General features: G+C 37.7%; 39 protein-coding genes and 6 pseudogenes. 33 read left to right on the top strand and 12 right to left on the bottom strand.

Annotated features, from left to right (window positions below; all coding sequences use genetic code 11):
* Positions 1 to 201: 201 nt before the first annotated feature.
* The gene (locus tag QD47_RS21795; protein ID WP_044648100.1) at positions 202 to 654 is read right to left on the bottom strand and encodes an AbrB/MazE/SpoVT family DNA-binding domain-containing protein; all 453 of its coding nucleotides are present in this window, start codon (positions 652 to 654) and stop codon (positions 202 to 204) included.
* Between the two features lie 243 nt (positions 655 to 897).
* Between QD47_RS21795 and QD47_RS21790 the strand changes: the two genes are divergently transcribed.
* The gene (locus QD47_RS21790) at positions 898 to 2,286 is read left to right on the top strand and encodes a helix-turn-helix domain-containing protein (protein WP_235332331.1); all 1,389 of its coding nucleotides are present in this window, start codon (positions 898 to 900) and stop codon (positions 2,284 to 2,286) included.
* Positions 2,287 to 2,430: 144 nt separating this feature from the next.
* Here QD47_RS21790 and QD47_RS21785 read toward each other — a convergent pair whose 3' ends face one another.
* Positions 2,431 to 2,706 carry an AbrB/MazE/SpoVT family DNA-binding domain-containing protein gene (locus tag QD47_RS21785; RefSeq protein WP_044648099.1) on the bottom strand — a complete coding sequence of 92 codons (276 nt, stop codon included), beginning with the start codon at positions 2,704 to 2,706 and terminating at the stop codon, positions 2,431 to 2,433.
* Positions 2,707 to 3,112: 406 nt separating this feature from the next.
* On the opposite strand from QD47_RS21785, the gene QD47_RS21780 reads away from it, so the two are divergent.
* The 3 genes from QD47_RS21780 to QD47_RS21770 all read left to right on the top strand — a co-directional run bounded on the left by QD47_RS21780 (position 3,113) and on the right by QD47_RS21770 (position 5,451).
* Complete coding sequence (locus QD47_RS21780; RefSeq protein WP_044648098.1) at positions 3,113 to 3,997, top strand: hypothetical protein; 885 nt, start codon at positions 3,113 to 3,115, stop codon at positions 3,995 to 3,997.
* 280 nt (positions 3,998 to 4,277) lie between these two features.
* On the top strand, positions 4,278 to 5,126 hold the full coding sequence (locus QD47_RS21775) for a DNA adenine methylase (protein WP_052646867.1): 849 nt from the start codon (positions 4,278 to 4,280) through the stop codon (positions 5,124 to 5,126).
* 61 nt (positions 5,127 to 5,187) lie between these two features.
* Positions 5,188 to 5,451 (top strand): hypothetical protein, encoded by a 264-nt coding sequence (locus tag QD47_RS21770; protein WP_044648097.1) that lies wholly within the window; start codon positions 5,188 to 5,190, stop codon positions 5,449 to 5,451.
* A 907-nt stretch (positions 5,452 to 6,358) separates the two neighbouring features.
* On the opposite strand, the pseudogene QD47_RS21760 reads toward QD47_RS21770, so the two are convergent.
* Positions 6,359 to 7,545: pseudogene (locus tag QD47_RS21760) on the bottom strand (IS256 family transposase).
* A gap of 1,250 nt (positions 7,546 to 8,795) precedes the next feature.
* Between QD47_RS21760 and QD47_RS21755 the strand changes: the two are divergent.
* Positions 8,796 to 9,068 carry a hypothetical protein gene (locus tag QD47_RS21755; RefSeq protein WP_200893491.1) on the top strand — a complete coding sequence of 91 codons (273 nt, stop codon included), beginning with the start codon at positions 8,796 to 8,798 and terminating at the stop codon, positions 9,066 to 9,068.
* A 110-nt stretch (positions 9,069 to 9,178) separates the two neighbouring features.
* Here the strand turns inward: QD47_RS21755 and QD47_RS21750 are convergent, their stop codons facing one another.
* Together QD47_RS21750 and QD47_RS33950 are read right to left on the bottom strand one after the other, a co-directional pair.
* On the bottom strand, positions 9,179 to 10,213 hold the full coding sequence (locus QD47_RS21750) for an IS630 family transposase (protein WP_044648095.1): 1,035 nt from the start codon (positions 10,211 to 10,213) through the stop codon (positions 9,179 to 9,181).
* Between the two features lie 164 nt (positions 10,214 to 10,377).
* Positions 10,378 to 10,467 carry a hypothetical protein gene (locus QD47_RS33950; RefSeq protein WP_327204682.1) on the bottom strand — a complete coding sequence of 30 codons (90 nt, stop codon included), beginning with the start codon at positions 10,465 to 10,467 and terminating at the stop codon, positions 10,378 to 10,380.
* 295 nt (positions 10,468 to 10,762) lie between these two features.
* Here QD47_RS33950 and QD47_RS34250 point away from each other — a divergent pair, with 295 nt between their 5' ends.
* The 5 genes from QD47_RS34250 (at position 10,763) to QD47_RS21735 (ending at position 13,901) form a co-directional block, all read left to right on the top strand.
* Positions 10,763 to 10,930 carry a helix-turn-helix domain-containing protein gene (locus QD47_RS34250; protein WP_152643848.1) on the top strand — a complete coding sequence of 56 codons (168 nt, stop codon included), beginning with the start codon at positions 10,763 to 10,765 and terminating at the stop codon, positions 10,928 to 10,930.
* A 233-nt stretch (positions 10,931 to 11,163) separates the two neighbouring features.
* On the top strand, positions 11,164 to 11,559 hold the full coding sequence (locus tag QD47_RS21745; protein WP_044648094.1) for a GNAT family N-acetyltransferase: 396 nt from the start codon (positions 11,164 to 11,166) through the stop codon (positions 11,557 to 11,559).
* A gap of 319 nt (positions 11,560 to 11,878) precedes the next feature.
* A complete protein-coding gene (locus tag QD47_RS21740) occupies positions 11,879 to 13,027 on the top strand; it encodes a hypothetical protein (RefSeq protein WP_044648093.1) in 1,149 nt (382 codons plus the stop codon).
* 176 nt (positions 13,028 to 13,203) lie between these two features.
* On the top strand, positions 13,204 to 13,518 hold the full coding sequence (locus QD47_RS34245; protein WP_412177991.1) for a DUF6262 family protein: 315 nt from the start codon (positions 13,204 to 13,206) through the stop codon (positions 13,516 to 13,518).
* A 35-nt stretch (positions 13,519 to 13,553) separates the two neighbouring features.
* Positions 13,554 to 13,901 carry a YolD-like family protein gene (locus tag QD47_RS21735; protein ID WP_044648092.1) on the top strand — a complete coding sequence of 116 codons (348 nt, stop codon included), beginning with the start codon at positions 13,554 to 13,556 and terminating at the stop codon, positions 13,899 to 13,901.
* A gap of 58 nt (positions 13,902 to 13,959) precedes the next feature.
* On the opposite strand, the gene QD47_RS21730 is transcribed toward QD47_RS21735, so the two are convergent.
* Positions 13,960 to 16,254 carry an AAA family ATPase gene (locus tag QD47_RS21730; protein WP_044648091.1) on the bottom strand — a complete coding sequence of 765 codons (2,295 nt, stop codon included), beginning with the start codon at positions 16,252 to 16,254 and terminating at the stop codon, positions 13,960 to 13,962.
* A gap of 311 nt (positions 16,255 to 16,565) precedes the next feature.
* A complete protein-coding gene (locus QD47_RS21725; protein ID WP_044648090.1) occupies positions 16,566 to 16,823 on the bottom strand; it encodes a hypothetical protein in 258 nt (85 codons plus the stop codon).
* Between the two features lie 113 nt (positions 16,824 to 16,936).
* On the opposite strand from QD47_RS21725, the gene QD47_RS31790 reads away from it, so the two are divergent.
* The 3 genes and pseudogenes from QD47_RS31790 to QD47_RS21715 all read left to right on the top strand — a co-directional run bounded on the left by QD47_RS31790 (position 16,937) and on the right by QD47_RS21715 (position 18,880).
* On the top strand, positions 16,937 to 17,149 hold the full coding sequence (locus QD47_RS31790; RefSeq protein ID WP_134911809.1) for a hypothetical protein: 213 nt from the start codon (positions 16,937 to 16,939) through the stop codon (positions 17,147 to 17,149).
* An 18-nt stretch (positions 17,150 to 17,167) separates the two neighbouring features.
* Positions 17,168 to 17,875 (top strand): annotated as a pseudogene (locus QD47_RS32205) (IS4 family transposase); the annotation flags it as partial.
* Positions 17,876 to 18,265: 390 nt separating this feature from the next.
* Entirely contained in the window at positions 18,266 to 18,880 is a 615-nt protein-coding gene (locus QD47_RS21715) for a restriction endonuclease (RefSeq protein WP_235332330.1), read from the top strand.
* Positions 18,881 to 19,104: 224 nt separating this feature from the next.
* Here the strand turns inward: QD47_RS21715 and QD47_RS31780 are convergent, their stop codons facing one another.
* Both QD47_RS31780 and QD47_RS21710 read right to left on the bottom strand, forming a co-directional pair.
* Positions 19,105 to 19,314 carry a cysteine protease StiP domain-containing protein gene (locus QD47_RS31780; RefSeq protein ID WP_152643849.1) on the bottom strand — a complete coding sequence of 70 codons (210 nt, stop codon included), beginning with the start codon at positions 19,312 to 19,314 and terminating at the stop codon, positions 19,105 to 19,107.
* Positions 19,315 to 19,425: 111 nt separating this feature from the next.
* Entirely contained in the window at positions 19,426 to 19,929 is a 504-nt protein-coding gene (locus tag QD47_RS21710; RefSeq protein WP_152643847.1) for an alpha/beta hydrolase, read from the bottom strand.
* Between the two features lie 108 nt (positions 19,930 to 20,037).
* On the opposite strand from QD47_RS21710, the gene QD47_RS21705 reads away from it, so the two are divergent.
* The 10 genes and pseudogenes from QD47_RS21705 (at position 20,038) to QD47_RS21665 (ending at position 31,187) form a co-directional block, all read left to right on the top strand.
* A complete protein-coding gene (locus QD47_RS21705; RefSeq protein WP_044648088.1) occupies positions 20,038 to 20,415 on the top strand; it encodes a hypothetical protein in 378 nt (125 codons plus the stop codon).
* Positions 20,416 to 20,610: 195 nt separating this feature from the next.
* Positions 20,611 to 21,315, top strand: a complete 705-nt coding sequence (locus QD47_RS21700; protein WP_082067269.1) for a GNAT family N-acetyltransferase — start codon at positions 20,611 to 20,613, stop codon at positions 21,313 to 21,315.
* Between the two features lie 22 nt (positions 21,316 to 21,337).
* A complete protein-coding gene (locus QD47_RS21695; protein WP_052646863.1) occupies positions 21,338 to 21,586 on the top strand; it encodes a phosphopantetheine-binding protein in 249 nt (82 codons plus the stop codon).
* Between the two features lie 351 nt (positions 21,587 to 21,937).
* Positions 21,938 to 22,072 carry a hypothetical protein gene (locus QD47_RS33775; protein WP_268794266.1) on the top strand — a complete coding sequence of 45 codons (135 nt, stop codon included), beginning with the start codon at positions 21,938 to 21,940 and terminating at the stop codon, positions 22,070 to 22,072.
* 1,009 nt (positions 22,073 to 23,081) lie between these two features.
* Complete coding sequence (locus tag QD47_RS21690) at positions 23,082 to 24,914, top strand: ankyrin repeat domain-containing protein (RefSeq protein WP_044648086.1); 1,833 nt, start codon at positions 23,082 to 23,084, stop codon at positions 24,912 to 24,914.
* A 693-nt stretch (positions 24,915 to 25,607) separates the two neighbouring features.
* The gene (locus tag QD47_RS21685) at positions 25,608 to 26,672 is read left to right on the top strand and encodes a DUF2325 domain-containing protein (RefSeq protein ID WP_044648085.1); all 1,065 of its coding nucleotides are present in this window, start codon (positions 25,608 to 25,610) and stop codon (positions 26,670 to 26,672) included.
* A 643-nt stretch (positions 26,673 to 27,315) separates the two neighbouring features.
* The gene (locus QD47_RS30170) at positions 27,316 to 27,768 is read left to right on the top strand and encodes a matrixin family metalloprotease (protein ID WP_052646861.1); all 453 of its coding nucleotides are present in this window, start codon (positions 27,316 to 27,318) and stop codon (positions 27,766 to 27,768) included.
* Positions 27,769 to 27,988: 220 nt separating this feature from the next.
* Positions 27,989 to 28,429, top strand: a complete 441-nt coding sequence (locus QD47_RS30165; RefSeq protein WP_052646859.1) for a hypothetical protein — start codon at positions 27,989 to 27,991, stop codon at positions 28,427 to 28,429.
* Positions 28,430 to 28,540: 111 nt separating this feature from the next.
* Positions 28,541 to 29,684 (top strand): annotated as a pseudogene (locus QD47_RS21670) (IS3 family transposase).
* A 73-nt stretch (positions 29,685 to 29,757) separates the two neighbouring features.
* A pseudogene (locus QD47_RS21665) lies at positions 29,758 to 31,187 on the top strand (IS4 family transposase).
* A 338-nt stretch (positions 31,188 to 31,525) separates the two neighbouring features.
* Here QD47_RS21665 and QD47_RS21660 read toward each other — a convergent pair.
* Positions 31,526 to 32,029 (bottom strand): annotated as a pseudogene (locus tag QD47_RS21660) (Tn3 family transposase); the annotation flags it as partial.
* A gap of 772 nt (positions 32,030 to 32,801) precedes the next feature.
* Between QD47_RS21660 and QD47_RS21650 the strand changes: the two are divergent.
* The 5 genes from QD47_RS21650 (at position 32,802) to QD47_RS31775 (ending at position 40,525) form a co-directional block, all read left to right on the top strand.
* Positions 32,802 to 34,142, top strand: coding sequence for a hypothetical protein (locus QD47_RS21650; RefSeq protein ID WP_044648081.1), 1,341 nt, complete (start codon positions 32,802 to 32,804; stop codon positions 34,140 to 34,142).
* Between the two features lie 756 nt (positions 34,143 to 34,898).
* Positions 34,899 to 36,428, top strand: a complete 1,530-nt coding sequence (locus QD47_RS21645) for a hypothetical protein (protein WP_044648080.1) — start codon at positions 34,899 to 34,901, stop codon at positions 36,426 to 36,428.
* A gap of 628 nt (positions 36,429 to 37,056) precedes the next feature.
* Entirely contained in the window at positions 37,057 to 39,129 is a 2,073-nt protein-coding gene (locus tag QD47_RS21640; protein WP_152643846.1) for a hypothetical protein, read from the top strand.
* 339 nt (positions 39,130 to 39,468) lie between these two features.
* On the top strand, positions 39,469 to 40,272 hold the full coding sequence (locus tag QD47_RS21635) for a PIN domain-containing protein (RefSeq protein WP_044648078.1): 804 nt from the start codon (positions 39,469 to 39,471) through the stop codon (positions 40,270 to 40,272).
* A 64-nt stretch (positions 40,273 to 40,336) separates the two neighbouring features.
* The gene (locus QD47_RS31775) at positions 40,337 to 40,525 is read left to right on the top strand and encodes a hypothetical protein (protein ID WP_152643845.1); all 189 of its coding nucleotides are present in this window, start codon (positions 40,337 to 40,339) and stop codon (positions 40,523 to 40,525) included.
* Positions 40,526 to 40,817: 292 nt separating this feature from the next.
* Here the strand turns inward: QD47_RS31775 and xerS are convergent, their stop codons facing one another.
* Entirely contained in the window at positions 40,818 to 41,891 is a 1,074-nt protein-coding gene (xerS, locus tag QD47_RS21630; protein ID WP_044648077.1) for a tyrosine recombinase XerS, read from the bottom strand.
* A 914-nt stretch (positions 41,892 to 42,805) separates the two neighbouring features.
* Between xerS and QD47_RS21625 the strand changes: the two genes are divergently transcribed.
* Genes QD47_RS21625 through QD47_RS21615 form a run of 3 tightly spaced genes read left to right on the top strand, consistent with a single transcriptional unit; the run spans position 42,806 to position 43,788 of the window.
* Positions 42,806 to 43,063 carry a helix-turn-helix domain-containing protein gene (locus QD47_RS21625; protein WP_044648076.1) on the top strand — a complete coding sequence of 86 codons (258 nt, stop codon included), beginning with the start codon at positions 42,806 to 42,808 and terminating at the stop codon, positions 43,061 to 43,063.
* Between the two features lie 8 nt (positions 43,064 to 43,071).
* On the top strand, positions 43,072 to 43,455 hold the full coding sequence (locus QD47_RS21620; RefSeq protein WP_044648075.1) for a hypothetical protein: 384 nt from the start codon (positions 43,072 to 43,074) through the stop codon (positions 43,453 to 43,455).
* A gap of 42 nt (positions 43,456 to 43,497) precedes the next feature.
* Positions 43,498 to 43,788 carry a hypothetical protein gene (locus QD47_RS21615; protein WP_044648074.1) on the top strand — a complete coding sequence of 97 codons (291 nt, stop codon included), beginning with the start codon at positions 43,498 to 43,500 and terminating at the stop codon, positions 43,786 to 43,788.
* 1,401 nt (positions 43,789 to 45,189) lie between these two features.
* Here QD47_RS21615 and QD47_RS21605 read toward each other — a convergent pair.
* Positions 45,190 to 45,648, bottom strand: coding sequence for an AbrB/MazE/SpoVT family DNA-binding domain-containing protein (locus tag QD47_RS21605; protein ID WP_044648072.1), 459 nt, complete (start codon positions 45,646 to 45,648; stop codon positions 45,190 to 45,192).
* An 888-nt stretch (positions 45,649 to 46,536) separates the two neighbouring features.
* On the opposite strand from QD47_RS21605, the gene QD47_RS21600 reads away from it, so the two are divergent.
* Complete coding sequence (locus tag QD47_RS21600; protein ID WP_152643844.1) at positions 46,537 to 47,499, top strand: toprim domain-containing protein; 963 nt, start codon at positions 46,537 to 46,539, stop codon at positions 47,497 to 47,499.
* 1,103 nt (positions 47,500 to 48,602) lie between these two features.
* Positions 48,603 to 48,903 (top strand): annotated as a pseudogene (locus QD47_RS33390) (hypothetical protein); the annotation flags it as partial.

Below are 48,903 nucleotides of genomic sequence, written 5' to 3'. Positions count from 1 at the left end.
CAAAAAAAGATTATGGCCCAATTTTTTAGAACTAAAGCTACCACTTTAAAAGAGAATAAGTATTGCTGTAGCAGAGCTAAATGATGACAAACAGTTGTAGGAGCTGACTTATGACATTCAGGTTACAGCTGTTGTTCTCTGCGATGAAGTAACCTGTGGGCAAGGCTCTTGCTCTAAAGGATTAGATGTGCGAAGTTGAGTTTATAGCATTTTTTTGAGTTGAGAAATTCGAGATTGAGAGGTGCCAAGTATTTTTGCATATTCCATTTGTGATAATTCCGGAAGTTCCAACATTAAATCTTTTAGTTTGCTAATCATTAATTGATTCGATTTGTAAGTACGATTTCGCTTTTCTGGAGCTATTATATTAGACGAGTCCTTTTTAGGGGTAGAGTTTGTTTTTGTTTCACTCTTCATCTCCCGTATGCAAGCAAGACATAGAAAACTCCCACTATAATACGTTAATTGCTCTAATGAACCACACATCTTACAAGACATACCGGTGTACTTCCGGAAAGCCAAAGTACCTGTTTCTTGATCCATAAATATTTCGACAGGGTCACCTACATTGAAATCCATTGAAGTTCTCATTTCTTTAGGTATTACAATTCGACCAAGCGTATCTATGGGACGTGTCATTCCTGTACTTTTCACATCACTCACCCTTTACAAATGTATAATAGTAATTATACATGAAAAAAATCCATACATAAATATTTGAATCGAAATGAATGGTTTAAATTACAGTAAATGTTTAAATTATTTATATTAGTTCCAAAAGATGGTATACTTAAGTCAAGATGAATGTTACTAGATTACCTGCCATCGAAACTCTAGTTCACTTTGTTGGTACCAACGCGGTGAGATATCGATGCTATTGTTAAAGGAGTGGTTATTTTGGAGAGTTCAATCACCACGATTATAACAGCTATGGAAAACTACATGAAAAAAAATCAACTAAGTATGTCTAAATTCGGAAATTTGGCGGGTCTAAATCAGGGGACTGTAAGCACAATTTTCAGTGGTAAACAACCAATCTCTATACACCAGTTAGACGCAATTACCGATGTATTAGACTATCCTGAAGGTTATCTCTATGAACAGTATATCGAAGACCATTTGCTTGGAAACCAGCTGAATTGGCGTAGAATTCACCCTTTGTTATGCAGATCCATAGAATTAGATAAGTTAAACTGTGTAGAACAGATAATACTATTACTGATGGATCATTTAGTATATAGCCCTTTACTATTTCAAATAGCTGAAGAATCTTTCCACACTAGAAAATATGCGGCGGCCGCTATGCTTTACGAATGTGTTGCTGACAGTGAAAAATATCAACACTCTGAACGGCTGGCAATGTGCCAATATCGTTTGTTTATAATAGGTCAAGGGGATGACCAACTACGAAAGTATCAAATCGCTAGTCGGTTTGAAACCTACGTGGATCGACTTAACATAATGGATCAGCTGGATGCTCTGAAAGATCTAGCAAATACATATCGTTCATTAGGACGATGGGATAAAGTGGAGGAGTTCAGTCAAAAGTTGGAGCATAAAGCCCAATCTCAATATTTCAGAGATAACCAGGACAAGAAACAAAATAGTCCTGAGCGTCCCTTATTTTTCTACCTTGCATATTCAAAGTTACTTCGTGCAAGCATTTTTGAAGCGAAAGGAGATTACGAACAGGCACTACAATATACTTATGCATACGCAGATTTAAGCTGGGTAAAGGAAACAGATGAACAGACTGTATATTGGATGGGACTTTTTCAAGAATGGGCTCGGGCCAATGTTTTGGGTAACAAACTGTTGTCTGGAGATATTGGCATCCTTCCTGAATATCTCGTCTATATTGAATCTAACAAAGATGAATTGCTTCCTATACTAGTAAACATCATGCAAGCCGCAAACCGTTTTGATATCAATGTAGATCACATACTTCAACAGTTTAAGTCTGAAATTAATTCTTATACACAACAGCAATTCTCCGTAGGGACATGCACAGTAAATCTTATATTGGAGTATGTAATTTATCTTTTATACGAATTAACAGAATACTTTTTAAATCAAAATAAATTTTCAAGGGGTTATGATTTTTTGATATCTTGCTTGGAAAAATCTGCCTCAATAAATAATAAATCATATATAATTAAGTGTGTAGGGTTGTTTGAAAGTTTTAGAGATATGGCTACTTCAGAAACATCTGCAAACTACCAAAAAATTATAAAAGGGGTACACGCAAATGAAAAGAAAAATCGCATTATTATGCTTGGCGACTAGTTTGTTATTGGTGCTTATAGTGCCAGTTCTTGCACATGAACCTATTTTTAAACCTTTGATTCAAAATGGTAATGGTTAAAAAAGCCCACTGATACCAAAACCGACCCAGCACTACGCTGGTCGGTTCTGTTCACCATATTAGCTTCATCTCATGGGAGCTGAAGCTTCTTCATTAGGAAGCGGTGTTCTCTTAATTTGCTTTGCACAATGAATACAGATAACCTTCCTCTTAAATGCTATTAGGTGGTTTAAACTACAACAAAACACACATGAATTCCCGGTAATTCGAGTTAGAGAAATTCCATTCTCAATTTCCAGAAGCTCTAAATCTGTCTCCGTATCAATATCTAATAGTTTTCTAATCTCTATCGGTATGGTTATTCTCCCGTATTTATTTACCTTTCTTGCTATACCACTCAATGAAAATCCTCCTCATTTGTTTCATATAAATAGTATAAACAAGAAAGAAAGTTATGCTAAATAAGGAATAAAAAAAGAAGTGCATGGTTCTAATTGGTAACCATTAGTTTCCTAATTGGAGTTGTTGTTTCAAGATAAGTGCTATTTAACATCAGGGATTGCCTTTACATAAAACTTATATCTACCTTATACTAAGGATATAGCAAATCATTATTTTGAGCAGTGTCATGCGACTTATCTGCTATTATGTTCTAAAACATACACTTTTCCTAAGTGCAAATCTGTATTTTACAGAATTCTTTTGCATTTAGGGAAAGTGTTTTTTGTTTTTTAATCAATCGATGACATAACGCGCTGTTCTTTAATGATTTGTTTAACTAATAAAGATAAAGAAAGGAAAATGTTGATGATTAGACATCGTATAGCTTTTATTACTGAATCAAAAACACGTCAAGAAATCCCTCTGCCGGCCTACAAATTTTATCAAAGTCCTAAAAGTCGATGGGTAAATGAAATTATCCACTACATGGAAATTCGTGATTTCCCTACAGAGGATATATTTTTTTTGAGTCACTTTGAGCAAAGAATTATCCCCTACGAACAGACTATTGATGATTACCCTCAAATTTTAACTACACGGTCTGTCGCAAAACAGTTTGCTAAGAACATAGTAGAGTTCGTAAAAACTTATGATCCAATACCATTCGTTGAATTGCATATGAGCCGGATCATGTCAGATCCATTACGAGAGCTATTTGAGAGAAACAATATCAGTTTCAAAATATATGGAGAGAGTATCTCTTTATCTAGTAAACCTAGATATTATCAAACTCTTATAGAAGAGGAGGGTAATCGAAGACGACTAAAAGACATTCAGCGAGAAAAGCATATGATTATCTCCGAAGTAGAATGGCTCACCCCCGTAATGGCCAAAGAAATTTTGAAGAAATATGACCACAAAGCACAACTTTACGGGGTTGAAACCATTTTTGAAGAAATCAAAGACTTGCTAAAGAGCTATGGCAATCGAAAAAAAGATAGCGATACAGCTGAATTCGAATTCAAATCGATGCTTAAACATCAAGATAATGGTGAGGTTGAAGAATTTCTAATGGGAAAAAACTCACTACCGTCGTTATTTAAAGAACGTGAGAGATATGAAAAAATTAAAGGTCGCAACGGGAAGCTGGTCGCGAAGTATACAAAATATTTAATTAAAAGAGATTACGTTTTTCAAATGGAAAATAAAATCTCGGCAGTACTTAATAAGTTACGAATAGCATTGCTATAATAAGGAGAAATCTATGAATAAATTGTTAGATGAGGAGTCGATACAAAGAGTGATCCTCTAATTTTTGGTGCGAAGGAGGATCGGGTACTTGCTTTTGGGGACCTAGCATGATTAAACACCCGTTTAGACAGTCCATTGTGGCCACCTCTGGCTCATCTCCCAATTGTGGAAAAGTAGCACTCATATGACCCCCTGTAATAGCCATATGTGAGGAAAACGAAGATTCCTGCCATTTTCCGAATCTAGCTTTACTAAGATTACGGAAAAGGGGATCACTTTTATGCAATCCTTCTCAACAAACAGCCCGTTTAACACAGACAAACCAAAGAGTACTTTGCGGTACATTGGAGGCAAATGTTTACTATCTAAACATATAATACCATATATACCTGAACATTACACATATTGCGAAGTTTTTGGTGGTGGAGGACACGTTCTGACTCAAAAAGCACCCAGTAAAGTTGAAATATATAATGACATAGATTATGACCTCGTTAATTTCTTAATGATGCTTAGATCCCGTCGAGACGATTTAATCGAAGCGTTAGTAAGTATACCGACTTCACGTCATCTCTATGAAACTTGGGCAAAGGAATCCTTACCTGAAGATAACTTCCAAAGAGCTGTAATTTGGTATTACTTGCTTCGCCAAATGATTATCCCTTCCAACAATATTCCTTCCGGCTGGAGATCATCCAAAATAAAATCTACAGCTACTGACTATCAAAACTCAATTCGTCGACTTAATGATTTTGAAAAAAGACTTCGAACAGTAATGATAGAAAGATTGGACTTTAGAGAATGTATTTTGAGATACGATAGTCCAGAAACATTCTTTTTTGTTGATAGCCCGTATTATGGAAAGTCTCATTATTATAAAGGTAATTTTAGCGAAAAAGACTTTCGTGATTTAGCTGACATGTTACACAACATTAAGGGTAAGTGTTTGGTTACGTACTATGGCCACCCATTTATTCTTGAATTATATAAAGGATGGCGCTTTACAACACTAGAAACAAAAGTAGTATCCACGATAACCAAAGCTTCTAAAGGTGAGAAAAAGAGAAAAGAAACTGAATATCTCTTTATGAACTTTGAAGAAGAACATGTGCCTCTAACATTATTTTAGAAGTAAATAATTGAGAATAATAAAACCAAACTTTTTATTAGTGATAAAGGAGTAATATAAAATGGTTCGAACTATTATATATAACGAGAGAAATTACTTTAATGAATTAATGAAAAAAGAGAATAAATCTGTAGAATCCCTAGAAGCTATAGGGATGTGTTTTGATAATAGAGACTTAATTATCACATTCGAAAAATCGGAACTAACAGGTAATTATACTCGACATATAACAGATTTGGATAATAATGAAATATCGTTTAATTCGCTAAGTGTTACTTCAAAAAATGAGATCATTAAGGAGTGGAATGAACTCCAATTTGCATAGATATTTTTAAAAAAAGTCGAATGACCAGCCTAGTGGCTGGTTTTTTTTTCATTCGAGGAAGAGCCAGAGCACACCCAGTTCCGTTCCTCTGAAAATCACTAGCACCGTTATGATATAATACTAGTATATTTATACAGATGAAGGGAGCGGTTCAATGTTTATATCCCCCACAGCTATAATAACACTTGCGGTAATTATTTTAATAATAATTTTCAGTTTTACATCGTACAGTAAATCTCAACAGGAACCTTTTATAGTGTACTTCACGCAGAAACTAATAATAGTTAGCGCTTCTTTACTGATTTTAACTTTTATTTGGTTCGCATTGTTTTCTGTTTTTGCAGAGGTTAGTCTATATGCTGTTCTTTTTGGTGGAGCACTATTAACACTAGTTTTACTGTACTTTCTGATTTGCAATTGGAAACGATTTGAAGAATCAATTTCAAAATTTGTCAAGTATGTATACCATCGGAATGAGAGAAAAATCTGATTTTCAAAAAGATGGACAGAGAATGGGGTAATCATGAACTATGAAACTTTTTTACGCATATCATCAACAGTATCCAGAAAACTATGGAATTTATGTAGTTGAGAATGCTGACGAACTAATGAAGCTTTTTTTCTAAAGAGGAAGAAAAATCAGTGGAATTCATTAGAGATAACTATATCTATGGAGAAGTAACTCAAATACGCAATGAAAAAACAGGTAAGATATTCAAGGTATCCCTTTAAGAAATTAATTGATGAAATACTATTTCATAAGGAGAATGATAACATGAAAAAAATTGAATATCTAATATTTACTAGAGAAAGATTTGATCGTGCGAATATTTGATTTTGCTTTAGGGGTCTGTCAATAATTTTGTGTAAACTCATTTGGAATACGTTACCAGTGGGGGGATACCCCTTATCGTAAGTGCTGACCTACGCGGTCTGGAAAGAAAATAGACAATTGAAGCAGCATTTGTCCCCAGTTTTGAACCCGACCTGTCCATTTGCGAACGACATCCATGGTAGCCAGGTAAAGCATCTTGAGCAGAGCTTCATCGCTCGGAAAAATACTCTTGCCCTTCGTGACTTTTCGAAGCTGGCGATGGTAACTCTCGATGATGTTCGTGGTATAAATGAGCTTGCGAAGCTCCGGTGGATACTTGAAAAAGGTCGCCAGCTCATCCCAATTCTTGCGCCACGATTGAACAATGAGTGGATATTTCGTGCCCCAGGCTTCTTCAAACCGATCCAATTCAGCCAGAGCGGCTTCTTCGGTTGTGGCTTTGTAGATGGGTTTAAGATCTGCGGTGACCTTTTTCAGATCTTTGTACAAGACATAACGGGTCGAATTGCGGATTTGATGAATGATGCACTTCTGAATTTCCGTCTGGGGATAACAAGCCGTAATCGCTTGAGAGAAGCCCGTTAGATTAACCACACACGTGATGAGAATATCTTGAACGCCCCGGTTTTTCAGCTCATTCAGAACGCTAAGCCAGAACTTGGCGGACTCATGCTCACCGATCCACATGCCGAGTACATCCTTGTCCCATCCAGATCGATACCGATGACCATGTACGCCGCTTTGTTCACAATGGCTCCATCTGGCTTGACTTTGAAGTGAATCGCGTCCAGAAAGACGACCGCATATACGCCTTGCAGCGGTCGATTTTGCCACTCTTTAATGAGCGTAGGCGAAACCTCAATCCCGTAGAGCCGCTATAAATGATCTTGAATCTCCCGTGTGCTGATTCCTTTGGCATAGAGCGCAACGATCTGGTCTTCGATGCCGGTGACATTCGATTGATGTTTCTTCACGACCAGCGGCTCCAATTCACCCAACCGGTCCCGAGGGACGCTGATCTCCTGTTCGCCGTATTCACTCACCACCGTTTTCTTGCTTTTTCCGTTACGGCTGTTGCGTGTAGTTTTGGCTTGGACTTCATGTTTCTCATAGCCCAGATGGGTATCCAGCTCGGCCTCCAACATCTCTTGCAAAGTTTCAGCAAATAACTCTTTTAAAGCCTTCTGTGCATCTTGAGCCGTCACCAGCTTATTCTCTTTGATGAACGCTCTCAGTTGCTGTTTCGTCCAAAGTCCCATGTGCGCTCCCCAACCTTTCTTTGATTACCATTTTAATGGTTTTGGGAGTTTTCACAATCTATTTTACAGACTCTGCTTTAGCCGGGGAGTGTCAAGAGAGAGGGCCTGAAAATTTCGGTGATTGTTTTACATACTATTTCGATAATCGCTGGAAAATTAAAAGGTAGTTAGCAAATCTTTGATGACATTTTATTTTCTTTTTAATTCCTTGTGTTTCAATTAGTAAGTGAGACAGTTTATTATTCATCTTCTATCTTAAGTAATCTTCTTCGTCATCTATAACCAGCCCACACCTTGTAGTCCTAGGTTGCTTGGGCTTTTTACTGTTTTAAAATTTTCTAATCCTGTTATTCTCTTCTTGCTTGTTTCCATTAAACACATGTGGTATATCTGGATTTCTGAATGGTGTTTCTGTAATCAATCAAAAGTGTAGTAAGATAGTCGTAGTCAATTCAACATGCCGTACTTTTATAATCGGGTAAAGTGAATTGTCCTATTTCTGATTAAAATAATTCCACTTTGTGACATACAACTCAGTATAGATTTAAAAAATCTCTAGCCGGAAGAAGCGTTTTATACACTGTTACTGTGGAAGTTTCCTGAGATCGGGAATATAATTACGTTTCAATAAAGACTTTCGAAAATAAGGGGTCATAAAGTACTGAAGAGGAGGGGGCTTATGAAAAAATTATTTATTAATAATGAAGAATATTTGGTCTTATTGAAATAGTTGGATTCCTCGGAGTGTCTATAGCAAATGTAACTTTAAATTCCTTCCCTTTTGTAATTGTAATTTTAGAAGATTTTTTTGTTATTATTTCTTTTATTTTAATCCCAGAGATAGTCTGGAAGAAAGGTGTTGATTTTTATCGTTTCTTTTCTCAACAAAATTGATAACGTATTTTAACAAGAGGAATTGAAATGATTGTAAAAACTTAATATTTATAAATTGAAAACCGTTAAATGTATAATTATTTTAATACTCAAAATTTTCGTCCTTTTGTCGATAATAATATAGAATCGAAAACTTTAAAATGACAGTTACATTAACAATATAGAAATCAATACACCATATGAAAATGCAGTTTTTATAGCTAATAATGAGAGATTGATAATTTTGGCTGAAATATTGATCATGTCTGTTGAGAAATTCCATCTTCCAATGGAATTTCGATGCATGAACCCACAGTTATAAAAGCTTCTTAAACTTATACTTTTTATAAGAGCTGACAACGAGGAGACTAACAACAATGAATGAACAAGCACCTAAGATACGACTGGTTACGAACAACACATACGGCGAGTTTAATTTTTATACTACCCGAGAAAATTTACAAGAGTATTTAGATGAAACTCTAAAAATAACTGTGGATCAATTTTTAGAGGGAAATAGTTTGGAAGGGAACAGACATTACTTTAATTGGATAAAAGCAAGATCTAACAAAAAGACTGATGGTAATCTATCAGGGGGTCTGACGGGAGCAGCACTGCCAGTGGAGATTCAAGTGTCGACTGAAAAATAGGGTTAGATTAGTATGATATGTAAGGTCTACGTCGAAATATAAGCTTACCATTAAAATTTTAATGGTAAGCTTGGACTGTCAACACTAAACTATATAAACCGCAATTAAGATTATAACCTGACGAGCAGACGATCTATCGTTTTCATGGGGTGCTTATTGATTCGCTTCATAAATTGGCTGACATGAAGCTTAATCTTATAGAATTTTTCAAAAAAGACGTTGTTCACCACATCGGCTTTGAGCCACAGCCATAGTCCTTCAACCGGATTAAGATTGGGACTGTACGGTGGCAGAAAAACCAGATGCAGTCGTGGATGCGCCTCCAAAAAAGGCTGCAGCTTGAGGGCATGATGAATCCGGCTATTGTCTAAAATCATGGCAATCTTTCCATGGGGGTAGGCGCCAAGAATATCCTGTAGAAAGCGAATAAAGGCTGCTGTATCGGCTTTTTCTTCTTCGCGGTGATGCACTTGTCCGGTTTCATAATTTATCGCTCCAAACAACTTAGCGCCCTCATGTTTGCCATGCGTTGGCACTTTGCGTTGTCTGCCGCGTGGAAACCAATTGTATTGCAGGGCTTGGTAGGAACGAATCATCGATTCGTCTTCAAAAAGCAGATGATCGTTCTCTTCCGTTTCTACCTGCTTCTTAAGCTCAGCGAAGATGTGCTTGCGAAAAAAGGCTTGGGCGTCTTCATCGGCTTTGGCTAACGAATAGGTCGCTTTAGTAAAGCTGAAATTCATCCGCTTCAGCATCGCGCTGATCCCGCGCACGCTCATCGTGATGTCAAACTCTCGCTGGATCCACTCCGCCACCAGCGGAAGAGTCCAGGTGTACCGGGCTTCAAAACCAACATCGACGGGTTGCTGCTGTTCCAGCATCTGGGCTAACTGGCTACGCTGCTCCTCTGTGAGTTTGGCCGGTTTTCCGGGAGAATGGTCCATGTTCAGGCCAAGTAGTACTTGGGTTTGGTACGTTTGCCAATAGATGCTGATGGTTTGACGCGCACGGTTTAGGAGTTCACCGATCTCTTCAAACGTAAGTCCTTCCAGACGTAGACGGATCACCAGAACTCTTTCATAAAGCCGTTTATCTGATGTTTGTTTCATCGCTTTATTCAAACGTTCGATTTCTATACTCTTCATCTTTATCGCCGCCTTGGGTGGAGTCGTTAGTATTCATTACCCCATTTGGCGATTGCAGTGATATTGTTAGTTTCTTAATTGCGTTCTATATAGATGTTAATTTTTATTAATAAACGATCTAATATCATCGGTTGATTCTGTCATGTTTTTAAATGGAAGCATTCTCAGTATATTTTCTCTGTAATGTTTATTTTGTGTGGCAGACAGGCGGGGTCTAAAATGCTTAATACTCCCAAGTCGGTTTCATTTCTAATCAGTCTACCTATGCCTTGTCTTAATTAACATCTCCGGTAAGGTGATTTCTTCAAAAGGATATTTCGTTAGTGATCTCTTATAATCGTTCACCGGGTCTGTTGGGACAGGGAAAGGAAGACGGACTATAATGACTTGAATTACGAGCGTCAATTTAACCTTCGCATAAATCCCACGAATTCCCGTTTGTTCTTAAGGTAGCATTGCTAGTTTGATATTGGAAGGATTAAATTTATGTTAAATACTATTGGTTTCAGATGCCGCAAACTTAGAGAAGGCAGAGGACTTACTGTTTAAATGTTAGTTAGAGATCTTAAGATATGTGTTTACGATAAGTCCACTAATCGGTTTTTTTATAAAAATGTTACAAAAGGGTCGATTGGGAATCTTGAAAATAACCGTAATAAACCAAATCTTGATTTAGTTCTTGCTCTCTCTGAATATTATGATGTGAGTACAGATTAGATATTAACAGGTCGAGAATATGAAGGTGTGAAATTAGGATGTGAAGATGCAGTAGAAGAAACAAAATCAAATATTAAACAAGAAGTTATCATACAGCTTGAAAAATTATAAATGGTTTGAAATCGACGACTGACTGAAGCCAATCTTAAAAGAAATTGGGAATATGCATAAATGAACATTTGGGATTACTTACACGGTCACGTAAAGTGTAGATTTCTCTAGGGGGTTAAGAATTGGTTTTCGAAGAGTGTACATTTAGAGAATTAGAGAGCTTAATTAATAAGTATAATTTGGATTCTTTGTGGAGCATGATATTAATTAGTGAAATGCCTGGAAAATATCTAATTGATGGTGTTTATAAAATTGTTCTCTCTGGGCAAATTATCGGACTGTTAGACTACCAGCATTCTGATATGTATGATGGTATTGAAATCAGTCTCTTTGAAGTATTAAAAAAAAGAAATGGACATGGGAAGAAGATTATTGAATACTTCCTAAAGTTTGTAGTTCTAGGCAAGCCGGTCTACTTGATACCGCAAAATGAAGGAAGTAAGATTTTTTGGGAGAAGCTAGGATTTATCTCTTCTGGAGAAGAGATGGTTTTACATTACGTGCCTTCGTTAAAATGAAATAAGTATGGAGAAAAAGTTAGGAACAAGGAACATATTTATTTATTGATAATGTAATGGCCATTCAATGTTTCTAGGTTTTGCCCCATTTGAGTATTTACAATCGATTCACGAGTTTGGAGGGGTTCAGTCGTGTATACGGCTCGCCAAGATTTCGGATGATACTTGTCGGTCACAAATTATTAAAGCTTGCTGGTTTTTATATCCAAATCTAATATGCCTGAAAAATTCGAAATAATATGATCATATTATTTATTTGTTTTCCTAATCGAATGATCTTATAATGGAGAAAAATACCTTTCGATAAGAGGTGCTTAATTTGATTAAGGATCAAAATACATTCAAGTTATTTTTGAAAAATAATCTACTCTATGCATCAGAAGTGACAAAAATTCTTGAGATTTCCAGATCTACTTTGTCGTTGCTGAAAAAAAACGGTGAACTCCCAGCCGTAATTGAATCAGCATCTGGAGATCTATTCTTAAAACAGGATGTACGAGCATATCTTGACCGTAAAAACAAGCTTACGTCTACTAATCTTCCTACTCCAAAATTTCATGACTCCAAAACCGAACTATACCGGGATGAATTACAGCAAAATTTGGCCAAGATGGGACGTATTGAAACAATTCATGCTTATTTTGATCAGTATGATGCCATCATTGACGGATTTTACTTTATAGATGATGATAAACAGCTGGGTGCCCTCAAGTGGCTGCAGGCTCCCCGCTTGATTCTTATTGATGAATATGGAGAGCAGTACTGGCTCCATTGTGGAACCGCTGGCTATATTGGAGGAGGAAGTCGAAGAACAGAAGAAATTCTTCAAAGTCTCCCCTCCGAAGGACCTGCTGCAGTTCCCGAAATCCCTGGTGAGCTGATTGAACTCATATTTAAACATCATATCGTTAAATTTGTTTTAGATGGCTTTGAGTGGCGCTGCTACCCTAAGCAAAGCATGTTTTTAACCAGGAATTTAAAAGAAAAAGTTCCTGCTTCTCTTTATTGGTACAATGACCATCTTGTGTTACTTCAAATGACAACGCCTTATGGAGAAGATAATGAAGACACTATGCAAATGCTGAAACACTATTCCGAATTCGTTCCGAATCCAGTAAGTTTCATCTTTTATCCAAATGTTGAAGAAGCCATGAAAGTAGATCGATTTAACCCCACGGATTCACAAATTTTTAACTCTCCAGAAGTGTATCAACTAATTATAAAAGACATTTCAGGAAGAGAGCTTTGGCTAGCATTAGATATATATTCACAAAGTCCATTTCATAAGCCGCAATCCTTGAAAGCACTTTTAGAATATTGCGGTTTTAACGTAAATGAGCAGGGGATCTCCGGGCGGTTTATCGAGTGGCTGAAAGTTAGGATCTCAAACAATACTGAACCCATTCAAGGAACAAGAGACCCAGTTGCATTCACACATAAGGCAATACGATACGGAATTAAATATTAGGAGAAAAGTAATTATTCATTTTAAAAAAGATGCGAAAGTTGCCGAAATATTATGGCAGCGGCAGGTTATGGTATTCGATTTTACCGTTATCCAGATTATGGACTTTGACTTTCCATAAGCCGTCGCCCGCACGGTTATATCCTTCTAAGTTTTCGAGAAAATCAGAATAACAGCGCATCTCCAAAATTATTTTTTTTTACTTCGCCGAGTGCAAGTTTGTCCCTAAATCAGTTTCAAATCGCTCAGGTGTTTCTAAGTCATTCCTTTATGGACATTCTGAGCTACGCACAGAAATTGGGCGTTTACGAGGCCTAGCACCCGCTGATAGCCGCAAAGGCGGGCGTTCTGACGAATCTAAGGATGTCATTATTCAAGCTCTAGAAAATAAAATAGAGGAACTGAGGAGACAGAATCAGCGTCTAACGGAAGAAAATGATCTTCTAAAAATACAACTTATGAACAATTTAAGTGACAGCTATGAAAAATTGTGATCATTTTATAAATCAACGAAGATAGGATGTGCAGAATGGAAAATTATCCGGGCTTGAGAAATGATGGACGAAAAAAATGGAACAGTGCTTTCATACTACCGGAGCATCGTAAACGTATTGCCGAGTTTTATTTATCCCAAAACGACATTCCTCAACCTTATTTAAGTTCTGATGAATTAGAGGAATTGAATTATGCAGTCCATCAATATTTGGAAGAACGTTGTATGATAGAATTAGCCTATTATCGACAGAAGGCAGTACACCGCATTAAGGGCACTTTAATAGAGTGCGATTTAATCAAAAGAATTTTGACTCTAATGGATCTTAATGAGGGTATGAATTACTTCCCTATGAGAGATATTTTATCAATAGAAAAACACTAAAAGATGAGCCCCAGAAAGTAGCTGTGCCTGATTTCTGGGGCTGAGGGTGTCTTGATAATTAACGAGCAGTATTTTTTAAAGATTCATAGTGAATTTCATCCTTCTCTAAGAATTCAAATAGTTCGCTCACAGCCGTCGGTAAGTTCATCAAAAGTTCATCATGTTTTGTTATCTTATCCAAAGAAGTAAAATGAGAAAAATGATGTAAGCTTTTTAGTTGAGTTGTTTCTCTGAACAAGCGTTTTAATCTATAATCAACTTCTTCAGTAGAACCGGGTAATTTAATCAAAGTATAAATTTCTAAGAATCTTCTTATAGCATTAGGCAAAAGTAGTATATTGTCACTTTGTTCTGAACACCCTCCTTGATAATACTTGAATAGTAGATTAAATAGATAAACGTATTCAGATTTATGTTTTTGCAGATGTATCGGTAGGTTTTGTATCGTCGATGAATCTTTCTCAGTTCGTTTGATTAAATAAAACTTGCAAGTTTTCGATTTGTTGATTCTTTTTGAATCCTTGAGAAAGGAAAAAAATTCAAAATTATGTGTTGATATAAACAATTGCTTGAAGCAGTTAACATGCATATCTGGTGTTTCTGTTATTAAGTTCTGTCTAAAAAAGAATGCATTAATTAATGCATAAATTTGTGATATGTGGTTTGAATCCAAACTTGATATTGGATCATCAATAAATATAATTGTATCTCTTAACTTATCTAGTCCCATACTTTCTAATGCAACAAGAAAATATGAAAATGAGATTGCTGTTTTCTCTCCTTCACTAAAGTTTTCTGCAATCTCTGCACCACGTTTCAAAATGAATTTGTCATTTTCAGTAACGTCTATAGAGATATCATCTCGGTTCAAGAATACACTTACAAAATTATTAATCTTGTCTTTCCCAGCTAAAATACTTTTTAGCTGAGACTCAAGTTCCGAGTTTTCCCTTTTTATTTTTGTGACAAAGTTTTTATACTTCCTTATCCGTCGTTCACATTTATTTTTTAAATTTTCTTTGTTTAAATAGTCTCTATTTTTCAAGAACATAGCAACATAATGATTTTTGAGCTGTTCCCTGGAATCCGATTGACTTTTTACAAAATTATCAATAATTTTATTATGAGCATTTATTATACATTGTGTATCTTCAATCCATTTATGAAACTCCGTAATGATTGAGCGGTCGATCTCAACAATTTCTACAGAGTTAAAGAGGCTATCCTTTAATTTAAGTTCAAGATTAATCGTTAGTCCGTTTAAGTATTCTAAGTACCGTTTTCTAACTTCCTCCAATTCATTTAATTGTGATTCATATTCATCTTGGCACTTTTCAGTGAAATCATGTTTACTTTTGGGAAGTAATAAATTATCAATAAGGGCAATCTCATTTGAAATATTTTTTTTGCATTTCTCGATTCTATTACGCAATTTAGCAGCCGCATTGGAATAATATTCATTTAGTTTTAGTATTCTATCTTCTCCAATAGGATTATCACAAAATGAACAACGTCTATCTTTTGAACTATCCATATGAAGAGATATTCCCTGTTGTACCCAATGATACAACTTTTCATTTTCTTCCAAAACAGTAATTACATCATTATTTACTGGCTGTTCTAGCAGCACTGATTTTACTTCTCCGTAAATTTCTTCCAATGATAATTCAATCGTAAAGTCTTCAAGCCTAGTCTTATCATTACTTGAGATAGAGCCCTTCTTTAATTTATTCAATTCATTGGCTTCAAATATTATATAATCGTTGTAATTATTGATTATCTTCCCTTTTATCTTTGTGAAGTGTGTCTTTGTAAACTCTATAACACTATTGAATACATCATTTTTTATTCTTCTAGCTTCATCAGATATTTCTTTCTCTATATTCAAAAATTCATCAATAGGAGGTCGAAACTTGTCTATGATTCCCTTTTTTTCATTGGAACCGACTATTCTTAGAATCCGTTCATTGTTGTGATTTATTTGATTTCTTAATTGAACATTCTCTCCAACATCAAATGAAATTCCATTTAATTCTTTACTGGTTTCCCACTTCAAATTATCTTTTATAAAATCAGAATTAAATACCCTTACATCGAAAGGGAATTCTTCAATATTGGAATCTGTTATCTCTCTCTCTTCTGAAGCTAGAGAATATGATAAGTTGAAACTACCTTTACTATAGCTGCTATGTATTTGTTTATCTCGAATAGAAGAGAATAGCCTTGATAAAGTAGTCTTCCCTGAATAGTTCCAACCATAAATGATATTTTTTTCTGCAAACTGGTCTAGCTTCCCCCACGAAAAATTTTTGTATATACCGAAATTTTTTATTTTTGATATTTTATTTATCATAAATAAATTACCTCCCAAGTTAGTACTTAATTGTATTCTGTATTTACTTTGAAAATCCTTTTCTTTAATTTCTGATCCGCATTTTTTGTCTAATGATGAATAGGCATGGTTGTAAGGAGTAACTAATCAATAAATACATGTATTCAATGATTAATCTAATAAGCAATAGAGGATTCTTAAAAATAAGTCTTGATAAAGAGCCACAATCCGGAGTATACAATCACAGTCACGGATATAGTCTTAGAAAATGCAAGACTGGACGGTCAAAAATATAAACTCTCACTTGATAAACTTTCGGCCAAGGTACTAGATTATTTAAACCGATGCCATTCACGTCGCCCTTCGGACACAAGTGATTCTATGAGATCTATTGAAGGTAAAACCGAATGGATATAATTTTTCCATTTCGCAAAGTTTACATCTGGACGATCATCATAATGGTTCGGTGGAATCTCAACATTCTTTTCAATGATGTCATAGATTTCTTGGATGTGATAATCTCTCGGGGGAAAGAGGTCTGTATCATTTAAAGCATCTTTATAAATTTTTGTTTTCGGTACAACTGCCATTAAATCACTCCTATTATATTTATAGAAATATAATAACTAAGTCAGGACTGTTGATTAACTAAAAATAGGATAAAAAGAGCCGCCTTGAGCAGTGGAAAGGCTATTGCTCCGGCGTGGATCAAGCGTCGTTAAGTGGTTTGCCGACGGTTCATTACTCTACCTTCTCCGGGAAAGCCGCCGAGGTTCCTTTTGCTGTGTTCAAAACATGGTTTCACCAACTTCTTCAAAGCCGAGGACGAGCCGAACGGCGAACTTTACAGATTCCTCAGGAACTGCTGCTCATCGACTCGACCACCGTAACGGTAGGAAAGACTCGTCTGCCCTAGGCTCCTTATCATGGCGAACGAGCCGGCGTAAAGCTTCATGTCGCTTGGGATGCGACCTCTTTACAGCCTCGGCGCGTCGAAGAAACCACTGTCGTATGTCATGACGGCCCCCTGGGTGAAGTCCTCGCCGATCCGTCCTACACGCTGGTTCAAGATCGAGCCTATGGTAAAATCGAGCGTTTCGATCGATACCTGGAGCAAAAGCAAGGGTTTGTGATTCGCTTAAAAGAGAATGTGCACCTCGTTACTCCTCGGTCGTTACGACAGTGGAATCCAGAAAACGCTCCCGTGAAACGGGATATCACTTGTCGGTTAGACACGCCTGCGAACCGTTCTCAAAAACGGCATCATGTGGTGGTTTTTGAGGATGGGCACGGTCATGACATCCGCGTGGTGATGAATCTCATGCACATCACAGCTGAAGAAATAGCCTTGATGTATAAAACTCGTTGGCAGATTGAACTGTTTTTTCGCTGGATCAAGCAACATTTGAATATTCCAACACGGTTTGGAACCACCGAAAATGCGGTGTATGGACAGTTGTTCTCAGCGCTTATCGTATACGTACTGTTAAAAACGATGTATGATCGCTTAAGCCTTCGTGTTCCCAAGCATGAAGCACTGGAGTTTGTTCGTTTTGCGCGCCTGCTCTTGCTAAATAAGCTTGCTGCTCATTGGAGATACCTTCTATATACCTTGAATATGAAGGATATCTTTCATCCTTAAATTCACAATAATTGGTTAATCAACAGGCCTGTAACTAAGTATAAGTTCGCCTGTGGAAAATTATAACACAAGCTATACAAGTAATAAAATGATACTGAATTCTAGTTATCAACTATTATGCAATCAAGAGTAGTACTAATGTCACAGGAAAGCCTTTTAATACATAGTACGACTAAATGGGTAATAAGCATCTGGGAATCGAAAATGATGATTTCAACCCTAAAATCCGAATACCTAAAAATAATAAGCCCGATTCTCCAGGGAAAAGTGTTATTAATGCTTTATAAAGTTCCTTTTCACCTTTTTTACATTTTTACATCTTGTATGAAATAAGTCCCAAGTGTAAAATTTTCTTATAGTTCATTATACTTATTTAGTAGGAGGAAAATCATGGCTAGAAAGAAAAGTAAGTCGAAACAGGAAGAAGAATTGTTCCAAGGGCTGGCCGGTATGGTCATGCTGGGAGGTATCGCAGGTACATATTCGTTAACTAAATCCTGGAGTGCTTCATTGGTGGTTGGAGTGCTCGGAGTGGTTGGTGTTGTTTTGTTGATGATCAGTATTCAGCGTAAGCGAACTGAGCGCCTAAAGAGATCCGGGATTGCACAGATTGATAAAATGGATGGATTCCAGTTTGAACATTATCTTGGGCATCTGTTCCGATCCCAGGGATACAAAGCTGAGGTTACACGAGCATCTGGTGACTTCGGGGCGGATTTGATTCTTTCAAAGGGGGAGAGACGAATTGTGGTACAAGCAAAGCGCTACAGCAAGAATGTCGGCTTAAAAGCTGTTCAGGAAGTGCAGAGCGCACGTGCACACTATAAAGCAAATGGTGCATGGGTTGTCACCAATAGCAACTTTACATCCCAGGCCTATGAGTTGGCTAAGTCGAATAGTGTCAGGCTAATCAGCCGGGATGAATTGGTAGAGATGCTGCTACAAATGAAAGAAAGAATGTTGACCTCCAAGAAGACAAATGCTAACGCAAAGACAAGTGCTTAATTTGCGGTGCCTCACCGAAGCGCATTGGGGTAAAGAAGAATCCGCGGCCGGATGGACCCGTTGCGAATACTCCGCTGGTTTCCAGAGGACGAGGAACGAGTGATTTTCCTTTATGAAAGAGGAGCGAGCGGTCATAAATCCCCAGTTGCTGGTATCATACGGATCACAGTCGGGCAAAGTTTGCTTGCGAAGACAGAGTGAACATCATCCACACCAACTACGTGTTAAGCACGGGTAGAACTTCCATCCGATGTTGTTTCAGCACGAAGCGCCTCCTTGCCATAATGCACCCTATCTTGAAGCCCTTCGAGCATAATGGCGCGGAGTGCTTGGCGAAACCGCAGATTGATCATCTGTTCTTGATCAATGATGTACGCAAGGGCGTTTTCATCAATAATTTTCGCGCGAATGATCGAAATGCTGTAATGCGGAATGTTTAATACGGTACTTTAGATCTCCTTACCTTGGACAGATATCGGCTAAGTCCTGTTTTGAAAAATTATTAAATCCGAGCTATTTGCGATTGTTTCGAAATCCTATATTGATTATCCTGGATCACCAGTCATTCGTTTTTGGTAGATAGCTCCGATTCCCAGTTTAGTAAAATATCCATCACTGATTGTGTGTGTCAGTCCTACTTTAGATGTGACATCAAAGTCTTCAATATTACTATTCATAACAAGCGCACCTGTTTGTCCGATTGCTAAAGTGCCGCTTGCAAGGACATGCGACGTTGATAATATGCTGTCTAACCTTGAATACCAGACAGTGACGCCTTTATCATTTCGCCAGCTGTAAGAGTCTTCATACCCCATGACTACTTTGCTTGCATCACTAAATTGTCCACCGGGAGCTAATGATCCCATTGGTATGGCCGCGGCCATACAGTACCACTCCGAGATAATTTTAGTCATTTCTGCCCCTTCTGTTATAAACGATTGTGCGGAATGGGCAAATACATGACAACCTAAGGAATGGGTAAATATTTTGGGTTCATGGAAAAAATAATCATTATGAACAGTTTTTGTTAAGCCTTTAAAAAATGGCATTAAAGCCTCGGCTGCTTCTTGAGCACGAATGGTTAATTCTTGCCAAAAGACTCACACGCTCCCAGACACCAGATCGTAGTGTCTCACCAGCCTATGATGGATCTTCGTATGCTGCTGGAGGGGCTGTATATCCCTAAGTGGAGTGAGATTCCGCTTGAGCATATACAACGTGCAATTTATGAGCGCACCTTCATTTTTAACGGTGATTCAGACGAAGCTTACCTAAATCAAATACCAGGAGAAAATCTCATGATTCGCAATATGAGTAGCACGTTAAGCCATCATGTGCCCTTCAGGGGGTATGCTGTAAAAGGGAACACGCTGCTTATGTCTATAAAATATGACCAACAGAGCTTTCCTACTAGACAAGTGGAGCATTGGCTGGAAAGCTACAGATGGCTTTTTAATTATGTAATGAAAAATTTAGAATCCACTGTTCAACTGGATAATATAATTCATGAGCTGACTGTAAACATATCAAACTAAATCCGATTATATTATGATATATGGATTTTGTTGGTAATGAAAATTCGGATTGCTATAGTCGAAGTTAACTTAAGTTATTATATGAACAGAAAAGCGAATGGCAAGAGGAACAAAATAAAAGCTTAATTATTGGAGGAGTATAAATTGAACGCTGAACTATACAAGAATAGTATTCGTGAAAATGGTTGCTATTGTATGAGAAGTATGCAAAAAGCTCCAGGTTACAAGCAAAAGCTTGACTGGACTGAGGAGGGATACAATTCGGGGCTTGTCTATGTACAACTCAAAATAGATAAAAAGCCGGTAGGTTTTATAGAATACGCCCCAGGAGAAGCGGCTTGGAGAGTCGTGCATGCTGATGGATATATGGTAATACACTGTCTATGGGTGGGAGTAACGGGTATGGGTTATGGTACGCAGCTCATTCAACAATGCATTCAGGATGCGAAACAATTGGGTAAAAAGGGGGTAGTTGTACTAAGCAACGCTGACACTTCTTGGGCCCCCGAAAGCAGCATTTTCAAAAAAAATGGGTTTGAGTATGTTGGAAAAGCTCCGTATTCTTTTGAACTATATGTTTATAAATTTAGAGATGATCCCAACCCATATTTTCCGGATAATTGGAACGAACGTTTGGAACGCTTCAATCAAGGACTGACAATTTTAAGAACGGATCAGTGCCCCTATCTTGAGGTAGCAACCCAAAATATTATCCAAGCTGCAAAATCAGTTAATATTGAGCCCGAAATTATCCATATCCGCGATCGTTCTGAAATGATGGAGTTGTCCCCGACACCTTATGGAGTCTTTAACGTGATTTTTCAAGGACAATTAATATCTTTTCATCGATTGACCCCACATTCTTTTGCAAAGAAATTAATAGCTATCATAAAAGATTAATTTGATATGGATGGTGTAGAAGATGGATGAAATTGAACAAAAAGTTAAAGGGATTGTTCTGAAGAATGCAAATTTAGACATCACTATTACGGAGTTAGATAGTAGGGAAGAACTTATTAATCTGGGGATAAACTCAATTACAGGACTTCGAATTTTTGTGGCATTAGAAAATGAGTTTAACTTCGAATTCGATGACGAAAGTTTAAATCCGGATACATTTAAAAACATTGAACAGTTATGCTGCTATGTCAGAAAGAAAATTATTGTATAGGTTAATTTGCAAATACTACAGAGTGACTACGTAGGGAAATGGTGCTTATCATCACTGTTGCGCCTGAATTGTATCCATCTAAATTGTAGGAGTTTCAGATTTATACTTTTAGAGTAACTCTCTTTAGTACCATAAAGAAACATTTGCCGGATTATTATCTACTTGTATCAAATGGGAATTTAACAAGCGATTTTACCGACTGGTTTATAAGTGATCTATTGTAGGAGACAAATTAATTTATTCCATATGGCGGAATGCTCAGCTACAGTCCTGCGAGGCAGAGCGCTCCCAACATGCTTATGAGCAGCGCCACAAAGTTTCATACCAAAAGGCTAATGGAGGGTGGACCAAGTGGGGCAGCTGGAAGAAAAGTTGCATACCACTTGGGTCCCTGAGCAGGTTGCGGAGCGCTTTAGAACAGAATATCAGCCCAAAACCATCTATATCGCTGGATCTATGCCGGTTGCATTGCACAAGCAGACCTGAAGGTGCTACAGCACAAAGTTAAAATATATTTTTGAAATACTTGGTAGAGGAATATTTGTTTGATTTAAAGTCTATAATAATATTAAACCGTCTGTATAAAAACTGTTTAGCAAATAGGCCCCCTGTCTCCGGGTGGTCTATTTGTGTAATTTCAATACTGTTGGCTGATAAAATCTCTTCTACTTTACTCAAAATAAAGTGTATTTGCTCTGAAGTAATTTACTTTGATAAAATGAGTGCATACAGAGTGAGTTTAATCAGTGACTACCAGCAGAGTTATTGATTTTTCAATCACCATGACGGTGGAAAAACGCTTTTACTTGTGGCTCCTAAGAGCAGGCAAGGCAAGAAACTGCATGTGACTTTACGAGCCGAACATTCCAAGGGGTTCAAGGGATGACGACCCTGTAACTGAATCGTTGGCTCTCCTGGACTACAGAAAAATGTTGAGGCCCTAGAGGTTGGGAAACCAAATGTCAACGGGATACGGCGCAGGTTAGCTCGGTCTATTTGACAAACGGTATTGGAGCACGTCATTATTCATTAATAGTAGCCTCCTTATTACATTCATTCTTAAAAGTCTTTCTCGGTTTTTGACAATAAGACAAGTGAAGCGAGAGTAAGCAAGTGCATCTGGAAAAGCAGCTAGGCCAGCTTAAGGTTGAAGTCAATTGGCTCAGAAAAACTGTCTTCAAGTGAACCACGAAGGACGTTACAGCGTATAGCTCAAATAAGATTGTGATCTTAGGAGGACAATTATGTGCTTCATAAGCTGGATTGATCCACCTTGTAATCTTATTTCCACCAATGAACTGATGACGATTTTCAACGAATACCCACGTCAGGAAGAACCGGACATACGTTAAATATCATTTTGTAACCTTCTATCATGTAGCTCATACAAACTAATAGTTTTGATCAAAGGGCATGAACTTGGCATGTCAGTATAATTTCGATTTTCCATAAAACAACAAGAGAAATACATTTCAGGGAGGGAGAGAATCAGGATATGAGATGGGTGCAAATCGATCGTGATTATTTCGCTTCAAACGAAGAAAATGTCATTCGATTACAACGACAGCTGGAAAGTATAAAATCTGGATATGAGTGGGAACCAAAAACAGAGCGGGTTTATTATTCATTGCAAATAAGAAAGATCAAGAATACGGATTTCAGGGAATTGGGATATTTTTTTTATATTGGTGATCAGGAAGAAAGAAACAAAAAAAGTGTCGATGAGGTCTATTGGGAAGATGCTATTGAGGTGCTATCCCGATGTGAACAAATACTTTATGCTCTCAAATACATAAGCACAAGTGACCTAATCGTTTCAGTTAAAAATGATGAGGAAGAGACGGTGGAGATACCGGATGAAATACCGAGTGCAGCCGCAAGATCAGTTTTAAGAGCACTCCGAGAGAAAGGGCTTATTCTATATTTGAACGAGGAACAAGAATATGAGATTGAGGAAATATTTTCCACTGCACTTGCTTATTACCGCGGAGACGATCTTCATGAGCTTTTGGATGAACATGATGAAGTTGATCCGATCCGCCTTAAAGAAATGGAGCTCAGATTAGAGAAAATAATTCTTGAACCGGAAGAGTTTGAACAATGGGCCAATAACTTTTTACTAAACGGAGATATGCATGATTACAAATGGTTAGAAAATGTAGTGGTAGATGAAGTTATAAAAGCAATGGAATATCGGTCAAAACAGGAAGCACAGCAAGGGAACTATTACTACAAAAGACCAGTTGAAGATTGGCAAGTCTTGGGTTCCATACTACAAGAACACAAAATTTCTTGGCACGCGAAGGGCATTTACTCAGCGCTTCTCAATTCCGGCGGATTTCTTGAGTTAAGTGATTTGGAACATCTAGGGGATTCCTCAATCGAATTACTAAACCTCTACTTAGAGGAATTGGAAAGAGTAGAACTTATTGATTATGATCGCACATTTGAATGCGTCGACTCTGGGTTTGACGAAATCGAAAAGGATTATACTGGCTGGGAAGGTTTAGAGCCTATCCTTAATGACATCAGAATTTCTTGGGGAGCCAAGGGGCTCTATCTATACTTAAAAGCTTTCCCTCACTATTATGAAACGTGGGTTAAATCCGTTTCAAAAGAAGGGGTCCGGAAAGTGCGGGACTTATTAAAGGAGCTCCAGCATTATAATTTTATTCATCAAGAATTGGACAAAACACCCAAAATCGATGAAGAATACATCATTCAATCATCTTCCAGAAATGAGCAACGTGAACAGGCGTGGTACTATTCCAGCCTACGACCAACTTTGCTTGCTGTATATCATGAAGGACGTTTGGACACTGTTTTCGTCAATGCGGTATATGGTGAAGATAAGAAAACAGCGCTCTCTTACGCCGCTTCATATGGTGATTATGAAATGGCAAGGATTCTCTTGGATGTCCCTAAAATTGACATCAACCACCAAGATAGTGATGATCGAACCGCACTGCATAACGCGCTGTATGCAAATGACATTGAGATGGTCGAAATATTGCTACTGAACAACCCAAATATTAATGTACTAGCATTTGGAGGGCACCGTCCAATTATCATAGCCATTCTAAATGACAACCTGGAGATGCTTGATCTCTTGATCAAAAGTAATGTGAATGTAAATGCATGGTGTATGACGGGACCACCACTTTCCTTAGCCGTTCAACTAGAAAAAGAAGAGGTAGTTGAAAGACTCTTGCTGGCCAACGCTGATCCTCATGCTTTAAGCAGAGAAGACATGACCCCTCTTGAAATCGCGGAAGACAAAAAAAACGAAAAAATTGTACACTTAATCAGCAGTTTCCTTAAGAAGTAAACCCAGCTGAAAACAAGATGTCGGAAACCAAATTAAAGACGCCTAGCTGATTACTGGGCAACATAAATATGGGTTATTAAGCTATCTTGATACTGGAGTCTAAGATGTTAAGGATTTAATGCATATATGACATGGGATCTTAGAAAAAGTCTGGATTTTCCCTAAATACTGACCATGACGCAACCAAAAATGTATATCAATATTATAAATAAAATTTGGACCGAAAAGCCATGACAATATGGAGATGCGCTTGCAGCTCTTTTTTTGTTGGTTATCCTGATGGATAGACCATTTACAACCCATGGGAGAAGCGCGTGGAGATTATTTGTTACACGGGTTTTAGGTCAAACCTAGAGAGAAACCTGATCAAAAACAAGACAAGGCGAAACTGGGAGATGTATTTGGGCGACCGCCAACATTTTAACCAAAATATACGCTAAGGATGTTCAGGGGTATGAAAAGCGGATTTTTCTTACTCTAAGCGAAATGTCCACTAAACATCATTAGCGGTCATCTACCAGCACGAAAACGGCTTGTTATGTCCGCTATTGCTAAACGTATTAAACCGTCAAAATGTTGGCTCTACCCCTATCCCCAAAATCAAACTTTTAATCCTATTTTATGCGCTGACAAAGAGGAAGTTTCATGATAGAGCAGAATATATATGCTAAAAAAATGTAAAGAGGTGGTTAGATGGATGCAAGGCAAATGTTTAAAGAAACGAAAAAGACGTTAACCGAGCTTATAGAACAAGCAACCTTGGTCGATTTCGACAAGTGCGAGGAAGGATATGTAAAAACATTGAGCCTTTGGAAAGCGTTAAGAGATTATGAAAAGTGGGCAGAATCCCTATTTTTGAAAGCACCTGATCCGGGGAGTGAGCTTGCCCACATGGACACAGAAAATAAAGAGGTTCCAGAGCAAGCGCCAGCCAAGGAGATTCGTCCATCTTATGTTTTTGAGCGTAAACTCAAAGGGGGATGCCTTCCTAAATTAAACCATGCACTTTTGACAGAAGAACTGGTCCGAAACCTAGACTTGAAAAATGGGGATCTGTTGTATGCAGAACCGAAAGAAGGGACCTATGGATCGCAACCGATTTATTGGTACGAGGTAGCGGAGCGCCGTGAAAGGAAAATGCCCTTTCAAAGAGTGGGACTAGGCTTCTGTCCGGTTGAAGCGGTTGGTAATTTTTTAGTTGTTTGTAAAAGTTACGAAACGGGTGAGCTGATTCGGTTTAATGAGGTTTCCATGGAATTAATGCTCCAAGATAATGATATAAGGGATTATTCGCTACGCGAAGGAGATCTGGTTGATATTGCTTATTGGGAGAATGCACCAGAGAGACCGCGGGTGGTGTATAAGCATCCCGTGCCGAAAGAAGCGGATATGGTTAAAACAGTTTCAAGAAAGCATAAGGATCGTATAGAAGAGGAAACGCGGGTTGCAGAGCCGGACTTAACCTTGGAAGGAAAGGTGATCTTGGTAGTGGGGAATGATGCGGAGCCGGAAAAATGTCGGGAGTATTTCACCAGGCAGGGAGCCGAGATGCTTTGGGCGGATTCAAAATTTTCTGGCAATCGTCTGTCTGGACTTATCCGCAAGGCGGACGCGGTGGTTTATCTTCTCCGCATCACCGGTCATGGGGGTATGACATTAACTAAACGATTGTGTAAAGAATATGAGGTGCCGTTTGTTCCTACGTGGTCTTTGGGAGCTTCATCTTTACTGGCCGTAGCAGAAGAAGCGGTGTGCTAATAGGAAAAGTAGTATTCATCAAAGGATCGAGAAAATGGTTCGTGTACCTCATTTCAAAAATACTATTTCTACTAGGGTAGAAATACGGCGATGCATTACAAGCCGATACGCACATGTAGTTTCAGGATCGCATTCACAGCTGATCGAGACGGCCACCGGAGCTTGCATAAAGTGGACGAGCAGCTGAATTATCGGCCATTTTTTAAAAAATGAGGCGATTTATTACGATCCACTGAAACAACAAGAAGTTGAATGACCGTGGTCCGGGTTATACCGCCCCGACTATTGGACTTAGAGTAAGAAAAAACGCTAAGCCTGTCATGTCCGAAGGCTTAGCGTATATTTTCGTTAAAATGTTGGCGGGACCCTATCGCCATCAAGCTAAGAAAAGCAAATACCCCAAAACGAGAAAATTGACATCTCCAGGTGAAAATGTACAAATTTTTTATTTTGGGAGCGTTATAAAATTCTTAAGTTGATTGATGTGGCGGTACCCCCAATTTTTCGGTTGTTAGTTAAAACCGTAATCCGTATACATTTTTTAGGCGTACCCATAAAATACAAAAATCAAGTATATTATGATAAAAAAACGAAAACAATTAAATGAAAACAACAATTGATACTTATACGTGGAGGTTATTAAATGGGCGAAGTAAAAAATGATAAAAACTATTGTTCATTGCCGATAGTTCCTGAAAGAGAATTTAAAGCAGATGTTAATCCCAATCGAAGAGAGGTTATAAGGGAAATTGACAGAAAATGGGTGAATGGTACTGTGTTACATTATTATTTCTTTGACAAAGAAACGGATGGTGAATATGTAGTCCTAAATAATGGGCAGAGAGAATGGAAAACATGGACTACAAATGAAGATGAAAAGGACGTTGTCAGAAATGCTTTTAAGCAATGGAAAGATCTAGGCATAGGTGTAAAATTTAAAGAAGTAGCAACAAGAGAGGAGGCCGAAATAAGAATAGGTTTTATGAGAGGTAATGGTGCTTGGTCATATATCGGAAGAGATATTATTGATCTGGATATAGGCAAAGATGAAAGAACAATGAATTTTGGTTGGGATTTAACCCCCCCCCCTTTTTGATATAGATTTAGATACAGCCATTCATGAAATCGGACATACTTTAGGGTTTCATCATGAACATCAGAACCCCAAAGCAGGTATAGAATGGGATGAAGAAGCTGTATATGGTGAATTAGCTAAACCTCCTAATAATTGGGATAGAGGAAAAACTTATAATAATATAATTAGAAAAATAGATCCAGATACCGTACAAGGCTCTGATTGGGATCCAAATTCTATTATGCACTATTCGTTTAAGGCTGGATTAATTATAAAACCAGAGCAGTATCGGGATGGGGTAACTCCAGCTGGTGGTTTTTCAGAGAGAGACAAGTTGTGGGTCAGAACGTTTTATCCACCAATGGATAATGCAGACTTAGAGGAACTTCCATTATTAGTAAGTAACAAACTTATATTAAATCATGGAGAACAGAAGGATTTCATCATTAAGCCAAACGATACAAGAAAATATAATATAGCTACTTTTGGTACATCCGATTCTGTCATCGTTTTATTTGAAGAAGGTGTTGATGAAGTGTTGTATGTTGCAGGTGATGATGATAGTGGTGAAGATCATAATGCAAATATAAATGTCGAATTATATAAGGGGAAATCTTATATATTACGTGTTCGTGTTTATTACAGTGAAAGGCAAGGCGAAATATCGGTTATGTACTGGTAGCATCGTAAATAGTTTAGGGACTGACCCCTTAACGTGAGACAAATCAAAACACCTTCAAGAGAATGCAACCATGTCGTAAGATATGGAGACAACCTTGGAGGTGTTTTTTCGTTGGCAACAAGAGTCAGTTATCCATTAGAAGTTAAAATGAAGGCGATTGAAATGAGAATGGCTGGTATACCGGTCAAAGAAATCATGGAGCAATTAAACATACGAAACAAGACACAAGTGGAAACTTGGATGAGATGGTACCGTAATGGCGAGCAGAACCGTTTAGAGCAGCCTGTAGGTAAACAATACAGCTACGGAAAAGGACCCGAATACACTTCGGAATTAGAGAAGGTCCAGGCTGAGAACAGGTTTTTGAGACAACAACTAGAGTTGCTAAAAAAGTACAGGGTACTGGAGATGAGGTATCGTCAAAGATCGTAATGGAGTGGATAGAGTCGATCCGAGGGGAAGTGAGTGTGAAGCAAGCTTGTGCATGGATAGGAATCCCTCGCGCCACGTACTATCGCTGGAAGGCGGAGTATGCGAGCAAACTTGAGGACCACTTGGTAGAGAAAATCCGCGAACTCTGTATCCAGCATAAATATCGTTATGGATACCGGAAAATCACCGCCTTGCTTCGGAGGGATTATACGGTAAACCACAAACGCGTGCAACGGATCATGCAGCGTGAAGGGCTACAATGTCGTGTCAAAGCGAAGAAACGGAAACCTACTGGGCAACCCGTTCATATCGCGGGGCATCTGCTAAAGCGACAGTTTGAAGCAGATGCGCCTATGCGAAAACTTGTAACGGACATTACGTATTTGCCATTTGGAGGAAGAATGTTGTATCTGTCGAGTATTTTAGACTTGTTTAACGGAGAGATTGTGGCATACAGTATAGCTGACAAGCAGGACACCGCATTTGTGCTCGATACCCTTGGTCAGTTGCCATCTCTACCAGGTGCAATACTTCATAGCGATCAAGGCAGCGTCTACACATCCTTGGCCTACCAGGAAGCTGTAAAAGGAAAAAGCATTACCATGAGTATGTCCCGTAAAGGAACGTCTGCTGATAATGCCCCCATCGAATCGTTTCATTCCACACTAAAGTCTGAAACGTTCTACCTCGAAGGTTTAACCTGTACGACGACGGCAATCGTCGAGCAGACCGTTCGAGAGTACATCCTTTACTATAACTCAATTCGCATTCAAACAAAACTAAACAACCAGTGCCGGTTCATTTCCGACAACTGGCTGCTTAAACTTGGAAGGTGTTTTGATCCCTGTCTCACAAACGGGGGTCAGTCCCTTACGAGAAAGGATGGTGTTTTTTTTATGAATCCTATCACCTTCAGTGAACTGACACTTTTTGCACAAGAATTACAACGTTTTCTATCCCCAATAGTCCTACAAGAAACTGCCAAACAGGTGGGATTTGTACAGCGATCTAGTAAGTATCAAGCAAATGGACTTATCGCCCTTTGCGTTTGGCTCTGCCAAGAAGTCGCTAGTACATCACTCACGCACTTATGTAGTCGTTTAGAGGCTTCGACGGGGTACTAATAAGCCCAGAAGGCCTGAATCAACGCTTTAATCCAGCAGCTGTCGCATTCCTCCGAGAAGTCTTTACTTCACTCCTAACACAAAAACTCTGTTTCAATCATTCACTTTCTTCAGGCATGATTTCTGCTTTCAAACGTATTCGGATTTTAGATGCGACTGTATTTCAGCTACCTGATTCCTTCGCCACAAATTATCAAGGCTCTGGAGGCAGTAGTAATACTGCAGGAGTGAAAATCCAATTGGAATACGATTTATTAAGTGGCCAATTTCTAAACGTACAACTGGGACCTGGAAAGAACAATGATAAAACATACGGCACCATCTGCCTTAAAACTATTGAGAAAGGCGATTTATGTTTACGTGACCTTGGTTACTTTGATTTAAGAGACTTACAAGCCATTCATGATAAAGAGGCTTATTTTATCTCTCGGTTAAAGCTAAATACACGTATTTATATCAAGAATTCCGACCCGGAATTCTTCAACAATGGAACGGTAAAAAAACAAACCGAATACATCCAGGTTGATATGACACAAATGATGTCTAGTCTAACCCCTGGTGAAACGCTGGAAATATCAAAGGCATACATTGGACAAAATCAGAAGCTCCCAGCACGTGTTATTATCCATCGACTTACCGAGGATCAAACGCAAACACGCCTAAAAAACCAAGCACTACGAGAAAAAAAGAAAGGCATTGTCATGAAAGATAAAAGTAAGCACTTGATGGGCATGAACGTCTATATTACGAACACATCTCCAGAAGAAGTCCCCACTGATTATGTCCATTCCCTCTATTCCCTGCGGTGGCAGATCGAGCTTTTATTTAAAACATGGAAGTCATTCTTTGAAATCGATGAATGTAAAACAATCAAAAAAGAACGCCTTGAGTGCCATTTATATGGCCAACTTATCGGCATTCTCCTCTGTTCTTCTACCATGTTTCAAATGCGACAGTTACTTCTTGAAAAGAAAAAGAAGGAATTAAGTGAATACAAAGCGATTTATATGATTAAGGATTACTTCCCGTTACTGTTTCAAGCGATGTCAGTTGGCACAGAAGAACTTTTGAAAATTTTGCATCGCCTTTATCATCTACTCAAAAAGAACGGTCGTAAATGTCATCGGTATAAGAAGATGACTGTCTTTGATATTCTTGGGATTGTGTATCAAACGACGGTGAAGGATAGACAAGTTGCCTAGCAAAAAATATCGCTTTTTTAAAGATTTCTTTGACATGCCTAAATTCCCAGTACTGGGTAGTTTTGAATCAATATTATTTGGCTCTATTAATTTATGTTGTTAGCTTGATGGGCATGGGGTACCGCCAACAAAACGCGGAAAACGTGCGCTAAGCGAAAATTTATTCAAACAAGCCGGAAAATCCGTACGCTAAGGAAAATCCGGCTTGTTTTTATCTCTTCGTCGGTGCACGACTCCAGAAGGCCCATTGTCTTACTCATATCTCTCGTAAATGCGTTACAAAATGTCATTCGAGTCATCTTGTTCTTATTCTTCATTTGACAGTTGTTTGAGAGGGCCAATCCTTTTAACGATGCGATTTGTTTTATATCAATTTTGTATTCACCTAGGATATTTATGTGTTCCCATCCAAGAGGGGATATGTGTTTCAACAATTCTTCATTCAGTTGTTTACTGCTCTTTCTAAATTCTGTTGCTTGGGTTAAATAAACCGTATTCCATACACTGATTGCATTAATGAGGATATTTAATGCGCTGGCCCGCTGGAGCTGGTCTTTCAGAGCGCGTTCACGCAGCTCGCCATGCTTGCCGAAGAAGATTGCTCTGGCTAATGCGTTGATGGCTTCCCCTTTGTTCAAACCCCGGTGGATTTTCCGCCGTAGCGCCTCACTTGAAAGATAATCCATGATGAAGATGGTTTTTTCGATTCGCCCCATTTCCCGGAGTGCGGTTGCTAAACTGTTCTGCCGCGCATATGATCCGAGCTTCCCCATAATAGGTGATGCAGAGACTGTCCCTTCCCGGATAGAGTGTGCCAGCCGCAATACATCATCGTAATTTTGACCTTAGTTTCTGTTCTACCGTTCTTTGTTTCCACGTCGAAGGATATATTCCGCAAAATCACTCCAGACGTTGTTAGAAAATGAAGTCGAGAGTGGTCCGATGTCAGCTCTTTCACATTTTTCGATTCGGGGAAGGGGTCCCCCTGCATCCCCAGCGTTTACATCGTTAGGATCTCCAAGGACGTTCTTTCCATCTGCCTGTATCAGTAGCATTCCAGACTGGAGCTCCCTATCGTGCTCGGCTAATTCCTCTACTCTCCACACTAACAAGCCTTCTCCCAGCAATGCACCGTCGAATTTGTCTTTTACCCAATGGACGGATTGATTAACTGTTCATTTTGTAGCGATTCTGCACCTGCTGAACAAGTTAGCGATAACGAAAGCATGCCTACAACTACACACGTACACAAACTCTTGACCTTCAAAATCCATTCATCTCCCTCAAATTTTCGTTGTCACAATTACATAAAAAAACCACTATCCTCCTTTTTCTGGCAATTTCGACACAAATCTATTATGTATAAAACTATATATTAAATCAAGATTATATAATTTACCATTTTTACAATAAAATTGGATAATTAAATACAAAGAGACCTTTCAAGCAACGATAACAGTCAATAAAGAGGGTAATCAAGATTTGTTTTCTTCATCCAGGAATTATTTTTTTACTATTCAACTTCTCATAATACTTATTCACTCTTGCTACAAAATATAGTATTATTTATTGTGGTGTAATACAATATTTTGTTATGGGGGGTTAAGTCCTAACATGAATATATCGAGAAAACAGCGGAATTTACTTCTTTATAGTGAGATAATTAAAGAATACAAATGGCTTCATAAATTACTTTTGAAAAATGAAACATTAAAATTGGAAGATGTCCCGCAAGAATTTATTACTGATTTTACTTATGTGGTACCAGTTATTCTCAAACAGTGTGGCGAAGAATGGAAAGGAGATGAGAATGTAGTAAATCCTGTAGAAGATCTGGGTGCAAACAGAAAAAAGTGCAGATTATGCGGAACTCCTACAAGATATCTATGTTACATACAAAATAAGATAAACGGAAAAAGAATAAATATTGGAAGAGATTGTGCTGAAGATTTTGTTGACCTTAATTCATTAGTTGATGGAAAAACTAAGGGACAATTAATTGCGAATGCTAAGGAAGTCAGAAGATTTAGTGAAATCAATAAACGATTCCCTGGACTGGAGCAGACAATTGAAGCGTGGCTTCATAGAACAGAAAAATATGATATAGTTTTACCTCGAAAAATGGAAGAGCCTTATAATGAAAGCGGAGAGGTACTCAGAGATCTATATCGAAATTATCTGAAAGGTATAGAATCGGAGCAGGTCATTGAAGAGATCGAGGCACGTATTAGCAGTGAAAAAAGTACAATAGAGATGTTTGAAAAGTATCAAGAAACGAATCGAAATACACCTTTTATAGCTACAAGAAAAATGATCCACTGGCTTAAAAATCGAGCGGACCAGAAAACAGAGAATATTTTGAGAGAAAACGGGAAAGTAACATTTGAAACTGTGTCTTATATTTGGGAAAAAGAATATGTAGATAAACACATTTCTATTGTAAAAGAGCTTTTTTTAGCTGTTGGAGCAAACTTTTTAGGAATAGACCATGAAATAGGAGGCTATACATTTCAATATGGTAGGTCCAGAGTAACACTTTATATAAGTTTTAAGAGTTTCTTTGAACTTTTTGGTAATTATGTACTTGGAGAAGGAGATAGATCCCCTGCTGCTCTGACTATAAATAATATTATTAAAATTAGTCAGATTGTTAACGATCATAACATGAAAATACAGTATTTAGACGAGTTGAAGTTCTGCCTACGAGAATATGGAAATGATATTGATTACGAAGATGAAGACTTAGATAGTAATACTATTTATATTTGGGATAACGAAGTTAGTAAATTTGCCAAGTGTAAACTAAGCGAAATTATTCGTCTAACAAAGGGAATAGTAATGGGGTTGCCAAAACCAACTATTAATAATATAGAATCATTTGTCGCTTCATTAGCTGGAAAGAGATTTTCCAGAGAAGAGCTACGGGATATACGTGATGTACTGAGTTCTATATAAACCGACAGGATGGAAATGGACTCGAAATGACTACTAGTGTAAAGTCACGGTTTTTCCGTGACTTTTTTATGCTAGTAACCTTAAAATATTGGCTTAACATACTGTATAAATATAAAACTTAATTTTGTTAATGACCACTGTTCGTGGACAGCACCGGATTGTAAGGCTCGTACGTCGCGAGTACGGCTTCACCTGTAATCCAGAACATGTGTAACGGACTCAGTATCGATAGCTTTACCTTCACGATGGGGAGTAGCTAAAAGCTTTCTGAGAATATCAAGCAATAAAATTCCAATCCGCTGAAGGATGTGTCACCGTCCATTCAGAGGGAAGAACAGGTTCATGTCAGCCGAACGGCAACTATGGTAATATAGCGAGGATGACCAATAAATACGGCACAACCAAGAGCCAGCCGCTCATGGTGACACTCCGGACAAGCTGTTCCTGGACCATGAAACTGGTACGGAGACTGAACGCGTAACGATGCATCTTAGGTGGAGTACTGGCGCCCAGAGTACGGGCTTTATGGGAACAAACACATTGACGGCACACTGCCGCCGTATGCCAACACGCTTCCGGCGCAAAGTGCTGCCGTTTGTTATAGCATCAATTGTTCTGAATAGTGTTTTTCGTTTAAGAGAGCAGGCGTTTAATATCTCTTTAGGAATCGCAGCAATAGCATTGGTATCTTAAAAGTAAATGTTTGATGCATAAGAATAACTATACTATAGTATAATAATATTTCGGGGGAGAAAAATGACTAAATATAAAGATGACAACCAAGCAATTGGTGAGTTAGGGGAAAGTATTTTCAGGTTCTATTCGCAGCAATCACTTAATCTAACCCCAAATAAACTTGAGCACGACTATGGAATAGATTTTTCATGCCAGATCGGCGGTGAACCGAACAGCCGTAAACGGCCAATGTTTGCTGAATTTCTTTTGGTGAACGTGAAAAGTTCTGCTAAGAATAATCCCTTTAACACTCTCACTATAGCCGATATGGAATTCTCACTAAAATCTGCACAACCTCTTGTATTTATCTTGGTTGACATCAACAAGCATGAAGTATTTCATCGTTTTTTTGATGAAGAGTTACTGCTTGAATTTCATGAACGTTTATTAAGAAATAAAAAATCATTCCGGATAGATCCTTCAAAAATGAGCAACGACGTAAGTCATTTTAATGAACAATTGTCCATTATAAAGAAAAGATCATATCAAAATAAATTGGGCTTGTTAAAAGCTCGGTTGGGACTTCAAAAATTAATTGGAAACATAAAACTTAGAATTGATCAGACGGAAGATGGTAGTGTTGCCATAGTGGAGGTGAACGAAGTAGAGGATTTGTTTGACAAAACCCATAAACTTTTTCCGCGTGTGCGAGAATCTTTTTTAGCACATGATATCGGTAAAATTTCATTGCCACAAGGGACATTCAAAAATATGTCGGAGCAGCTGGACGATATCGCTGACTATATTTCTCTTATAACTCCTTTAGTCTATGATGTGTGTCTAGTGGAGTTAGAGCGAGAAGGAAAAAAGATTGCTGCTTGTCATTTTGAAAGGAGAGGGTTTGGAGATGAGACAGCTTATTATCATCCGAGCGGTTTAAGCTTGACCTTATCAAAAAGAAGGAAAGCTGAAGACAACCACTACCATCACTTTACAGAGGTTATTATTACTCAAAACAATGCTGATAATATGTTTGAATATCCCGAATTTATTAACTTTCTAGGGAAAATTCGAGAGGGAGATACCATTAATGGACTGCCTGTTGCTGAATCTTGGCCAAATCTACTTTATCTCGGTGTAGTTGTCAAATACATCCCTAAAATTTATGATACTCTAGCATTAGAACCCTATGTGCAATTGAGTGAGCTGAATAAAAGTGAAACAGTATTTTCGTACATGTTTTTAAAAAAACTGCTACTTGACAAAAAAGACACTTTAATACACTTTGTTCTCGGAACAGATGATATTCCATCTTTGAAATTAAAGAAACACAAAATACAATGTCCCTTTCTAGTTAGTTTGCCTGAAGGTCAATTAGTCGCAACAATTGAATTTGACAGTGAATTATATTTAAATGAAGATTCTGTATATATAATAGGTATTAAATCGATAAGGAATCCAGTTGTTAAATCATGTTTACCCATCGAAAGCACTGGTATATTGGAACCCCTTCTTCTTCTAACAGAAGATAAAGCGTTAGCGTTTTTTGTAGACAAGCAACCCGAAATCATCGATAACCCTTTAGATACCGGAATTATTGTATTGGGATAATCGGCGAAGACAAATTAAACAATCTCCAGCTGCAATTGGTGATTTTGCTCTTCCTGAATTATTTACATAGGGTATCTGGATAAATTCATCTGTATGAGGTTAGGAAAATGTAATCTCGGATAAGCATGCTCGTTTTTTTTTTAGGGATCAAGTTCTTGTCCTTCTCCTTTCCCCAGGACAAGAACTTGATCCCTTTGTCGAAAATGACTGCAGCATCGCATTACTCGACGCTGTGACGAGTGAAGAACTAAAGGAACTGGCTGGTATCAGAAAGTGCGGTGGGAGCCTACTATTTATTTATTTTTGTAATACCCATAAGTTGATGGTCGTTAAAAGATATTGTTGATCACTATAGTGCCCAAAATGATAATGTTGTGAATGAAGACACTGAATGGAGAGGTGTCAAAACCACCTCGAAGCTTGTCTTACTGCAATTACGTGAGCCTAATAAGGCAGGGCGGCCACGAAAAAACTAACCTAATATTCCGTATGTTAGATAAAGTCACGGTTTTTCCGTGACTTTTTTATGCTAGTAGGCTTAAAATATTAATACTTGACTTGACTAGCTCAACTTTCGTGATGGATAGAGCAGTTGGGGGACATTATATTTACGAAAGGGATGATGGACATGCAAGGCGCCCTAAATCAAGTTCAAGAGCTCTTGGAGAGTGGAGATTACAACAATGCTTGGAAGCAGCTGAAGAAACTTATAAATGAATTAGCTGGATCGAGCGAGGAAGGAGAATTAAAAAAGGCAGTTCGTCGTTACAAATTTATGCTGAACCTCTCACGGGATATCAACCTGACGAACATTTTTTGCAACCGAGTAATGAGAAAATGGGAAGAGCTCGCTTGGGGAGATGAAGAATACGTTGAACAGTGTAGATTGTTAAATCGTTACATAGATAAAATTTCAAATGATCGCAAGCAAGTAATTCGTGAAATGCATGAAATGCATCCGCTTACAGCACAACATATCATCATTTCCGTTTTTGAGCACTTTCATCAGCAGCTTGTCCATACATCACCGGATGATTTTGAACGTTTGTTATATCTTCACTTTACTTTTGGACTTGAAACCAACTACGAGAGCAGCATTTCCGCTTTGAGTGCAATGTTACGGGATTGGAAAGAAGATGTTCGTATCGGAAGATTCAAGGGTAAGGAAGTGAAAGTTTACCACTTTGAAGATGAAATCATTGTGGAATTCAGTCAAAAGCTTATGCCGATTATTCGTTCTATTCATTTTCTTGATTGGATCGCAAATGAGGTATCTCAGCATACTACAACGATGGAAGTGACGGATTCAGAGGTTAAGTTGTTCTATCGAGATTTTCAGGAATATCGTAAGTATATGTTGCCGATGTTCCGTGACCAGACACGTAAGCAAAATACTCAAAGAAAATTACATTTATTAGTAGCAGAAAGGTTTAGCTGGAGTAAAAGAGAATTGGATTATGAAAAGGTCATTAAAGATAGTGGAGACCGGCATTTCAGTCTAAAAATTGATGATGTTGAATTTTTTGAAGCATACAAATATATTGCAGAAATTTCGTACCAATCATATTTGAAAATAAAGATAGAAATGTACATCATGAATTTTGATGAGCTCAAATGCCGAGGTTTTAATGTCCTTGCATTGTATTTTTTCTATTACTCTCTTATGGCGGTAGCATTCATTTATTTTATGGCTACGCGCCATTATGAAGACACTCGTGAAAAGTTACCATTATTTCCGTATTTGCGGATCAGTAAGAACGATATTGGCAAGATGCTAATACCTGTCCTTGCAATGATAACTAAACAAGAATTCTCTCAAAAGGATATCGATAATCTACTTGCCTTTTATGAATTTGGTAGTGACAAACTATTCGACATGTATTTAAAACCGGTGATTATCTTCGGAGATGAGGTTGTTCTTGTACCCTCACTATTTATGATGAACGACTTCCCACGAACTTTCCTGCATCTGTTAAACAAACTTAATGTGAACTTTGAAGAACGGGGGGACACATACGAAGTTTGTATGCGAGAACGATTCATGCAAAATGGATTCATGGTTTTTACCGACAAGTTCCCTTACAATTACAATTACGAGGGGAATATGCAAAGTGGGGATATAGATATCATCGCGCGTCTAGGAAATTATCTATTTGTAGGCGAAGCCAAAAACAAGTTTGAGCCTCTCGATTCAAAAGGTCAAATCAATGTCGATCGCACGATTCGCAAAGCGGTTAAACAAGCCAAAAACTTTGTTAAGTACATTGAGCGTAACCCACAAGAATTCTCTCAACGTTTTGGTATCTCAACAGAGGAGCTTACAACATTGACCATTCAGCCATTCGTGCTTGTGAATTGTTTTTATGGTTCAGGACAAGTCATTGATAATATTCCTATCGTAGATACAAGTACCATTGAAAAGTATTTTGATGGCGAGATTAGAGTTTACTACGGTGATAAAGTTATCACTTCTCATTTAATCCGATCTGAGGGACCGATTCGGCCGCAAGAGTTTAGGGACAATCTTTATTCGCCATATTTTATTGATCACGATGTATATAATTTCAGTTTACAAAGCCGACATGTGGAAATCATCGATGATAAAAAATTCATGATCGGACCAGAAAACGATCATGATCATTTCCCTAGTAAGTATCTTCTTAGTGAAGCGATTGCTCATATTCAGGAAATATCAGAGTAGTTATACTGGTGTTGGAAGGGGAATAGTAATAATCTATTCTCTCCTATGTAACAGCTAGACCCGCTTTTTTGACCTTTAACTTTGCACATCTATAACTATCTCAATAACAGACGAATTCTTAATCTCATAAATTTGCCAATTTTGAGGTGAATTTATCTTACGACCTAAAAAAGATCTTTTAGTCTTATTTAGAGGGGCAAATAAACTTACTCGGCCTCAAAAATACAATTCTCTAAGAGTCACCAAACTGCTGGCTGATATAGTATAATTAGAGTTTTATAAGTACAATAAAAAATATGTGTAGTTAGTTCAAAATCCGTTCCATAAAGGGGCATCTAAATGAATATATTTTTGGACACAACTGTTTTATATAGAGATCCTTTTCTTTCTCAAAATCTCGGTAGCGGGCTGGTAAAGGCTGCTCGGAATCGAGAATTGAGAATTTATATATCAGAGGTGGTGTTGGAAGAAGCTAAACGCCATTATCTAAGAAAAGTTGAAACTCCTATAGTACAGCTGAGAAAAGCTATCAAAGATTATAATTCTGTTTCTCTTTTACCAGAGATACCGATTGTTCTTCCGGAATTAAATGAAGTTGCCGAACGGTTTGAGGCATACTATAACGAATTAATGATGAGCAATATCGTTAAAATTGTCCCATATGACAATAACTTGCTTCCTGAATTAGTACACAGATCTATTAATCGGATTAAACCGTTTACCGACAAAAAGCAGGAATTCAGGGATGGGATTATATGGCTATCATATGCGAGGCTTGCTGAAACCGAAGATTTAACGAACTGTTTTTTTATAACCAATAATACTTCAGACTACTTTTCTGGAAAAAGGGGGGGAGAACTTCATCCAGATCTTAAAAAGGACTCAAAACGTTTCTCGCTCTTTAAATCACTCGAGAGTCTGATGTTTACCGATATGTATAAGGAGAAGGAGCAGAATCTCCAATTAATTCAATGGATTGAAAATAACGATCTAGATACAGATAAACTACTGGAACTACTTGAACCTTTTCATAATGATTTTTGTGAAGAGGCATCTATTTATGTAAATGAACTGTCACTTGAAGATGCAGTTGGCGTATATATTCCTTATGGATCTGTTAAGCTAGGGTTTTTGGGAGTTTGAAAGTGTTTCCGATTGGGAACTCGAACCCTTAGACGGTGAAGTATTACTTCGGTGTACCGTGCTTTTGGATGGAATTATAGAGTTGGAATTAGACTTAGGTGAAGGGGATATCGTTGATTATCCTTCTCAGGAAGTGCGCATAACAGCAAAACTCACAGCAATCTATGATCGTGAAGATAAAAAGATTTTCTCTTTAGAAATTGATGACGATTTGAACATAAGTTTTAAAAAGATTAACAATTTTGAAGAATAATTAAGACACCCTCAAATCAATCACCTGCATGATAGCTATCATAACCCCTGGCCATGCATCTCTCTGAAAGAGCAATATAAAGGCGGTCTAAATGCTCACTTTATCCAAATAAATCAACCGCATGATTTTGCTCGTCGTTTCCTATAAGGGTGTAAAATGTGGTTGTATTGGAATCAGAAATTTCTTGGACAAGTCTCAGATTCTTGTTCTTTTTATACCGTTCCCGGTTATCTTCGTACCAGGATAGATGCCCTTTATTGAGTTCAGTTGCCTGCCATGATCTATGCTTATTCTATTTTCGCTTATCTATTGCTTCGGACATAGTTTTATCAGTTAAATGAGCGTAGATCTGTGTAGTTTCTGGAGAGGAATGTCCCAACTGTGTCTGGGTTTTATACAGATCATTAGCTAAATAATAATCAGTTGCAAATGAATGTCTTAGTTTATGCACAGTCAGAAATGGCTTACCAAATCCTTCAGCATACTTAATTATCATATTTTGAATTGCGCGTTTTGTCATCCTGCTACCGTAAATCTGTCCATTTGGTATAGTAAGAAATAATCCTTTCTCTTTTTTAGGAGATTTGTAATGTACATCTCTAATTAAGAGATACTCCTTAAGATATGGAATTGCCTCCTCACGGAAGTAAACTTGTGACTTAATCTGGTCATCTGCTCCTTTTCGATAAACATAGACAGATTGTTTCGTAAGATCAATATCATCTACATCAAGATTCACAGTTTCAGAAACACGTAATCCTGAATTTAGGATTAAACTTACTATACAAGTATCCCGTACTCGATTAAATTTATAAGATAAAAGGGCTCTATTTCTGCCCGCAAGGTTCTTCTCGTACCCTTTAAAGATATATTCCACAAATTCTGTTATCTCATTATCTTGGAGCAACTTCCCAGCTAGGCTGCTAGCTGCTGTTTCCTTAGGGTTTTTCTTTTTGCGAATATCTACTTTCGCCATCACATTTCTAATTAGTAAAGGATTGAAGTTTTCGTCCTCAGCTTTTTGATTCAAGTAATTGAATAAAGTTCGAAGCGACGATAGCTTCCTTGATACTGTCGTTTTTGAGTTTTCTGCTTTGGTGAGAAGATGGGATCTATATCCGTGAATTGAATCCAATGAAAGTTTCTCAAGAGTTTCAATCGGAATTTGTCTAATAGGGCCAGCAGGAGCAAGCCCTTCAGCCAGAAGATAGTTGAAGAAGGTTTCATAATCATATATGTATTCGAGTAGTGAAGAAGGAGAAAGATCAGGAAGCTTATAATTAATGAATTTGTCGACATACCAAGGCATGTAAGATAACTTATTTAACAGCACTTCACGATCCTTGATTTTTTGAATTGGTGGCATTTTTTTCACCTCTAGTATTATTGTTTGTTAAGTTGATTCGATTCCTAAGAAATGTACTGTTATAATGTCATAAAATATTGGTCAAAATATACAGTAATAAGTGATAAAAGTTTAGCTTGATAAACCAGGAAAATAAGGAATGGTGTCGGATGATAAAAACATTATCTCATTAATTGCTGCGAAAATCGCGGCTTTCTATTTTATGGGATAAAGTTCTTGTCAAAATCAAATGACAAGAACTTTATCTCATTTCCGATTTTGACAAGAATATTATCTCATTCCCAACGAACCAATTCGGGTTATTGAGCCATTTCACGATTAAAATAACTGGCTTGATCGTTCATAGCCGAGATTGGAAGATCTATAATCTTAGGATGTATTGAGAAGCGCACAGACGATTTGAGAACTTTAAACATTTTTGCAATAAGAAACGCACCTGTTGTCTTCTGTCGCAAACCTACAAATTGTAAGACAAGAACATGATCTCATCGAAAGTCGCTATCTTAGCGACTTTTCAGAGTGTCGAGAAAGCCCAACGGACTTTCCGGCACTTTATTTTTTATTTGGGGAGACTCAACTTTTAAAACAAAAATCGATTTAAAACGATCTGAGGACCCATTTTTATTTGATCAAAATGGCCATTTTAAACCTCATTAAAAAAACAGGGGGTTTCTCGACATTTATATATTATCACGAATGATAAAAAGAACAAATAGAGTAGTGAAGCTTAAATAATATGTAATTCTTTTGTGTTGGATTTATTATTGATTTTTATGTATCTAAGATTGTGTGTTCAATTATAATTATTCTTGAGTGTTTAATTCATGTTTACTATAAATGTTGATTATATAATTGTTGTATTAAAATCTAAATAAGTAACACGATAAATAGAAAGTGGTAGGAGGGATATGGCATTGAGCAAGTATCTAAACGTTCAGGAAGTTGCAAATATGTTGGGGGTTACGCCAGCTACCATTTATAAAATAATAAACCACCCAGAAGTGTCGAAAAGGATCGAGCCAGTGAATAGGCTGACATACAGGGGAGATGGAGGGTACCGGTTCAGTGCAGATAGTATGGAGCTTGTGAAAGAACAAGTAATTAAAAAGGATCTGACGATTGCCGATACTGCAAAGCTATTGAATCGTTCTAAAAGTTTTGTTCACGGTTAATTAGGGAAGTGAAACTGAAAAGCTACGAAGATACATATCGTGGGAAGAAAACGTTCTTTATTAAAAAAGAGGATTTGAAACAGTACAATAAGGATGTTGAAGAAAAGCCAAAGAGTCTTTGGGAAACGATATATGACAAAAAGACAGGTGTATTTCTCTTTCAGCCGTACTTCAATAACGGTGAATTGGCTAGAGTAATGAGCATAGGCAGAAATGGATCCGCACGAGCGAAAATTACGTTGAAGACAATAGCGAGTGAGTTGACACTTGAAGAAGCGCTAGGATTAGGGTGGAAGCCAACATATTTAATAGAAGAAAAGAAACAGGTCACGGCATATGGATTTGCCAAATTTGTCTTCCCTATACCTAGAACCTTAGATTCGGTAATTTAACAGGTTATAGATGAATTATTTAAGGCTGCTGGACCTTATAACATGCGTGTTAAAACTGGTGAGATGTTAGAGGTTGAGATTAAAAAGACGACATTAGTTGGTATAACAGAGACTACAGAACCGGACTTAGTTAATAGATTGAAGACATTCGTTCATTCCGGCGATATTGTCCTAGACCATAATGGTACGGTTATTGATCCAGGTTATTCGTCCATTCTCATGTATCTTCCGCATCAAACTAAGAAGGAATTGTTGTCGGAAGCTGAAAGTAAAGGGATGAGACTCCATGATTACTTAGCGGATTTTTTTAATAATAAATATGGATTAAACTAATGTGATTTAGTTATATGAAGGGATAAAGTATTGTATTTTTAAAGCTCTCTTATACGAAAATTCAGATCATCGACACCTCTTTACATGCTCGATTCTTAAATGTTATTATTGGTTTGGATAGGCATTAATGCAATCATATTTTGCATTATAGAACTTGTTAAAATTATAGATGAGGTGTACCAATTGCTAACTAACAATTTCAAATAAGCATCGATGGATTTCTGGCTATTGGTAGGGCACAAGGGGAATAGCATTGGCAATATTTTAAGACTTTTTGACCAAATAGGTAGCAAAAAAAAGTGATGACTTTAATATATTTCAAGACCTGCTAAAAGTTAGTAGGTCTTTTTTTACTAGGCCTTAACTTCATAAGTCACGAGTAAGACTTCTTAAAATTTTGTGATGCTTTTCAGTATCGTTTTCAGGAATTTCACCCTCATTGGGTAAGGGATTTCCCATGTTCCTTTCTGCGGACTGTCGTGTCGATAGTCGCACTCATATAGAGTGCGACAAATTGATGCACCCGGCTATAGACGATTTGCAGGAAATTTCAATCCACGCACTCACACGGAGTGCGACTTGAGCGAAGGAGCAATGACTGTAGATGATCTGGATATTTCAATCCACGCACTCACACGGAGTGCGACAGCGAAAATGCAGTAATTCATAACCTAATGATATCAATTCCTCATATTGTCGCAAAAACTGATGCCAAAGAGGCTTGGATAAAACCTTGACTTTTACTGAAGGTAACTGATTTGAATTGATTTTCGACAAATTTCGAGGTGCGAAGGACCCGGGGTTTTTATGTGAGCTTCACATTCGCACCATATAAACTCAGTGCACTTTTCCAATCGTAAGTTTCATTATCCCCTATACTCTCTACTTTTTTTGTAGTTATCTCTCCTAATTAGTAAAAGTGCAAGTTGTCTTCTTTTTGGTCTATCAAATCATTGAGTTTATACTTTAAGGTCAAATCCGAAATACAATAATATAGGGATAAAAATTCTGTCCTATTTCATTGTACCACCTTCAATACGATTTTCCTCATATCATCTATTGTCTTGTAAAATCCTTTACTATGTATCCAAGTGCTTCCTATTCTCTATTGTAGCGCACAACAATAAATATAGTAACCAGATATTACTCTGTTCTTTTGTTAAAATTCAAGTTTTGTACACATTCAACAGGATACGACAAAATCCGAGGTGAGAATAACTCGGGAAAATCATGTGAGCTTGGCATCCGCACCAGAAATAACTACTAAAGATCGGATTTTGGAGAGTACTTACTATGGACGACTTGATAAATTCCAAATCAAATCTAAAAGGAAATGCCTGCTTGAGAAGAAAAAGGCATTTCTTATTGATGCAAAAAGGGATAGAGAAAATAAAGGTGCCCTTAGTGAAGCATTTTTTTGAGTTGAGAAATCCTTGGTTGAGAAACACTCATTAATTCAGCATACTCTTTTTGTGTCAAGTTAGGCTTTTGCTGAATGAGATTCTTTAGTGTTTGTAATAGTTGCTCTGTTGGAAGAGGAGACCTTTTTGGCTCCTTAATCGCCTTTTCGGTCCCGGGCTTAACATGCGCTACTTTCGACTGAACGCCCCTGTCATTCTTTAAGTCATCAATACAGCGTACGCATATAAAGTAATCCTTGAAGTATGTCAATTCGTCGATAGATCCGCACATATTACAGGAAACACCCGTATATCTACGAAACGCTAAGATACCGTTTTCTTCATCCATAAAAATTTCTATCGGGTCTCCCACATTATAACCCATCGTTTCTCTCATTTCTTTAGGGATTACAATACGACCTAGAGGGTCTAATGGCCGAGTCATACCAATACTTTTCACAGTTAAAATCCTCCTTTTTTTTAATATTATCAGAATTAAGGTCCTTTCTTCTATAGTGAAAAAATAGATTTGTCTATATAAAGTAAATTATTGATGATTATATAAAAAAATCCAAAAAGATGGTATACTTATTTCCAGAATTGTTATTCTACCATTTGATCGTGATATACCATATTTAAATTGATTGATATCCCAAAAAATTTCCTTATAAAGGGGTGGTTAGTTTTGGTAAAAGCAACCACGATACTCGCAGAGATACTTAATTACATGGAAAAAACGATTTAAACATTAGCGTTCTAGCCAGGCAGGTATAAATAAACCCCGGTACGATCAGTAGCTTCGTTAATGGTAATCGAAAGTTCTCAGTCTATCATTTGGGCCAAATAACTAAATTTGATGGGGTACTCTGTTGGTCATTACTACGAACAATACATATGTGAATATTTAGCCGACTCTACGCCAAATTAGCGTAGGATAAACTCTCATTATAAATGAAAACACGTAATAAATAGGCTTATCTTATCCAAATTACGCTAGGTACCTAACATAAACTGATTCTTAACGATTATGGCTTTCAGATTTCAAGCTCAAATTAAGACAGTAGTATTAAACCAAAAGGAACAAGATAGGAAATCGATCTCTTGACATGTTCCTTTCTTCATTTGAAGTGTATATAACTTAGAAAAGTGCTAACTTGTTAGATTTGAAGTGTGCAATGCAGCTCAAATTGACTTGCTTTCTCTGGCTGCTTACTTCCATAAGACAGATAAAAATACGCTTGACCTGATTGAAGATACATTTGATAGCTCGCCGGTCCCCTTGTCAAACGGACTCTCATCTGAACAAACGGAGCAGCTTCTTGATATTTTGAGAAGTGGTGACTCCCGTATGAAAGCTAACTCTTTGGGCCAAGCAGGTGATTTTGCACATGGAGGGTCCTACAAGAAGCAAACAGGAACGTTTACGGTTCGATCCTCCCGAGGCAGGCATGATGCTGAAATCCCTTTTCTTGCAGAAGCATGGGTCCAATATCATGATGAAGATAATGAGGACAGCCGTTCTTATTTATGGAATTATGTAAATAACACGGTCGCCGCTACAGATGTGAGAATTCACTACAATAAAAAGCAAGTTACAATTTGGAGTGGTGGTCTCTACATTGAAATGAAGAAATCACGACCTGGAATTTATCGTTTTAATCTGATTACTCCATACATGCCCATCACTTCTGATGGCAAGGCACCTGATTTCCGACCCATGAGCGACGTGATCGAAAAGGTTATGCTTGCTGCTAATAAAGAGCAGTACAAGTATCGGGTGAAGTCGAAAAGCAAAGGGGCTAGAAACGAAAAAGAGCTTATTTTGACCAATCTTCCCGCAACCATTCAGAAAACGAGTGGTAACGGCACTCACATATTTAGCTTGCTTCAGCTCTACTACGGAATTAGACTTTATGTTATGGAAGCTTTGGATAAAGAGCCTGAGTATAACTATTTTTGCCGGCTCATCTCTGAATATGAAAATGACTACGGTGAAATCAAAGGTATGTATCGAGACCCACGGGGAATCTTGTATCATCCGCATCGCGGAGATGAGATTCCGCTTGGTACGATTGCTGTACAGAACTATGTAAGGCCTGAGTGGACATTCAATAAAATCATTTTCATTGAGAAGGAAGGATATTTCACTTCGTTAAAAGATGTGAAATTTCCTGAAAGATACGATTGCGCATTGATTACTTCAAAGGGCTTTGCGAATCGTGCCGTTAAAGACGTTTTTGACTTATTGGGGAGACAGATGAAGAGATTACGTTTTTCTGTGTTCACGATGCAGACGCAGCCGGAACCATGATCTATGAGACGTTGCAGCATTCGACCATCTCTCGTCCAGGTCAGGTCGCAAATTTAAAGTCATTAATTTGGGACTTGATCCTGAAGAAGCAGTAGCTATGGGCTTCAGGTTGAAAGCTTTAAGCGGAGTAACCGTCATCGACCTACGGCCAGTTATATTAATTATGAATGGGAAGACTGGCTACAGGAAAACCGTGTAGAGCTGAATGCTATGACTACACCGCAATTCATCCAATGGCTTGAGAGCAAGATGGAGGAGTATGGTCACTGGACAGCTCCTGTACAGAATCGTGCAGAGGATATTGTAAAGAGAATTTGTTAAGGCATACAAGATAAAAAAGCCTTCTTAGACAAGCTCCAGTCAATTTGGCTGGAGCTTTGCATAGTCGTAAGAGCATGCTGAAGCAGAGAAAATTGGAGTCAAACAGCCATGTTGGAACGTCGTATTCGTGAACAGGGCTGGACGAAGGAACGAGCGAGCGAGCGATGACAACACCACCACGTGCCCTAATCGGATCATCTATCCGCAGAGATACTATCGGCTTTTCACATTTACAGATTTTCAAGTGATTATTGGCTAGTATAGTTACTTATTCTGGCTAATCAACAGGCGTATCGGACAACTAAATTTATCCAAAGATCAAACTATATGCTGTACATGGAAGAAATGAAACAAAAGCATCATATAGTATGCTATACAGGATAGAGTTAAGGCAAGCTTGGAGGTACGATCTAATGTATTAATATACGTTCCTGACGGGATCTCCACTAAGAAAATAAATGTAAATTTCCTTTACATACATTTTAATGAATTTAAAGTATTTATTAGAATTTATTTTGACTAAACTTATCAAGGAGGAATTTCTTATTATCCGCAAACAACTTTAATGATGTTTTGCTGACTCACACTTTAGAGGCGACATAAACGATCGTTCGCAACTGCGTGAGACGCCGATGAGAGTTGTTGCCTTTCGGTTTCGTTTGCAGGGGTACTAACATTTTCCAAACTGAAGGCTCTGTTTTTTACTATTTAATGGTTATATAATTGTCGTTTTATTCCAAACAAGATTTAGGGAAATAGTAAATTTAAAAGCGGAGGTAAAAATGAAGAATATTTTACCAGTTTATAATCCTCCATTACTAGGATTTTTGAGATGGCCATATACGTTATCTATAACCATGGGATATAACGAAACCCTTCCGTGGTTTTATACCAATTTCATTCAAGTTAAAGTAAATAAAAATTTTCACGAGAAAAAATCAGAGTTTAATTTCAATTTCTATCGTGGAGAAAGAAATGAATTTACGAATAATCCATTTATATCTACAACTTCTATAGATGTTGATTTTTTAAATGGTCTGAATCATGATATATTATCATTTTTGAAATACTCAGTCGTCGTGT

The sequence above is a fragment of the Paenibacillus terrae genome, from assembly GCF_000943545.1.
In the GTDB taxonomy this organism is placed as follows: Bacteria; Bacillota; Bacilli; order Paenibacillales; family Paenibacillaceae; genus Paenibacillus; species Paenibacillus terrae_A.
This window is presented reverse-complemented; position numbering and strand designations above follow the sequence as displayed.

Coding starts and splice junctions, on each gene's coding strand:
- QD47_RS30170 (WP_052646861.1), top strand. CDS start 27,316: ATGGGCGAAGTAAAAAATGATAAAAACTATTGTTCATTGCCGATAGTT.
- QD47_RS21755 (WP_200893491.1), top strand. CDS start 8,796: ATGAATGAACAAGCACCTAAGATACGACTGGTTACGAACAACACATAC.
- QD47_RS21715 (WP_235332330.1), top strand. CDS start 18,266: ATGGCTAGAAAGAAAAGTAAGTCGAAACAGGAAGAAGAATTGTTCCAA.
- QD47_RS30165 (WP_052646859.1), top strand. CDS start 27,989: ATGCACTATTCGTTTAAGGCTGGATTAATTATAAAACCAGAGCAGTAT.
- QD47_RS21635 (WP_044648078.1), top strand. CDS start 39,469: ATGAATATATTTTTGGACACAACTGTTTTATATAGAGATCCTTTTCTT.
- QD47_RS21700 (WP_082067269.1), top strand. CDS start 20,611: ATGAGAAGTATGCAAAAAGCTCCAGGTTACAAGCAAAAGCTTGACTGG.
- QD47_RS21710 (WP_152643847.1), bottom strand. CDS start 19,929: ATGCCATTTTTTAAAGGCTTAACAAAAACTGTTCATAATGATTATTTT.
- xerS (WP_044648077.1), bottom strand. CDS start 41,891: ATGCCACCAATTCAAAAAATCAAGGATCGTGAAGTGCTGTTAAATAAG.
- QD47_RS21650 (WP_044648081.1), top strand. CDS start 32,802: ATGAATATATCGAGAAAACAGCGGAATTTACTTCTTTATAGTGAGATA.
- QD47_RS21770 (WP_044648097.1), top strand. CDS start 5,188: ATGGTTCGAACTATTATATATAACGAGAGAAATTACTTTAATGAATTA.
- QD47_RS34250 (WP_152643848.1), top strand. CDS start 10,763: ATGTTAGTTAGAGATCTTAAGATATGTGTTTACGATAAGTCCACTAAT.
- QD47_RS21645 (WP_044648080.1), top strand. CDS start 34,899: ATGACTAAATATAAAGATGACAACCAAGCAATTGGTGAGTTAGGGGAA.
- QD47_RS21600 (WP_152643844.1), top strand. CDS start 46,537: ATGAAAGCTAACTCTTTGGGCCAAGCAGGTGATTTTGCACATGGAGGG.
- QD47_RS21685 (WP_044648085.1), top strand. CDS start 25,608: ATGGATGCAAGGCAAATGTTTAAAGAAACGAAAAAGACGTTAACCGAG.
- QD47_RS21730 (WP_044648091.1), bottom strand. CDS start 16,254: ATGATAAATAAAATATCAAAAATAAAAAATTTCGGTATATACAAAAAT.
- QD47_RS21775 (WP_052646867.1), top strand. CDS start 4,278: ATGCAATCCTTCTCAACAAACAGCCCGTTTAACACAGACAAACCAAAG.
- QD47_RS21695 (WP_052646863.1), top strand. CDS start 21,338: ATGGATGAAATTGAACAAAAAGTTAAAGGGATTGTTCTGAAGAATGCA.
- QD47_RS21615 (WP_044648074.1), top strand. CDS start 43,498: ATGCGTGTTAAAACTGGTGAGATGTTAGAGGTTGAGATTAAAAAGACG.
- QD47_RS21690 (WP_044648086.1), top strand. CDS start 23,082: ATGAGATGGGTGCAAATCGATCGTGATTATTTCGCTTCAAACGAAGAA.
- QD47_RS21725 (WP_044648090.1), bottom strand. CDS start 16,823: ATGGCAGTTGTACCGAAAACAAAAATTTATAAAGATGCTTTAAATGAT.
- QD47_RS21640 (WP_152643846.1), top strand. CDS start 37,057: ATGCAAGGCGCCCTAAATCAAGTTCAAGAGCTCTTGGAGAGTGGAGAT.
- QD47_RS21780 (WP_044648098.1), top strand. CDS start 3,113: ATGATTAGACATCGTATAGCTTTTATTACTGAATCAAAAACACGTCAA.
- QD47_RS21705 (WP_044648088.1), top strand. CDS start 20,038: ATGCTGCTGGAGGGGCTGTATATCCCTAAGTGGAGTGAGATTCCGCTT.
- QD47_RS21735 (WP_044648092.1), top strand. CDS start 13,554: ATGGAAAATTATCCGGGCTTGAGAAATGATGGACGAAAAAAATGGAAC.
- QD47_RS21750 (WP_044648095.1), bottom strand. CDS start 10,213: ATGAAGAGTATAGAAATCGAACGTTTGAATAAAGCGATGAAACAAACA.